At 60.0% G+C, this 56720-nt stretch carries 54 protein-coding genes and 1 tRNA gene (1 of these 55 running past the window's edge); 19 read left to right on the top strand and 36 right to left on the bottom strand.

The features are described from left to right. From PVV74_RS13975 to PVV74_RS13965, 3 genes are all read right to left on the bottom strand, one after another. Positions 1–709 carry the 5' portion of a leucine-rich repeat domain-containing protein gene (locus PVV74_RS13975; RefSeq protein WP_274593627.1) on the bottom strand. The gene continues 479 nt to the left of window position 1, outside the view, so 709 of the gene's 1188 nt are visible here — the first part of the coding sequence; its start codon is at positions 707–709; the stop codon falls past the left edge of the window. Positions 710–814: 105 nt separating this feature from the next. Then, a complete protein-coding gene (locus tag PVV74_RS13970; protein ID WP_274593626.1) occupies positions 815–2212 on the bottom strand; it encodes an aspartate aminotransferase family protein in 1398 nt (465 codons plus the stop codon). 88 nt (positions 2213–2300) lie between these two features. Next, positions 2301–2996 (bottom strand): GntR family transcriptional regulator, encoded by a 696-nt coding sequence (locus tag PVV74_RS13965; protein WP_274593625.1) that lies wholly within the window; start codon positions 2994–2996, stop codon positions 2301–2303. A 148-nt stretch (positions 2997–3144) separates the two neighbouring features. Between PVV74_RS13965 and PVV74_RS13960 the strand changes: the two genes are divergently transcribed. The 5 genes from PVV74_RS13960 (at position 3145) to PVV74_RS13940 (ending at position 8924) form a co-directional block, all read left to right on the top strand. Beyond that, positions 3145–4239, top strand: a complete 1095-nt coding sequence (locus PVV74_RS13960) for a polyamine ABC transporter substrate-binding protein (RefSeq protein ID WP_103763636.1) — start codon at positions 3145–3147, stop codon at positions 4237–4239. Between the two features lie 63 nt (positions 4240–4302). Next, entirely contained in the window at positions 4303–5799 is a 1497-nt protein-coding gene (locus tag PVV74_RS13955; RefSeq protein ID WP_274593624.1) for an ABC transporter ATP-binding protein, read from the top strand. Continuing rightward, complete coding sequence (locus PVV74_RS13950) at positions 5796–6686, top strand: ABC transporter permease subunit (protein ID WP_274593623.1); 891 nt, start codon at positions 5796–5798, stop codon at positions 6684–6686. Before PVV74_RS13955 ends, PVV74_RS13950 begins: the two co-directional genes overlap by 4 nt. 79 nt (positions 6687–6765) lie before the next feature. Then, positions 6766–7587 (top strand): ABC transporter permease, encoded by an 822-nt coding sequence (locus PVV74_RS13945; RefSeq protein ID WP_103763639.1) that lies wholly within the window; start codon positions 6766–6768, stop codon positions 7585–7587. Between the two features lie 2 nt (positions 7588–7589). Further along, a complete protein-coding gene (locus PVV74_RS13940; RefSeq protein ID WP_274593622.1) occupies positions 7590–8924 on the top strand; it encodes an NAD(P)/FAD-dependent oxidoreductase in 1335 nt (444 codons plus the stop codon). Here PVV74_RS13940 and PVV74_RS13935 read toward each other — a convergent pair. Next, entirely contained in the window at positions 8921–9844 is a 924-nt protein-coding gene (locus PVV74_RS13935) for a DMT family transporter (protein WP_103763641.1), read from the bottom strand. The genes PVV74_RS13940 and PVV74_RS13935 overlap by 4 nt on opposite strands. A 129-nt stretch (positions 9845–9973) precedes the next feature. On the opposite strand from PVV74_RS13935, the gene PVV74_RS13930 reads away from it, so the two are divergent. Beyond that, positions 9974–10507: a glutathione peroxidase gene (locus PVV74_RS13930; protein ID WP_371931612.1), complete on the top strand. Its 534-nt coding sequence runs from the start codon at positions 9974–9976 to the stop codon at positions 10505–10507. Here PVV74_RS13930 and PVV74_RS13925 read toward each other — a convergent pair. The 10 genes from PVV74_RS13925 to PVV74_RS13880 form a co-directional block, all read right to left on the bottom strand. Beyond that, positions 10464–11474, bottom strand: a complete 1011-nt coding sequence (locus tag PVV74_RS13925) for a GlxA family transcriptional regulator (RefSeq protein WP_103763642.1) — start codon at positions 11472–11474, stop codon at positions 10464–10466. The two genes, PVV74_RS13930 and PVV74_RS13925, sit on opposite strands and share 44 nt — an antisense overlap. A 169-nt stretch (positions 11475–11643) precedes the next feature. After that, positions 11644–12675 carry an L-threonine 3-dehydrogenase gene (gene tdh, locus PVV74_RS13920; protein ID WP_211286154.1) on the bottom strand — a complete coding sequence of 344 codons (1032 nt, stop codon included), beginning with the start codon at positions 12673–12675 and terminating at the stop codon, positions 11644–11646. A gap of 15 nt (positions 12676–12690) precedes the next feature. Beyond that, positions 12691–13611, bottom strand: a complete 921-nt coding sequence (locus tag PVV74_RS13915; protein WP_274593621.1) for a PLP-dependent cysteine synthase family protein — start codon at positions 13609–13611, stop codon at positions 12691–12693. Continuing rightward, the gene (locus tag PVV74_RS13910; RefSeq protein WP_274593620.1) at positions 13608–14807 is read right to left on the bottom strand and encodes a glycine C-acetyltransferase; all 1200 of its coding nucleotides are present in this window, start codon (positions 14805–14807) and stop codon (positions 13608–13610) included. The genes PVV74_RS13915 and PVV74_RS13910 overlap by 4 nt, the downstream gene beginning before the upstream one ends. An 88-nt stretch (positions 14808–14895) precedes the next feature. Next, on the bottom strand, positions 14896–16896 hold the full coding sequence (locus tag PVV74_RS13905) for a hydantoinase/oxoprolinase family protein (protein ID WP_274593619.1): 2001 nt from the start codon (positions 16894–16896) through the stop codon (positions 14896–14898). A 44-nt stretch (positions 16897–16940) separates the two neighbouring features. Beyond that, positions 16941–17990: a tRNA epoxyqueuosine(34) reductase QueG gene (gene queG / locus PVV74_RS13900; protein ID WP_274593618.1), complete on the bottom strand. Its 1050-nt coding sequence runs from the start codon at positions 17988–17990 to the stop codon at positions 16941–16943. A gap of 117 nt (positions 17991–18107) precedes the next feature. After that, entirely contained in the window at positions 18108–18773 is a 666-nt protein-coding gene (gene fzlA / locus PVV74_RS13895; protein WP_103763647.1) for an FtsZ-binding protein FzlA, read from the bottom strand. Between the two features lie 58 nt (positions 18774–18831). Beyond that, positions 18832–19560, bottom strand: a complete 729-nt coding sequence (mtgA, locus tag PVV74_RS13890; protein ID WP_274593617.1) for a monofunctional biosynthetic peptidoglycan transglycosylase — start codon at positions 19558–19560, stop codon at positions 18832–18834. A gap of 117 nt (positions 19561–19677) precedes the next feature. Continuing rightward, entirely contained in the window at positions 19678–24210 is a 4533-nt protein-coding gene (gene gltB, locus PVV74_RS13885) for a glutamate synthase large subunit (protein WP_274593616.1), read from the bottom strand. A gap of 65 nt (positions 24211–24275) precedes the next feature. Beyond that, complete coding sequence (locus tag PVV74_RS13880) at positions 24276–25712, bottom strand: NAD(P)-dependent oxidoreductase (RefSeq protein ID WP_274593615.1); 1437 nt, start codon at positions 25710–25712, stop codon at positions 24276–24278. 220 nt (positions 25713–25932) lie between these two features. Between PVV74_RS13880 and PVV74_RS13875 the strand changes: the two genes are divergently transcribed. Next, positions 25933–26736, top strand: a complete 804-nt coding sequence (locus PVV74_RS13875) for an undecaprenyl-diphosphate phosphatase (RefSeq protein WP_274593614.1) — start codon at positions 25933–25935, stop codon at positions 26734–26736. On the opposite strand, the gene PVV74_RS13870 is transcribed toward PVV74_RS13875, so the two are convergent. Continuing rightward, positions 26727–27323, bottom strand: a complete 597-nt coding sequence (locus PVV74_RS13870; RefSeq protein ID WP_274593613.1) for a hypothetical protein — start codon at positions 27321–27323, stop codon at positions 26727–26729. The two genes, PVV74_RS13875 and PVV74_RS13870, sit on opposite strands and share 10 nt — an antisense overlap. A 134-nt stretch (positions 27324–27457) precedes the next feature. Continuing rightward, positions 27458–28441, bottom strand: coding sequence for a complex I NDUFA9 subunit family protein (locus PVV74_RS13865; RefSeq protein ID WP_274593612.1), 984 nt, complete (start codon positions 28439–28441; stop codon positions 27458–27460). Positions 28442–28589: 148 nt separating this feature from the next. Here PVV74_RS13865 and PVV74_RS13860 point away from each other — a divergent pair. After that, positions 28590–28675: transfer RNA gene (locus PVV74_RS13860), tRNA-Leu, on the top strand. A gap of 113 nt (positions 28676–28788) precedes the next feature. Here PVV74_RS13860 and PVV74_RS13855 read toward each other — a convergent pair. The 5 genes from PVV74_RS13855 to PVV74_RS13835 all read right to left on the bottom strand — a co-directional run bounded on the left by PVV74_RS13855 (position 28789) and on the right by PVV74_RS13835 (position 32453). After that, a complete protein-coding gene (locus PVV74_RS13855; RefSeq protein WP_274593611.1) occupies positions 28789–30150 on the bottom strand; it encodes a hypothetical protein in 1362 nt (453 codons plus the stop codon). 172 nt (positions 30151–30322) lie between these two features. Next, positions 30323–30856: a GNAT family N-acetyltransferase gene (locus tag PVV74_RS13850; RefSeq protein ID WP_274593610.1), complete on the bottom strand. Its 534-nt coding sequence runs from the start codon at positions 30854–30856 to the stop codon at positions 30323–30325. A gap of 360 nt (positions 30857–31216) precedes the next feature. Next, positions 31217–31708, bottom strand: coding sequence for a hypothetical protein (locus PVV74_RS13845; RefSeq protein WP_274593609.1), 492 nt, complete (start codon positions 31706–31708; stop codon positions 31217–31219). A 75-nt stretch (positions 31709–31783) separates the two neighbouring features. Beyond that, positions 31784–32020, bottom strand: coding sequence for a hypothetical protein (locus PVV74_RS13840; protein WP_274593608.1), 237 nt, complete (start codon positions 32018–32020; stop codon positions 31784–31786). 31 nt (positions 32021–32051) lie between these two features. Further along, positions 32052–32453, bottom strand: a complete 402-nt coding sequence (locus PVV74_RS13835; protein ID WP_274593607.1) for a hypothetical protein — start codon at positions 32451–32453, stop codon at positions 32052–32054. 57 nt (positions 32454–32510) lie between these two features. Here PVV74_RS13835 and PVV74_RS13830 point away from each other — a divergent pair, with 57 nt between their 5' ends. The 5 genes from PVV74_RS13830 (at position 32511) to PVV74_RS13810 (ending at position 36056) form a co-directional block, all read left to right on the top strand. Continuing rightward, entirely contained in the window at positions 32511–32765 is a 255-nt protein-coding gene (locus tag PVV74_RS13830) for a helix-turn-helix domain-containing protein (protein ID WP_274593606.1), read from the top strand. Further along, positions 32762–33157, top strand: a complete 396-nt coding sequence (locus PVV74_RS13825; RefSeq protein WP_274593605.1) for a Rap1a/Tai family immunity protein — start codon at positions 32762–32764, stop codon at positions 33155–33157. The genes PVV74_RS13830 and PVV74_RS13825 overlap by 4 nt, the downstream gene beginning before the upstream one ends. A gap of 523 nt (positions 33158–33680) precedes the next feature. After that, entirely contained in the window at positions 33681–34208 is a 528-nt protein-coding gene (locus tag PVV74_RS13820; protein WP_274593604.1) for a hypothetical protein, read from the top strand. 1174 nt (positions 34209–35382) lie between these two features. Continuing rightward, positions 35383–35802 carry a response regulator gene (locus PVV74_RS13815; RefSeq protein WP_274593603.1) on the top strand — a complete coding sequence of 140 codons (420 nt, stop codon included), beginning with the start codon at positions 35383–35385 and terminating at the stop codon, positions 35800–35802. A gap of 95 nt (positions 35803–35897) precedes the next feature. Continuing rightward, positions 35898–36056 (top strand): hypothetical protein, encoded by a 159-nt coding sequence (locus PVV74_RS13810; protein ID WP_274593602.1) that lies wholly within the window; start codon positions 35898–35900, stop codon positions 36054–36056. A 106-nt stretch (positions 36057–36162) separates the two neighbouring features. Here the strand turns inward: PVV74_RS13810 and PVV74_RS13805 are convergent, their stop codons facing one another. The 15 genes from PVV74_RS13805 to PVV74_RS13735 form a co-directional block, all read right to left on the bottom strand. Beyond that, entirely contained in the window at positions 36163–36870 is a 708-nt protein-coding gene (locus PVV74_RS13805) for a hypothetical protein (protein WP_274593601.1), read from the bottom strand. Positions 36871–37199: 329 nt separating this feature from the next. Continuing rightward, positions 37200–37490, bottom strand: a complete 291-nt coding sequence (locus PVV74_RS13800) for a hypothetical protein (RefSeq protein ID WP_274593600.1) — start codon at positions 37488–37490, stop codon at positions 37200–37202. A gap of 2 nt (positions 37491–37492) precedes the next feature. Then, a complete protein-coding gene (locus PVV74_RS13795; protein WP_274593599.1) occupies positions 37493–40069 on the bottom strand; it encodes a hypothetical protein in 2577 nt (858 codons plus the stop codon). Beyond that, the gene (locus PVV74_RS13790; RefSeq protein WP_274593598.1) at positions 40066–41682 is read right to left on the bottom strand and encodes a hypothetical protein; all 1617 of its coding nucleotides are present in this window, start codon (positions 41680–41682) and stop codon (positions 40066–40068) included. The genes PVV74_RS13795 and PVV74_RS13790 overlap by 4 nt, the downstream gene beginning before the upstream one ends. 255 nt (positions 41683–41937) lie before the next feature. Then, positions 41938–42174 (bottom strand): hypothetical protein, encoded by a 237-nt coding sequence (locus tag PVV74_RS13785; RefSeq protein ID WP_274593597.1) that lies wholly within the window; start codon positions 42172–42174, stop codon positions 41938–41940. Continuing rightward, positions 42171–42617: a DUF5681 domain-containing protein gene (locus tag PVV74_RS13780; protein WP_274593596.1), complete on the bottom strand. Its 447-nt coding sequence runs from the start codon at positions 42615–42617 to the stop codon at positions 42171–42173. Before PVV74_RS13780 ends, PVV74_RS13785 begins: the two co-directional genes overlap by 4 nt. A 152-nt stretch (positions 42618–42769) precedes the next feature. After that, positions 42770–45301, bottom strand: a complete 2532-nt coding sequence (locus PVV74_RS13775) for a phage/plasmid primase, P4 family (RefSeq protein WP_274593595.1) — start codon at positions 45299–45301, stop codon at positions 42770–42772. Beyond that, positions 45298–45567, bottom strand: coding sequence for a hypothetical protein (locus PVV74_RS13770; protein WP_103763173.1), 270 nt, complete (start codon positions 45565–45567; stop codon positions 45298–45300). Before PVV74_RS13770 ends, PVV74_RS13775 begins: the two co-directional genes overlap by 4 nt. Next, entirely contained in the window at positions 45564–45950 is a 387-nt protein-coding gene (locus PVV74_RS13765; RefSeq protein ID WP_274593594.1) for a hypothetical protein, read from the bottom strand. The genes PVV74_RS13770 and PVV74_RS13765 overlap by 4 nt, the downstream gene beginning before the upstream one ends. A 102-nt stretch (positions 45951–46052) precedes the next feature. Beyond that, on the bottom strand, positions 46053–46253 hold the full coding sequence (locus PVV74_RS22830; RefSeq protein ID WP_338020425.1) for a helix-turn-helix transcriptional regulator: 201 nt from the start codon (positions 46251–46253) through the stop codon (positions 46053–46055). 112 nt (positions 46254–46365) lie between these two features. Next, a complete protein-coding gene (locus tag PVV74_RS13755; protein ID WP_274593592.1) occupies positions 46366–46872 on the bottom strand; it encodes a hypothetical protein in 507 nt (168 codons plus the stop codon). After that, positions 46862–47122, bottom strand: a complete 261-nt coding sequence (locus PVV74_RS13750) for a helix-turn-helix transcriptional regulator (RefSeq protein ID WP_338020424.1) — start codon at positions 47120–47122, stop codon at positions 46862–46864. The genes PVV74_RS13755 and PVV74_RS13750 overlap by 11 nt, the downstream gene beginning before the upstream one ends. Further along, positions 47115–48302, bottom strand: a complete 1188-nt coding sequence (locus tag PVV74_RS13745) for a tyrosine-type recombinase/integrase (RefSeq protein WP_274593591.1) — start codon at positions 48300–48302, stop codon at positions 47115–47117. The genes PVV74_RS13750 and PVV74_RS13745 overlap by 8 nt, the downstream gene beginning before the upstream one ends. A gap of 799 nt (positions 48303–49101) precedes the next feature. Further along, positions 49102–49350 (bottom strand): DUF6552 family protein, encoded by a 249-nt coding sequence (locus PVV74_RS13740; protein WP_103761795.1) that lies wholly within the window; start codon positions 49348–49350, stop codon positions 49102–49104. After that, positions 49340–50044 (bottom strand): SDR family oxidoreductase, encoded by a 705-nt coding sequence (locus tag PVV74_RS13735; protein WP_274593590.1) that lies wholly within the window; start codon positions 50042–50044, stop codon positions 49340–49342. Before PVV74_RS13735 ends, PVV74_RS13740 begins: the two co-directional genes overlap by 11 nt. Positions 50045–50160: 116 nt before the next feature. On the opposite strand from PVV74_RS13735, the gene PVV74_RS13730 reads away from it, so the two are divergent. The 6 genes from PVV74_RS13730 (at position 50161) to PVV74_RS13705 (ending at position 56709) form a co-directional block, all read left to right on the top strand. Continuing rightward, complete coding sequence (locus PVV74_RS13730) at positions 50161–51048, top strand: LysR substrate-binding domain-containing protein (RefSeq protein ID WP_274593589.1); 888 nt, start codon at positions 50161–50163, stop codon at positions 51046–51048. A 992-nt stretch (positions 51049–52040) separates the two neighbouring features. Beyond that, positions 52041–53063 (top strand): response regulator transcription factor, encoded by a 1023-nt coding sequence (locus tag PVV74_RS13725; protein WP_274593588.1) that lies wholly within the window; start codon positions 52041–52043, stop codon positions 53061–53063. 276 nt (positions 53064–53339) lie between these two features. Further along, positions 53340–53621 (top strand): type II toxin-antitoxin system RelE/ParE family toxin, encoded by a 282-nt coding sequence (locus PVV74_RS13720; RefSeq protein ID WP_274593587.1) that lies wholly within the window; start codon positions 53340–53342, stop codon positions 53619–53621. A gap of 12 nt (positions 53622–53633) precedes the next feature. After that, on the top strand, positions 53634–53924 hold the full coding sequence (locus PVV74_RS13715; RefSeq protein ID WP_274593586.1) for a HigA family addiction module antitoxin: 291 nt from the start codon (positions 53634–53636) through the stop codon (positions 53922–53924). Between the two features lie 585 nt (positions 53925–54509). Next, positions 54510–55478 carry an ABC transporter substrate-binding protein gene (locus PVV74_RS13710; RefSeq protein WP_103763659.1) on the top strand — a complete coding sequence of 323 codons (969 nt, stop codon included), beginning with the start codon at positions 54510–54512 and terminating at the stop codon, positions 55476–55478. A 202-nt stretch (positions 55479–55680) separates the two neighbouring features. Next, positions 55681–56709 carry an ABC transporter permease gene (locus PVV74_RS13705; RefSeq protein WP_103763660.1) on the top strand — a complete coding sequence of 343 codons (1029 nt, stop codon included), beginning with the start codon at positions 55681–55683 and terminating at the stop codon, positions 56707–56709. Positions 56710–56720 lie beyond the last annotated feature (11 nt).

Here is a 56720-nt window from a genome sequence, read left to right as displayed (position 1 = left end):
ATGTCGACACGTCGGCGAGGGGCAACAGGTCGGTCACGGCGGTCTGGGAAATGTCCAGTTCCTGCAGCGCGGGATGCCCGGCGAGCGGGGACAGGTCCGAGATGTCGGTCGCGAAGATCTGCAAAACGCGAAGGTTGGGCATATCCGCGACGAAGGAAATAACGGAGATGTTGCTGGACCCGATGTTCAGCACGGTCAGATCGTTCAATTTCGACAAGGTGCTGAAATCGTTCACCTTCGCCCCGAAAAGGCTCAGGCGGGTCAGGTTCGGCAGGCCGGTCAGCAGGCTCAGATCATCAGCCTCGGCCCCCGTGCTCATGATCGTGCGGATCGAGGTATTGCCCTGAAACTCCGACAGCCAGCCGAATTGCGGGCCGCGCATCGAAACGATGCTCTCGGATTGGGACGTCACGCATTGCGATCCGAAACGGATACCCGGCAAGCCGTCCGCGTCACAAGGGATCGGGGGACCGTTCTGTTCGGCGACGGTGGTGCGGGCTTTTTCGAGGATGAATTCCGAGGTTCGTGGCGCCCGCGCTTTGACGACCGGGTCCTTCGCCATCTCCTCGATCTTGGCCAGCAGCTTTTCGTCATGGCTGGGTTCAGCCGTGGCCTTGGGGCCGATGGCCTGAGACCACGTCACGAGCCCCGCGCCCACGATAAGAATGACACCGAGGATCAGCCCGATAAATGCAATGTATTTAGACACTGTTCTGCCCCTGAAATGAAACTGCCACGCAATTGCTTTGCGCGGCAGTCTCTTTCTTCATTGGGACGAAAGATGGGCGTCCTTGGTCAATTTCAAAGGCGCGGCCTAGCTGGCCGCTTTCATCAGGCCTTCGTCTTTCAATTGCTTGTGCGCGAGGTCGAGGGCGATGTTTGCCCGTTCGACCAGCGTGTCGATCTCAGACTTGGTGATGACCAGCGGCGGCGAGATCACCATGCGGTCGCCCACGTGACGCATGATCAGGCCGTTGGAAAAGCAATGCTCGCGACAGATCAGGCCGGCGGTGCCGGCATCGGCGGCGAACTTGGCGCGGTTGGCCTTGTCGGGGCTGAGCGCGATGGAGCCCATCAGGCCGCAGATCGCGGCCTCGCCTACCAGCGGGTGATCGGCCAGGGTTTCCCATTTTTCCTTCAGGTAAGGCGCGGTTTCAGACCCGACGCGGGTGACGATGCCTTCCTCGTCGAGGATGCGCAGGTTTTCCAGCGCCACGGCGCAGGTCACCGGGTGGCCGGAATAGGTGTAGCCGTGGGCGAACTCGCAGCCGTTCAGCACCTCGGCCACCTCGTCGCTGACCAGTGAGCCGCCGACAGGGGCATAGCCCGAGCTGACACCCTTGGCGATGGTCATGACGTCGGGCTTGATGTCGAAGGTTTCCGAGCCGAACCAGTTGCCGGTGCGCCCGAAGCCGCAGATCACCTCGTCGGCGATCAACAGGATGTTGTACTTGCGGCAGATGCGCTGGATTTCGGGCCAGTAGGTTTCGGGCGGAACGATCACGCCGCCCGCGCCCTGCACCGGCTCGCCGATAAAGGCGGCGACCTTGTCTTCGCCCAGTTCGAGGATCTTTTCCTCGAGCTGGCGGGCGCGCTCAAGCCCGAATTCGGCTGGATCAGTGTCTTTTCCCTCGCCGTACCAGTAGGGCTGGTCGATGTGATGGATGTCGGGGATCGGCATGCCGCCCTGGGCGTGCATCGCGGCCATCCCGCCCAAGCTGGCACTGCCCATGGACGAGCCATGGTAGGCGTTCTTACGGCTGATGATGGCCTTTTTCTCGGGGTGGCCCTTCTGCTCCCAATAGGTGCGCACGAGGCGGATATTGGTGTCGTTCGCCTCGGACCCCGAGGAGGCGAAAAAGACGTGATTCAGGTCGTGCGGCGTCAGCTGCGCCAGCTTGTCGGCCAGCGCGATGGCGGGCACGTGGGTCGTCTGGAAGAAGGTGTTGTAATAGGGCAGTTCCTTCATCTGGCGGGCGGCGGCCTCGGCCAGTTCCTCGCGGCCATAGCCGATATTGACGCACCACAGGCCCGCCATGGCGTCGAGATAATCATGCCCTTCGCTGTCGGTCAGGGTCACGCCCCTGGCGCGGGTGATGACACGCGCGCCCTTCTTGTTGAGCGCGTCGCCATGGGTGAAGGGGTGCAGGTGATGCGCGGCATCCAGCGCCTGAAGCTCGGCGGTGGGCATATGATTGGTGATGGCGGTCATGGCGGTACCTTTCATGATCGGGGGACCGGACAGGGCGGGCCGGTCCGTTTGCGCCAGAATATGATCAAATTATTCTGAGTCAATCGAATCACGTCAAACCGGCGGACTGCTCCAGCGAAACGCGGACCTGCTCCATTCCCTGGATCACGTCCTCGCGGATGGCGCGGGCCGCGGCTTCGGCATCGCGGGCGTGCATGGCGTCCAGCATGTCCTTGTGCTTGTCCGGCAGGTTCTGGGTGCCCATGCGCCCGCAGACGACCCGCAGGGACGGGCCGAACCGCAGCCACAACCCATCGGCCAGATCGGCGAGTATGGGGGCGTCCGCGATGGTGTAGATATGCGCGTGAAAGGCGTAGTTCAGCTCGAGATAGGACCGCAGGTCGCCGCCGTCGATGGCCGCATCGAGGTCACTGTCGAGCGCGGTCAGGTGGTCGAGGTCTTCCAGTCCCGCACGCTCGGTCGCCCTTAAAGTAAGGTGCGGATCGAGCCATTGGCGGGCCAGGATCAGCTCGGAGATATTGTCGGCGGTCAGGGTCGGGACCACCACGCGGCGGTTGCCGCGAAACTCCAGCGCGCCCTCGGCGGTCAGCCGGCGGATCGCCTCGCGCACCGGGGTCATGCCGGCGCCAAGGCGGTCGGTCAGGCCCTGTATCGTCACCGCCTGCCCTGGCGCCAGGTCGCCGAACAGCACCAGCGCGCGCAATTCGCGATAGATCAGCTCATGCGCCGGAACGCGCGTCTCCGGCGCGCCATCGGTGCCGAATTTCTGGGCGTGTCTGGTCATTCGATCTGCTTTCCGTCGCGGCGATCCATGCAATCGCCTTGCGAGTTTAGCGGCTGCGTGAAAGCATTACCATATTGCCATGTCCGGTTTTGTTTGATCAAATCCCGGGCCAAGGCGCAACAAGCGCCTAACCAAGGGGAGATACCGAATGACACAGAAGTTTCTGACCATGACCGCCGTTCTGGCGCTGGGCGCGACGAGCGCCATGGCGCAGGAAGTGCGCGTCTACAACTGGTCCGACTATATCGACGAAGACCTGCTGACCCAGTTCGAGGAAGAGACCGGGCTGGAGCTGGTCTATGACGTGTTCGACAGCAACGAAGTGCTGGAAACCAAGATGCTGGCCGGTGGCTCGGGCTATGACGTGGTGGTGCCCACGGGCAGCTTCCTGCTGCGCCAGATCCAGGCCGGCGCGTTCCAGAAGCTGGATTATGACCAGCTGCCCAACTCGGACAACCTGTGGGACGTGATCAAGGACCGCCTGACGGGCTATGATTCCGACATTCCGATCAGCGAATACGCGATCAACTACATGTGGGGCACGACGGGCATCGGTGTGAACACCGGCAAGGTGCAGGAAGTCCTGGGCGAGGATGCGCCGATCGACAGCCTGTCGCTGATCTTCGAGCCCGAGAACATGGAAAAGCTGGCCGAATGCGGCGTGCATTTCCTTGATGCTCCGGACGAGGTTATCCCGGCGGCGTTGACCTATCTTGGCCTCGACCCGAACAGCCATGACGAGGACGAGCTTGAACAGGCCGGCGAACTGCTGATGTCCGTGAGACCCCATGTTCAGAAGTTCCACAGCAGCGAGTACATCAACGGGCTGGCCAATGGCGATATCTGCGTGGCGATCGGCTGGTCCGGGGACGTGCTGCAGGCGCGGGACCGTGCCGCCGAGGCGGATAACGGTGTCGAGATCGCCTATAACGCGCCGAGCGAAGGCGCGGTGATGTGGTTCGACATGATGGCGATCCCCGCCGACGCGCCGAACCCGGAGGGTGCGCACAAGTTCCTGAACTTCATCATGGATGCCGAGAACATGGCGGCGGCCTCGAACTATGTCTACTACGCCAATGGCAACAAGGCGTCGCAGGAGTATCTGGAGGAAGACGTGATCAACGATCCGGCAATCTATCCGTCGGAGGCCGCTCTTGAGAACACCTATATCAAGAAGCCCTATCCAGCGAAGGTGCAAAGGACGGTGACCCGTCTCTGGACCAAGATCAAGTCCGGCACGTAAGACACCAGACGTCAGGACCCGCGCAGCACGGTTGCGCGGGTTCATTCCTTCAAGGGGACAGCAATGCCGGAATGCAAGTTCGCGCCGTGGAACGATCCGAATGAAAAGCCGCTGATCCAGTTCAAGAACGTGACCAAGCGGTTCGGCACGTTCACCGCCATCGACGACCAGTCGTTCGACATCTACGCGCAGGAATTCTTTGCCCTGCTGGGCCCGTCGGGCTGTGGCAAGACGACGATGATGCGGATGCTGGCGGGGTTCGAGACGCCGACCGAGGGCACGATCCTGCTGGGCGGGCGCGACATCGCGCCGATCCCGCCGAACAAGCGGGAAGTGAACATGATGTTCCAGTCCTACGCGCTGTTTCCGCACCTGTCGGTGCGCGACAACATCGCGTTTGGCCTGAAGCGCGACAAGTTGCCCGCCGACAAGATCGCGGCGCGGGTGGACGAGATGCTGAAGCTGACCCGGCTGGAGAAGTTCGCGGGCCGCAAGCCGCACCAGATTTCCGGCGGGCAACGGCAGCGCGTGGCGCTGGCGCGCAGCCTGGCAAAGGGGCCGAAGCTGCTTTTGCTCGATGAACCGCTGGGGGCGCTGGATGCCAAGCTGCGGCAGGACACGCAGTTCGAGCTGATGGATATCCAGGAAAAGACCGGCACGACGTTCGTGATCGTCACCCACGACCAGGAAGAGGCGATGACCGTGGCCAGCCGCGTCGCGGTGATGGATGACGGTCGGATCGTGCAGATCGCCACGCCGGACGAGATTTACGAGGCGCCGATTTCGGCCTATGTGGCGGATTTCATCGGCGACGTGACGCTGTTTTCCGGCACGGCGATGAATCGGACGCCGGGGGCGAAGCCTGCGGCTGCCGACGCGTCCGAGACCGAGGCCGAACCTGCACCGCAAGAGGCCGAAACGCCTGAAACAGAGACTGTCGAGACGCCCGAGGCGGTGACCGAGATCGGCGTACCGGCAGAGCCGGAGGCGCCTGTCGCGTCCGATGACCCCGCGCCCGCCGAGCCGAAAGCGGCAAAGGCGACACCTGGGCAAGGGCCGCAACCCAACAATTTGGGTCTCTGGCTGCATGACAAGGTCTGGGCCAGGGTCTTTGGGCCACGCACCGATATCGTGCGGCAACTGCCGCCGCCAAGCGACGCGGAACGCACGGCGAAGCGTGAAGAACCAGAGACTGTTCCCGCCGAATCCAACGATATTCCGGAAGGCGGTATCACCATCGACTGGGCCGAGGGGCAGCCACCTCTGATCGCGCTGGATGCGCCGGATCTGGAGGATGGCACGGAAGTGAAGCTGGCGCTGCGCCCCGAGAAGGTCGGCATTTCCAAGACCAGGCCCGACGCGGTCAATGCGCTGAAGGGCAAGGTGATCGACATCGCCTATCTCGGCAATCTGTCGACCTATCACGTCGAGTTGGAAAACGGCACGATGATCAAGGCGCAGCTGGCCAACACCCGCCGCATCTCGCGCCGGGACATCACCTGGGAAGACGAGGTCTGGGTCAGCTGGACCGGCACGGCGGGCGTGGTGTTGACGTCATGAGGCGCGTGGCCCTCATCATCGTGCCCTACCTGTGGCTTCTGGCGCTGTTCCTGGTGCCGTTTGCCATCGTGCTGAAGATCAGCCTTTCGGGTATCGAGCTGTCGATCCCGCCCTACACGCCGCAGCTGGACCTGTCCGAAGGGTGGGAGGGCGTGAAGGCGTTCTTCGCCGCGCTCGATTTCGAAAATTTCGTGTTCCTGACAGAGGACGACCTATACTGGAAATCCTACCTGTCCTCGCTGCAGATCGCGGTGATCTCGACCATCCTGACGCTGCTGGTGGGCTACCCGATCGCCTATGCCATGGCGCGCGCGCCGAACCACTGGCGGCCGACGCTGCTGATGCTGGTGATCCTGCCGTTCTGGACCAGCTTTCTGATCCGGGTCTATTCGTGGATGGGCATCCTGTCGACCGAGGGGTATCTGAACCAGCTTCTGCTGGGTTTGGGTCTGATTTCGGAACCTCTGATGATTCTGAACACCAATGTCGCGGTCTATATCGGGATCATCTATACCTATCTGCCGTTCATGATCCTGCCGATCTATTCGACGCTGGAGCGAATGGATGACAGCCTGTTGGAAGCGGCCGAAGACCTTGGGTGTTCGCGGCTGACGGCCTTCTGGCTGGTGACGCTGCCACTGTCGAAGAACGGGATCATCGCGGGGTGCTTCCTTGTCTTCATCCCGGTGATGGGCGAATTCGTGATCCCGTCGCTGCTGGGCGGGTCGCAGACTCTGATGATCGGCAAGGTGCTGTTCGAGGAATTCTTCAACAACCGCGACTGGCCGGTGGCGAGCGCGGTGGCGGTGATCCTGCTGTTGATCCTGATCATTCCCATCGTGCTGTTCCAGCGCAACGAGCAGAAGCAACGGGAGGCGGAAGGATGAGGGGCCGCAAAACTCTTGAGAAGAGTTTTGCCAAAAGCTTTCTCAAAGCTTTTGGCGCTCCGGCGTGGAGGGCTGTGCGATGAGACGCCTGTCATGGTTCAACACGACGTCCCTGACGCTGGGCTTTGCGTTCCTGTACCTGCCGATGGTCATTCTGGTGATCTACAGCTTCAACGCGTCGCAGCTTGTGACTGTCTGGGCGGGATTCTCGACCAGGTGGTATGGCGAGCTGTTGCAGAACGAGGCGTTCCTCGATGCGGCCTGGGTCACGTTGCAGGTGGCGGTCGTCAGCTCCACCATCGCGACGGTGCTGGGCACGATGGCGGCCTATGTGCTGGTGCGGGCCGGGCGATTCTGGGGCCGGACGCTGTTTTCGGGCATGATCTATGCGCCGCTGGTGATGCCCGAGGTGATCACGGGCTTGTCGCTCTTGCTGCTCTTCATCGGGATCGGGCTGGACCGGGGGGTGCTGACGATCATCCTGGCGCACACGACCTTTTCGATGTGCTTCGTGTCGGTCGTGGTATCCTCGCGGCTGATCAGTTTCGACAGGTCGCTGGAAGAGGCGGCGCTGGACCTGGGCTGTTCCCCGTTCCAAGCGTTTCGGCTGGTCACCCTGCCGATCATTGCGCCGGCGGTGATTTCCGGCTGGTTGCTGGCCTTTACGCTGTCGCTGGACGATCTTGTGATCGCCAGCTTTACCGCCGGGCCGTCGGCCACGACGCTGCCGATCAAGATCTGGTCATCGATTAGACTGGGCGTCAGCCCCGAGATCAATGCGCTGTCGACGATCCTGATCGCGATCGTGGCGGTGGGGGTCATCGGCGCGTCGCTGATTTCCAAGCGCCAGCTGTTGCGGCAGGACGCCGATGAAAAGGCCGCGGTGCGGGCCGAGGCGTGAGCATGCTCAAACGAATCTGGGAAGACGGCGCTTACGGCGCCGCGCCGGTGGCCGATTGCTGGTGGGCCGATACCGTGCAGCCGGGCGATTGGCCGGCGTTGCAGGGCGACACGACGACCGAGGTCGCGGTCATCGGCGCAGGGTTCACCGGGCTGAACGCGGCGCTGGCGCTGGCCGAGTCGGGCGTCGGCGTGACCGTGCTGGAGGCGCAGCATCCGTTCTGGGGCGCGTCGGGGCGCAATGGCGGGTTCTGTTGTCTGGGCGGGGCCAAGGCCAGTCACGACACCATGAAGGCGAAGTTCGGCGAGGCCGGGGCGCGTGGATTTGCGCAGGCGGAACTGGCGGCGGTGGCGCATGTGGGCGGCCTGATTGACCGGCTGGGGCTGGATGTCGACCGCCATTCGGAAGGCGAGACGCAGCTGGCGCACCGCCCACGCGATTTCGACGCGATGCGCGAGGATGTCGAGGCGACGCGGGCTCTTTATGGTGTCACGCCGACCATTACCCCGCCAGACGAGCTGGCGCAGGTGGGGCTTCGGGGGCCGTTTCATGGCGCGTCGACCATGCCGATCGGCTTTGCCCTCAACCCGCGGAAATACGCGCTTGGCCTGTGCCAGGCGGCCGAGGCGGCGGGGGCCGTGGTGCATGGGCACAGCCCGGTCACCCGGATCGAGAGTTTGGCCGATGGGCGCTATCGGCTGCACACCGATAAAGGCTCTGTTACAGCCGAAAAATTCATTATCGCCACGAACGGCTATAGCTCGGACAACCTGCCCGACTGGATGGGCGGGCGGTACCTGCCGACACAATCGAGCGTGATCGTCACGCGGCCCATGAGCGATGACGAGCTGGCCGCGCAGGGCTGGACCAGCCGGCAGATGTGCTACGATTCACGGCACCTGCTGCACTATTTCCGCCTGATGCCGGACAACCGGATGCTGATGGGGATGCGCGGCGGGCTGCGGCATTCGCCCGGCACCGAGGCGCAGATCAGGGCGATGATCCGCGCCGATTTCGAAAAGATGTTTCCCGCCTGGACGCATGTGGAAACGCCACATTATTGGTCCGGCTTCGTGTGCTTGTCGCGCGACCTGATGCCTTATGCAGGGCCGATTCCCGAGATGCCGGGCGGGTTCGCGGCGTTCGCCTATCACGGGAACGGGGTGTCGATGGGCAGTTACGCCGGGCGTCTGTTGGCAGATCTGGTTCGTGGCCAGACGCCCGAGACGCCCTATCCCGCACCGTTGCGACATACGCCGCGCAAGTTCCCGCTGGGCCGGTTTCGCCGGATGCTGATGCGGCCGGCCTACCTGCATTACGCTTGGCTCGATCGCTAGCCCTGCGGGGTCTTTGCCGCCTTGGCCTTTCCGCGTTGAAGGCCAAGCTGACGTTCGCGCAGGATAATGATGATCCCGGCCAGCACGATCAGCGCGGCGCCGATCAGCATTTGCGATGTCGGCACCTCGTCGAAGATGAAGTACCCGATGGCGATGGCGAACAGCATCGAGGCGTAGTCGAAGGGCGCGATGACGCTGGCATCGGCAAAGCGGTAGGCGGAGGTCAGGAAGATCTGGGCGAGCCCGCCGAAGAGACCGGCGAGCACGAGATAAACAGTCTCCGTTCCGCCCGGAATGACCCATCCGAAGGGCAGGGTCAGCAACGACAGCAGCGTCGAGGTAAGCGAGAAATAAAACACGATCGCACTGGTCTGTTCGGTCTGGACCAGCTTGCGAATGTAGATCTGCGCCAGCGCGGCACAGACCGCGCCCAGAAGGACCAGCACCGCGCCGACCGCCTGCGCGGTTTCCACCGTCGGCCCGCCCAGCGTGGTCAGGCGCGGCGTCAGCACCACCAGAACGCCGACGAGGCCCAACGCCACGGCGGCAAGTCGAAAGACGCCGACCTTTTCATCGAGAAACATCGCCGCGAAGACCACCACCAGCAGCGGGGCGGCATAGCTGAGCGCCGTGACTTCGGGCAGGGGCAACAGGCCGAGACCGGCAAACGTCAGGCCCATTGCCGTGGTGCCGACGAAGCCGCGCCAGAAATGGCCCATGCGCGACGCCACTTTCAGGCCCGTGGACATTTCCCCGCGGATCGCGAGCCAGGCGAGGATCACCGGGATTGCGAAGAACGAGCGGAAGAAAACCGCCTGTCCTGGTGGAACAGTGTCTGATGCGGCCTTGATCAGGGCCGACATGACGATGAACAGCGTCACCGCGACAAGCTTGAGGGCAATACCCTTGAGAGGTTTCATGGAGCGTCTCCGTCCCATTGACCTGACCGAAAGTAGTGGCAAAATCAATCTACAAGCGTGCAAGGCCGCTATGACGCGAATGATCCAGGCTGGGCCACGGCACGTAATGCTCTATCATTACGGAGTATGATGATGCGCTTTCTTCTCGGCCTCGTGGCCGCTGTTTTCGCCCTTCCCGCGCTTGCGCTGGACCTGCAATCCACCTTCACCAATATTGACGGCGGCACGCACCGATTGTCGCATTGGCAAGGTCAGCCGGTGCTGGTGGTGAACACCGCGTCGATGTGCGGGTTCACCGGGCAATATTCGGATTTGCAGGCGCTTTACGACACCTACCGCGACCGGGGACTGGTGGTGCTGGCCGTGCCGTCGGACGATTTCAACCAAGAGTTGGCGAGCGAGGACGAGGTCAAGGATTTCTGCGAGGTGAACTATGACCTGACCTTGCCGATGACCGGCATCACCAAGGTACGGGGCGCGGACGCGCATCCTTTCTATCGCTCGGTCGCACAGGAAGCCGGGTTCACGCCGCGCTGGAACTTCAACAAGATCCTGCTGAGCCCCGAGGGCAAGGTCGTGGGCACCTACGGTTCGCCCGTCAAGCCGATGTCGTCCACGATCACCGGCGAGATCGAGAAGATGCTGGCCCGGACGGGCGGCTGATCGGCGTGGTCGCGTCGGCCTCCTTGCTGGGGGCGATGCTGTACAGCTTGCGATATGCCCGCGAGAAATGCGTGGGGCTTGTGAAACCGCAGAGAACGCTGATGTCGGTGATGCTCATCTCGGTCTGACGCAGCAGATTTCGAGCCTTTTCCAGCCGAATTTCGAGGTAATAGCGGCTGGGCGAGATATTGAGGAAGGCCATGAAAAGTCGCTCCAACTGCCGCACCGAGACGCCGACCATCGCCGCCAGTTCACTGAGCTTCAGTGGGTCTTCGATATTGCCGCGCATGATCTCGATCGCCTGCGTCAGACGGCGGTTGCCACGCCCGACGCGGGCGGGCAGCGACAGGCGCTGCGACTGGCTGTGGTCGCGCGGCGCGGTATAGACCATCTGCTCGGCCACGTATTCCACCAGTTTGGGCCCGTAATCCTCGCCGATGAGGTGCAGCATGAGGTCCATCGAGGAGGCACCACCGGCACAGGAAAACACGCGGCCGTCCACCGAATAGATCGTGTCCTGCACGGTGACCTGCGGCAGCGCCTCGGTCAGGGCATCGACATATTCCCAATGGGTGCTGACCCGCCGCCCCGCGATCAGCCCCGCCAGCGCGAGGGTATAGGCGCCGCTGCTGAGCGAGCCGAAACTGATACCCTTGCGCGTCTCGCGGCGCAGCCAGGCAAGTACGTCCTTGGTGCTGCCCGCCGCAGCCGCATGTCCGGCACAGACCACCAGCGTATCGTCGCGGCGCAACTCCTCCAGCGCGCCGTCGACGGCCACGGTGACACCATTCCAGGCCCGCGCGACGGCGCCATCGGCACTGAGAAGGCGCCATTCATAGTAGTCGCGGGTGCTGGATTGCCGGTTCGCGAGACTGAGGGTTTCCAGCGCACAGGTGAAGCCCAGCATGGAAAAGCCGGGGATCAGCAGGAAGACATACCGTTTCGGCGGTTGGGTGCTGTCGCGCATCGAGAGGTCCCTGGCTGTGGGTCACGAAAGGCTCCCCGGCGGGAGGCATGATCGTGTACTCTTCATCCTGACCGGCCCTGCCCGTCGCGTTTGATTTCGGCACGAAGATGTCCGCAGGCGACATGACTCGACCCGATCCGCCAAATTCGGCCTGCACCGGTGCATCGCCTCAGGACACGCCCCAGTCCATCACCACCTTGCCGGAATTGCCCGAGATCATCGCGGCGAAGCCCTCCTCGAACGCGTCGATGCCGATCCGGTGCGTAATCAGGCCGGACACGTCCAGCCCCGACTGCACCAGCGCGATCATCTTGTACCACGTCTCGTACATTTCGCGGCCGTAGATACCCTTGATATGCAGCATCTTGAAAATGACGGTGTTCCAGTCGACCGGGAATTCGGTGGGAGCGATGCCCAGCAGGGCGACCTTGCCGCCGTTGTTCATGCGCGCGATCATCTGTTGCATGGCCGCCGAGGCGCCGGACATTTCAAGGCCAACGTCGAAGCCTTCGGTCATGCCGATCTGATCCATCACGTCGCGCAGCTGTTCGCGGCTGGTATCGACCACGTGTTGCACGCCCATCTTTTGGGCGAGGTCTAGGCGATAGGGGTTGATGTCGGTGATCACGGTCTTTCGCGCGCCGACCTTCTGCGCCACGAGAGCGCCCATGATGCCGATGGGGCCGGCGCCGGTGACCAGCACATCCTCGCCCACCAGGTCAAAGCTGAGCGCGGTGTGCACCGCGTTGCCGAACGGGTCGAAGATGGCGGCGATCTCGTCGGGGATATCCTCGGGGATCGGCACCACGTTGGATTCGGGGATGCAGAGATACTCGGCAAAGCTGCCGGGGCGGTTGACGCCGACGCCCTTGGTGTTGCGGCAGAGGTGCCCACGCCCGGCGCGGCAGTTGCGGCAGGCGCCACAGACGATGTGCCCCTCGCCGCTGACTCGCTGGCCGATCCGGTATTTCAGCGCGGCGGGGCCCATATCGACGATCTCGCCCACGAATTCGTGGCCGACGACCATGGGCACGGGCACGGTCTTGGCGCTGAATTCGTCCCATTTCCAGATATGCACGTCAGTGCCGCAAATGGCCGATTTCTTGACCTTGATCAGCACGTCGCTCGGCCCCGGTTCGGGGACCGGCACGTGTTCCATCCACAGGCCCGGTTCGGGTTTGGACTTCACGAGGGCTTTCATCTGGTTCTGCATGGTCTAGTCCCACAAATCGGTGCTGAGATACTTGAGGCCGCTGTCGCACATCACGATAGCGATTGTGCCGCCCTGTTCCACGCCGCCCAGAAGCTGGATCGCGCCGGCAAGGTTGGCCCCGGCGGAATAGCCGGCGAATATGCCCTCGGTGCGGGCCAGCAGGCGGGCGGCCTCGGCGGCGTCTCGGCCGGAAACAGTGACTGTTCCGGCCAGATTGGCGTTTTTCAGATGCGTGAGGTCCGGCATGGAATAGCCGCCGCCCTGGATCGGATGGCCGGGTTTGTCAGGGTCGATGCCGTAACAGCGCACGCCTTTTGGGCCAAGATAGGCCGCTACCCCGGCCAGCGTGCCGCCGGAGCCGACGAAGTCGCAAAAGGCGGTGACTGCGCCGCCCGACTGCGCCCAGATCTCTGGCCCGGTGCCCATCTCGTGCGCCATGGGATTGCCCGCCCGCTCGAACTGGTCGGCGCGGTAGGCGCCTCTCTCCGCGGTGATGTCCTGCGCGGCGGCCTCGACCAGCGCGAGGTCCGCGCCCGATACCTCGCCCTTGCGGCTGCCATTGGCCTGCGGGACGAGGATCACCTCTGCCCCCAACGCCCGCATCATCCGGGCGCGCTCCTCGGAATTGCCTTCGCTCATCACCGCGACGAACGGATGCCCCAAGACGCCACAGACGATGGCGAGACCCGTGCCCATGTTGCCCGAGGTAAGTTCCACCACCGTCTGGCCCGGCGCAAGCTCGCCCGTGGCACGCGCGCCTTCGATGATCGCCCGCGCCGCGCGGTCCTTCTTGGAAAAGCCCGGCATCAGGTAATCGAGCTTGGCGAGGATGCAGCCGTCGAGGTTCAATGCGTCTCTGATCCGGCTCAATTCGACCAAGGGCGTCTCTCCCATGGCCTCGATGACGGAGGGCAGGACGGTCACGCGATGACCTCCAGTTCGCGGCCCACCGCCTCGAACGCGTCGATGGCGCGGTCCAGCATGGGCCGCGTCAGGGCCGCGCTCATCTGGGTGCGGATGCGGTCCTGTTCGCGTGGCACGACAGGAAAGCTGAAGGCGGTGACATAGACGCCGCGGTCGTTCAGCCGTTTGGCCATCTCCTGCGCCAGCTTGGGGTCGCGCAGCATGACGGGGATGATCGCATGCTGCCCGGGCAGCAGTTCGAAGCCCAACTTGCCCATCCGCTCGCGGAAATACGCGGCGTTGTCCCAAAGCTGGCTGCGCAAGGCGTCGCCCCGTTCCTCCAAAAGGTCAAATACGCGCAAGGACGCGGCGGCGATGACCGGGGCCAGCGTGTTGGAAAACAGGTAAGGCCGCGAGCGCTGGCGCAGCCAGTCCACAACCGGCGCGCTGGCCGCGGTATAGCCGCCCGAGGCACCGCCCATCGCCTTGCCCAGCGTGCCGGTCAGGATATCGACGCGGCCCATGACGCCGCAATGTTCATGGCTACCGCGCCCGGTGTCGCCCAGGAACCCGGTGGCGTGGCAGTCATCGACCATGACCATCGCGTCATAGCGCTCGGCCAGGTCGCAGATCTGGTCCAGCTTGGCGATATAGCCATCCATGCTGAACACCCCGTCGGTGGCGATCAGGCGGTGGCGCGCGCCCTCCGCCTCTTTCAGGCAGCGTTCCAGATCCGCCATGTCACTGTTGGCATAGCGATAGCGCTGCGCCTTGCACAGGCGCACACCGTCGATGATGCTGGCGTGGTTCAGGGCGTCGGATATGATGGCGTCCTCAGGACCCAGAATCGTCTCGAACAAACCTGCATTCGCGTCGAAGGCGGCGGCGTACAGGATGCTGTCATCGGTCCCCAGGAAGTCTGCAATCCGGACTTCCAACGCCTTGTGCTCTTCCTGCGTGCCGCAGATAAAGCGCACGCTGGCCATGCCGAACCCGTAGCGGTCGAGCGCGGCGTGCGCGGCGGCAATCACCTCCGGATCGTCGGCAAGGCCAAGGTAATTGTTGGCACAAAGGTTCACGACCTCGTGCCCGCCTTCCAGCGTGACCTCGCCCGCCTGCATCGAGGTGATTACCCGTTCGGTCTTGTAAAGCCCGTCATCGCGCAGCCCGTCGAGGCGACCGACAATATCCGCGTCAAATTTCTCGGCCGCCCGCATGGTGCGCTCCCTCTGGCGTTCATCGTTCCTCGAATACTCAATGTAACAGCTGCCGATCACAAGCGCAGCCATCAGATGGGTGACCCGGTCACGCGGCGATGCGCGGCCGGCCGCTGACCTCGACGGTGATTGTGGCCTCGAGGAAAACCTCGCGCGCCTCGGCCTGCGCGGTCTTGATGTCCCGGGAAATGTCCGTCTGAAGATCCTCCGCGCCAGCGGCGAGGGCTGTCTGACGTGCTTCCGCCTTCAAGACATCTTCGAGTCGTTCCATGGCTTCGTCGGACTCGACGAAATCCTCCGGCCCGGTTTCCAGATGCACGCGAAAGCGACCCTCGGCGGGGCTGGTGATGGTGCCCTGCCGCCGGATCGTGACGCGCCCGACCACCGCGCCGATGGCATTGGCGACCCCGGCATGTTCGGGCAGGATCATGTCGCAGCCAAGCCGCGCGCCGACCGCCGGATAATAGCTGCTGGCCGAGGCGCCCAGCCCGATCACTGGCACGTTCAGCCCGGTATCGAGCCGCACCAATCCGCGATGCCGGTCCAGCCCTTTCTGCATCAGGACATGCCGCGCCAGCTGTGCGGCAGGCAGGCCGAAGTCGTGGTCGTCCTCGGCAAAAGCAGTCTCTAACAAGGCCAGACTCGTCTGGTGGGTCAGTTGATCGACGATCATCTGCGCCATCGCCTCGGGGTCGGGGCACAGGCGGTTGCCATTGCCGGTGCGCTTGCGGCCGACCAGTTGCACGGCCTTGCGCGCGGCCCCGGCATCCCAGGCATCGAGCCGCCCCAGCACGTGGCTGGCATCGGACGGCGTGACGCCGGCGACCTGCGCGAGGCCTCGCGCCACCAACCGCCGCAACGCCGCGCCGTCCATCCGGTTGCGCAGCACCGTGCCCAGCGGCTGAACGCCAGTGCCGATCCGCTCCAGCAGCGCAGTGTCTTTCGGCCCCAGTCCGTCCGCGTCCACGCCCGGCACGATGCGCACGAACCGGCCATCATGTTCGCCCGGCGTGTCGGTGCGCAACTGGTCGTCCAGCACGGCGTGCAGGGCGGCGGGATCTTCCAGTGCGATCAGGCTGACCGGCACCACCCGGCGCGGGCCCAGCGTGACGCCGCCAACCAGCCCTTCGTCGATCACGTGCACCTCGCTGTCGCCGCCGAGGCCGGTGGTGCACATCGCAACCGCCTCGACCATGGTGCGCCACGGACCCACCTGCGCGCCCGCCGGGTCGATCATCGGGCGGCCGTCGCGCAGCACGGCGACATCGGTGGTGGTGCCGCCGATATCCGAGACCAGCGCGTGATCGGCGCCGGTCATCCAGCGCGCGCCGACGATGCTGGCGGCCGGGCCGCTGAGAATGGTCTCGATGGGGCGTTCCCGCGCCTGGGCGCTGGAAATGAGCGCGCCATCGCCGCGCACCACCATCAGCGGTGCGTCGATGCCGAACCGGTTCAGCGTCGCCTCGGCCTTTTCGATCAGCCGCGCGATCATCCCGATCAGCCGCGCATTCAGCAGCGCGGTCAGCGCCCGCTTCGGGCCATTCAGCTTGGCCGACAGGTGATGTGAGCAGCTGACCGGCTTGCCGGTCGCGGCGCGGATCATCTCGGCCACGCGCAACTCGTGGCTGGGGTTGCGGGTGGCGAACTGGCTGGCGACGGCGAAGGCAGAGGCACCCAATCCCGTGACTAACCAAGCAGAAAGGGCGCTTTCATCTAATTGTGCCGCCTCGCTGCCCGCGTGGTTGTGCCCGCCGCTCAGCACGAGTGCGGGATCCCCGGCCAGCGCCTCTGTCAGGCCATGCGTGTCAAGATCACGCTCACGAAACCCGATATAGACCAGCCCGACGCGACCGCCCTGCCCCTCGACCAGCGCATTCGTGGCCAGCGTGGTGGACAGCGAGGCAAGCCCGATCTGATCGGACGTCACACCGCTTTGCGCCAGCACCGCCTCGATTGCGTCACCGATGCCGATCGACAGGTCCTGGCGCGTGGTCAGCGCCTTGGCGCTTGCGATCACCTCACGCTCGTCGCGCACCAGAACCGCGTCGGTATAGGTGCCGCCAGTATCCACGCCCAACAGAATTGCCATGAGTGTCCCCTTTGTCTGGGTTCTGGCTTACGGGAAATCGAGGGCTAATCGCGCCCGTTTGCGGCATGATCGAGACGCTTTACCGCCCATTGCGCCGCATCGGCCACGGTAGCGTCCGGGTCGTCGCACAGATCCTGCGCCACCGGTCGCAGGTTGGGGCGGCCCGAATTGCCGATAGCGTACAGCACGTTGCGCACGAAGCGATCGCGCCCGATGCGCTTGATCGGACTGCCGGAAAACCGCGCCCGAAATCCGGCATCATCCAGTTGGGCCAGCTCTGCCAGCGGCGGCGCGACAAGATCGTCGCGCGCGTGATAGCGAAGTTCCGTCGCCTCGACCGCGAACTTGTTCCAAGGGCAGACCGCAAGGCAATCGTCACAGCCATAAATCCGGTTGCCCATCTTTTCGCGCAAGTCCTCGTCCACCGGACCCTTGTGCTCGATCGTCAGGTAGGAAATGCAGCGCCGCGCATCCAGCTGGTAGGGCGCGGGAAAGGCATCGGTCGGGCACACGTCAAGACAGGCCCGGCAAGAGCCGCAATGGTCAACTTCCGCCGGATCAGTGTCTATTTCCAGCGTGGTGAACACCGACCCGATGAAAAACCAACTGCCCATGTCGCGGCTGACCAGGTTGGTGTGCTTGCCCTGCCAGCCCAGCCCTGCCGCCTCGCCCAGCGGCTTTTCCGGCACCGGGGCGGTATCGACGAACACCTTCACCTCGCCGCCGCCTTCCGCGATCAGCCAACGCGCGAGCCGCTTCAGCCGTTTCTTCACCACATCGTGGTAGTCGCGGTTGCGGGCATAGACCGAGACCGTACCAACCTCCGGGTCGTCCAGCGTCGCCATCGGGTCACTCTTGGGCGTATAGCTTTCGCCCAGCATGATCACGGAGCGCGCCTCGGGCCACAGCACATCAGGCGCGCCGCGCCACTGCGCCCGGTCGGCCAGCCACGCCATCTGTCCGTGATAGCCCTTGTCCAGAAAGGCCGCCAACCGCTCGGGCACCTGCGGCACGTCACCCGGGCGGCACACACGGCAAAGGTCGAAGCCTTCGGCCAGGGCCTGCGCCACCAGTCTCTGTTTCAGCCCATCCATGCTTTTTCTTGGCCCAAATACTCTGGGGTGAGGCCGCAGGCCGAGGGGCAAAGCCCCTCATTAGGTGCCGCATATCCGGGGAGCGCAAAACCGGTCCCCACTTTTGCGCGACACGCTTTAAAAATCAAGGTCGGCATAATGCGCCGGCGGCGGGAAACCCGGCACCTGGTCGGCCAGGATGCTGCGGAAGGCCGGGCGCGACTTGATCTTGGCGTACCAGTCCTTGACCACTTCGGAGCGGTTCCAGTCCACGTCCGAGATATAATCGAGGCTGGAAAGGTGCGCGGCGGCGGCGAAATCGGCGAGCGTCATCACGTCGCCAGCCAGCCAGCGGCGGCGGTCCAGCAGCCACGCCATGTAATCGAGGTGGAACTTGATCGCCTTGGCGCCCGCCTTGACGTTGCTGCTGTCGGGAAAGCCCTGGCCCATGACCTTCTTGTTTACCCGTTCGTACAGCAGCTTGGACGACACCTCGTTGTGGAACTTGTCATCGAACCAGCCCACCAGGCGCCGCACCTCGTAGCGGCCTTCATGCGCCTTGGGCAGCAGGGCAGGCTCGGGGTACTTGTCTTCGAGGTACTCGCAGATCGGCGTGCTTTCCGCCAGGGTCATGCCGTCGAGACGCAGCACCGGCACCTTGCCCGCCGGGTTGCGGCGCAGGAAATCGGGATCGGCCTCCCAGTAGCGTTCCTCGACCAACTCGCATTCGATCCGCTTTTCCGCGAGGCAGAGCCGCACCTTCCGGCAGAAGGGGGAGAGGGGAACGTGGTAAAGCTTGGCCATGTCTACTCCGGGCGGCTGGCGAAAATCTGTTCTTCAATGCCCGCAATCTGCGCCCATTTCAATCCTCGAAACACGCCGCGCGCCCGTCACGGCGAATCGTGGCCGCCCCGTCCATGATACCGGCGGCGCGCTTGCGGGTCGCGCTGCTGGGCTGGGACGCAGAGCGGCCCTTGGGGTTGGGCAGGATGGCGGCAAGCCGCGCCGCCTGCACGTCACTCAGCGCGTCCGGGGCCACGTCGAAATAATGCCGCGCGGCGGCGTCGATGCCGAAGATGCCCTCGTCGAACTCGGCCACGTTCAGATAGACTTCGATGATCCGACGCTTGGACCAGAACAGCTCGACCACCGGGGTCAGAACCGCTTCGAGCGCCTTTCGGGTCCAACTGCGCCCGTGCCAGAGATAGACATTCTTGACCACCTGTTGGCTCAGGGTCGAGGCGCCCCGACCGCTGCCGTCTTCCAGCGCGTCGCGGATGGCGTTCATGTCGAAACCCCAGTGCAGGCAGAAGTTGGCGTCTTCGGCTGCCACCAGGGACCGCGCCATCACCGGGGTAACGTCACTCAGCGACACCCACTGGTGCCGGATCTCGCCCAGGCGAAAAGCTTCCTGCTTCATGTAAAGCGTGTCGGGTGGGGCCCACCAGCGGTGTGCCAGGATCGTGCCGCAGACGATCACCACGACGATCAGGAACACGCGCACGATCCAGACACGCGCCCACACCACGGGGGCGGCGATGCGATCCATCACCGAGGGCTTGGATTTTCTGCTGCGTGTTTTCCTGGCCATCGCTGCCCGCAATAGTGCAAACCGGGGTCCGATGGTCAATCGACAGTTTCTTCCGGCCCAAGGTATCCCGGCCGGGGGCATGGCTTGCATTCCCCCAGCCGAAGTATGATTCAGACCCTATTCCGCCGGAATGGCGCTGTCCTCGATGCCGATGGGATGCTCCAGCTTGCCCAGCATTTCCTTGGGGCAGACCTGCACGAACTTGTCTTTCTCGGCCTCCCAGTATTGCAGGATCTCGGCGGCGCGGCGGCTGCCGGTTTCCTCGACATGACGCTCGATCAGGTCCTTGAGCTGGGTCAGCCAGTGCAGCTCGGTGACCGGGCAGGTCACCACCGACTCGCGGTTGATCAGCTTGTCCGTGTCGCCCTCTGGATCATAGAGGAAGGCCATGCCGCCGGTCATGCCCGCGGCAAAGTTCGCACCGACGGAGCCAAGGATCACGGCCATCCCGCCGGTCATGTATTCGCAGCCGTTGCTGCCGCAGCCCTCGATCACGACCTTGGCGCCAGAGTTGCGCACGGCAAAGCGTTCGCCCGCGCGACCGGCGGCAAAGAGGAACCCTTCGGTCGCGCCGTAAAGGACCGTGTTGCCGATGATGGTGTTATCGGCGGCCTCAAGCGGGCTGACCATGGGGGGGCGCACCACGACAGTGCCGCCCGACAGGCCCTTGCCGACATAGTCGTTGGCATCGCCCGACACCTCGATCTTGAGCCCCGGTGCCGCGAAGGCGCCGAGGGACTGACCCGCGCTGCCCGTCAGCTTGACGGTCAGGTGATCGGGTTGCAGCGCGTTTCGCATGCCGAAGTTGCGGACGATATGGCTGCTGACGCGGGTGCCCACGGTGCGGTGCGTGTTCTGGACCGCATAGTGAAGCTGCATCTTCTCGCCATCGTTGAGGAACCGCGCGGCATCCCGCACGATTTCGGCGTCCAGCGTATCGGGCACCTCGTTGCGCGGCTTGTTGCGGTCGTAGGTGATGTGCTGCGCCCCATCCACGGTGATCAGCATCGGGTTGAGGTCCAGGTCATCGAGATGCGCCGAGCCACGGCTGACCTGGGTCAGCAGATCGGCACGTCCGATTACGTCATCGAGGCTGCGCGCGCCGATGCTGGCCAGCACCTCGCGCACTTCCTGGGCGTAGAAGGTGATCAGGTTCACCACCTTGTCGGCATTGCCGGTGAACTTCTCGCGCAGCGACTCGTCCTGCGTGCACACGCCCACCGGGCAGGTGTTGGACTGACACTGGCGCACCATGATGCAGCCCATGGCGATCAGCGCGGCGGTGCCGATGCCGTATTCCTCGGCCCCCATCATCGCGGCCATGACGATGTCGCGCCCGGTGCGCAGCCCGCCATCGGTCCGCAGGGTGATGCGGCTGCGCAGGTTGTTCATCGACAGAACCTGGTGCGCCTCAGTCAGGCCCATTTCCCAGGGCAGGCCGGCATATTTGATCGACGTGGCGGGGGACGCGCCCGTGCCGCCATTGTGGCCCGAGATCAGGATCACGTCGGCCTTGGCCTTGGCCACACCGGCGGCGATGGTGCCGACACCGGATTGCGACACCAGCTTGACGCAGACCTTCACGGTCGGGTTGATCTGTTTCAGGTCATAGATCAGCTGCGCCAGATCCTCGATCGAGTAGATGTCGTGGTGCGGCGGCGGTGAGATCAGGGTCACGCCTTCGGTCGAGTGCCGCAGACGCGCGATCAGCTTGGTCACCTTCATGCCCGGAAGCTGGCCACCCTCACCGGGCTTGGCGCCCTGGGCGACCTTGATTTCAAGCTCTTCGCATTGGTTGAGGTATTCCGCCGTCACGCCGAAGCGGCCCGACGCGACCTGCTTGATCTTGGCCGATGGGTTGTCGCCGTTGGGTTCTGGCACGAAATGCGCCGGATCCTCGCCGCCCTCGCCACTGTCAGAGCGCGCGCCGATGCGGTTCATGGCGACGTTCAGCGTCTTGTGCGCCTCGGGGCTGAGCGCCCCCAGCGACATGCCGGGCGTGACGAAGCGTTTGCGGATCGCGGTGACGCTTTCAACCTCTTCCAGCGGCACGGCCTCGCCCATGGGCTTGATCGCCATCAGGTCGCGCAGGTGAATCGGCGGGTTGGCCTGCATCGCCTGGCTGTAGCGTTTCCACAGCTCGAAGCTGGCCTTGTTGCAGGCCATCTGCATCATGTGCATCGTCTGCGCGCCCCAGGCGTGGGTTTCGCCCGATTTGCGCGACTTGTAGAAGCCGCCGATCGGCAGCACGTGCTTGCCGCCGCGGAAGGCCGTTGCGTGGATTTCCTCCAGCTTGGCCTGGATGCCGCTGACACCGATGCCGGAGATGCGGCTGACAAGGCCCGGGAAGTACTCGGCGCACATGGCGCGCGAAAGGCCCACAGCCTCGAAATTCAGACCGCCGCGATAGGACGAGATGACACTGATGCCCATCTTCGACATGATCTTCAGAAGGCCCTGGTCGATGGCGAGGCGATAGCGCGCCACGGCCTCGGTCAGCGAGCAATCCAGCAGGCCGCGTTCGATCCGGTCGGCGAGGCTGTCCTCGGCGAGGTAGGCGTTGACCACGGTCGCGCCAGCGCCGATCAGAACGGCAAAGTAATGCGGGTCGATGCATTCCGCAGACCGCACGTTGAGGCTGGTGAAGGTGCGCAGACCCTTGCGGGTCAGGTGGCTGTGCACCGCGCTGGTGGCCAGGATCATCGGCATGGCGATGCGCGTCTCGTTGACGCCCTGGTCGGTCAGCACGATATGCCCAGCGCCAGAGCGCACGGCATCCTCGGCCTCGGCGCGAATCCGTTCCAGCCCGGCCTTGAGCGCGCCTTTCCCGGATCCGAAGGTACAGTCGATCTCGCAGACGTCGGCGTTCAGGCTTTCCAGCATCGCCTGCCACTGCGCGTTGCCGACAAAGGGGCTTTCCAGCACCATGATCTCGGTCTGGCTGCTGGACTCGTCCAAAACGTTCTTGAGGTTGCCGAACCGGGTCTTCAGGCTCATGACGCGGAATTCGCGCAGGCTGTCGATCGGCGGGTTGGTCACCTGGCTGAAGTTCTGGCGGAAATAGTGACTGAGCGGGCGGTATTTCTTGGACAGGACCGCGCTGGGCGTGTCGTCACCCATGCTGGCCACGACCTCCTTGCCGTCCTCGGCCATGGGGGCGAGAACCTGTTCCAGTTCTTCCACGGAATAGCCCGCGGCAATCTGGCGGCGGCGCAGCTCCGTGCCCTCGCAGGTCGCCGTCTCGGTCACCCCGGCAAGGCGCTCATCGAGGTCGGTGATCTTGCCCACCCATTCATCAAAGGGCAGGGCGCGGGCCATTTTGTCCTTGATCTCGGTGTCGTGGTAAAGAACGCCCTTCTGCGTGTCGACGGCCAGCATCTGGCCCGGGCCCAGCGCGCCTTTTTCGCGCACGGTGGCCTCGTCGATCGGCACCATCCCGGCCTCGGACCCCGCGATCACAAGGCCGTCGCCCGTCACCACATACCGCATCGGGCGCAACCCGTTCCGGTCGAGCCCGGCACAGACCCAGCGGCCATCGGTCATGGCAAGGGCTGCGGGTCCGTCCCACGGCTCCATCACCGAGTTGCAGTAGGAGTACATGTCGCGCCACGCCTGCGGCAGTTCCTCGGCCTGCTTGGACCAGCTTTCGGGCACCAGCATGGTTTTCGCCATGGGCGCCGAGCGTCCGGCGCGCACCAGGACCTCGAAAACAGAGTCTAATGCGGCGGAATCCGAAGATCCTTGCGCGATGATCGGCTTGATGTCGTCGGCCATTTCACCAAAGGACTGCGAGGCCATGCGGATCTCGTGGCTTTTCATCCAGTTGGTGTTGCCCTTCAGCGTGTTGATCTCGCCGTTATGGGCCAGCATGCGGAAGGGCTGCGCCAGCCACCATTGCGGGAAGGTGTTGGTGGAATAACGCTGGTGGTAGATGGCGAAGTTCGACTTGAACCGCTCGTCCTTGAGGTCGGGATAGAACTCGGCCACCTGCTCGGCCAGCATCATGCCCTTGTAGATGATGCTGCGGCAGCTGAGCGACGCGATGTAAAGCTGCCCGACACCGGCGGCGGCGGCGGCTTTCTCGATCCGGCGGCGGATGACGTAAAGCTCGCGCTCGAAATCTTCGACATCGATGCCCTTGGCGTTGGAAATCAGGATTTGCTCGATCTCGGGACGGGTCGCGTTGGCCTTTTCGCCCAGCACGCTGATATCCACGGGCACGTGGCGCCAGCCGTAGATATAGTGCCCCATGCGCAGCACTTCGGTTTCCACGATGGTCCGGCAGGTTTCCTGCGCCCCGAAATCGGTGCGCGGCAGAAAGACCTGACCAACGGCGAGAAGTTGATCTTCGCGCGGCTCGTGTCCGGTGCGGCGCACCTGGTCATAGAAAAACGGCGCGGGAATCTGGATATGGATGCCGGCCCCGTCGCCGGTCTTGCCATCGGCATCGACGGCGCCCCGGTGCCAGATCGCCTTGAGCGCGTCGATCCCGGCCTCGACCACCTTGCGGCTTTCCTTGCCGTTGACGGACACCACAAGGCCGACACCACAGGAAGAATGCTCTTCCTCGTGGGCGTACATGCCGTTTTCTGCCATCCAGTTGCGCTTGGCCTCTTCGCCAGCGGCCCAGGTTTCATCGAATTTCGTCATCACTATACCCCTTCAATGGGTGCGGGCATGGCCCGAAAAACAGTCTCTAACGTGGCGGAAAACGCTTATTCCGCCGCCACCGCCGTTGCGCCGGCGTCCATCTCTTCAAGAATTGCCGCAGCGGCGTCGCGTCCGTCGCGAATGGCCCAGACCACAAGGCTGGCACCGCGCACGATGTCGCCGACGGCATAGACGCCGGGCAGAGAGGTCTTGCCGCTGGTAAATTCGGCCCGGATGGTGCCCCAACGGGTCACGGTCAGCTCATCCTGATCCCACAGCGTCGGCAGTTCCTCGGCCTCGAAGCCCAGCGCCTTGATCACCAGGTCGGCGGGCTCGTCGTAATCCGCGCCTTCGATCTCCTCGGGGCTTTGCCGGCCCGTGGCGTCCGGCGAACCGAGGCGCATCTGCTGCACCTTCACGGAGGTCACCGGGTCGCCGTGGAACGCCTTGGGGGCGGAAAGCCACTGGAAGTCCACGCCTTCTTCCTCGGCGTTCATCACCTCGCGTTGCGAGCCCGGCATATTTGCCCGGTCGCGGCGATAGAGACATTTGACGCTGGTGGCGCCCTGCCGGACGGCGGTGCGCACACAGTCCATCGCGGTGTCGCCGCCGCCGATCACGATGACGCGCTTGCCCTCGGCATTCAGCTCGCCGTTTTCGAACTCTGGCACGTCATCGCCGAAACTCTTGCGGTTCGACGCCGTCAGGTAGTCGATGGCCCACACGATGCCCGCGGCACCCGCGCCGGGGCCGGGCAGTTCGCGGCTTTTGTAGACGCCCGTGGCGATCAGGACCGCGGTGTGTTTCTGCCGGATCTCGTCAAAGGTGATGTCATTGCCCACGTCGCAGTTCAGCACGAACTCGACACCGCCTTTTTCAAGCTGTTCGACACGGCGCATGACAACCGGCTTTTCCAGCTTGAACCCGGGGATGCCATAGGTCAGCAATCCACCCGCGCGGTCATAGCGGTCATAGACCGTGACCTGCACGCCGGCGTTGCGCAGCACGTCCGCCGCCGCCAGCCCGCCGGGGCCAGCGCCGATGATGCCAACGCTTTCCTCGCGCTCCTGAACGGGCGCGATGGGCTGCACCCAGCCTTCCTCCCACGCGGTGTCGGTGATGTATTTCTCGACCGCGCCGATGGTGACCGTGCCGTGCCCGGATTTCTCGATCACGCAGTTGCCTTCGCACAGCCGGTCCTGCGGGCAGATGCGGCCACAGATCTCGGGGAAAGTGTTAGTCGCCTGGCTGACCTCGTAGGCCTCCTGCAGGCGCCCCTCGGCGGTCAGGCGCAGCCAGTCGGGGATGTTGTTGTGCAGCGGGCAGTGGTTCTGGCAGTAGGGCACGCCACATTGGCTGCACCGGCCGGACTGCTCCTTGGCCTTTTCGTCGGCGTATTCCGCGTAGATCTCGTTGAAATCTTCCCGGCGCGCATCAGCGGTGCGCTTGGTGGGCATGTCCCGCTCGACGGACACGAATTTCAGCATCGGTGTTTTTGCCACGATTCTCTCCAAAGATCGCCTAGGTTCGGAAGGTGTAGTGCAAGACCAAGCAAAAATAAAGTCAGTACAGTTTACCTATATTGCGATATTTCTACCCTCGGCACCGCGCAACGTCAAGTTTGATCAAAAACTTAGGTCCGATCCGGACATAAATGTCCACTTCCCTCGGACTCCGAATGCGGTATAGCTAGGAAAAAAAGACACGAGCAGGGCCGCGTACATGCCGCTTTTCCATCTTATACTGGTGGCCGTGATCCAAGGGATCACAGAGTTCCTGCCGGTGTCGTCCTCGGGCCACCTGATCCTGCTGCCCGGCCTGACCGGACTCGACGATCAAGGTCAGGCGATCGACGTGGCGGTGCATGTCGGTACGCTTTTCGCGGTAATCCTGTATTTCTGGTCGGACGTGAAACTGGCGCTGTCGGGCCTGCCCCGCGCCCTGAAGGGCCGGATCGACACGGAAGGCTCGAAACTGGCCTTTCTGCTGATCGTGTCGTCGATCCCGGTGGTGGCTTTCGGCGTGCTGTTGAAATTGACCGGGCTGGACGACGCCATGCGCTCGATCGCGGTGATCGGCTGGACGATGCTGGTCTTTGGTATCGTGCTCTACTGGGCCGACCAGGCGGGCGAGGCGACGCGCACCACCGCGGACTGGTCGCTCCGCGATGCCATGGTGATGGGCGTCTGGCAGGCCATCGCGCTGATCCCGGGCACGTCGCGGTCCGGGATAACCATCACCGGCGCGCGGTTCATGGGCTACAGCCGGTCCGACGCGGCGCGGCTGTCGATGCTGATGTCGATCCCGGTGATCATCGAAAGCGGCGTGTTCCTTGGCGGCGAGGCGATCTACACCGCGAATGTCGCGCTGATCCGGGACAGCGCCATTGCCGCCGCGTTTGCCTTCGTCTCTGCGCTGCTGGCGCTGACGCTGATGATGCGGCTATTGCGCAGCGTGTCCTTCACGCCATACGTGATCTACCGGATTGTCCTCGGGATCGTACTGCTGGTCGTGGCTTATTCGTAGTCAGGCAGGTCGCTATGGCGCTCGGGGATGAACAGCGCATAGGTCAGAAAGCCCCAGTAGTCGTTCCAAGCCACATCTGTCACGGCGACGGTCACGGTGGGGAAATAGCGCCGGTCGAGCGTGTTCCTCCCGAAATACAGAACCTGGCCGCGCCACTTCTCTGCCATCTCGGGCGAGGCGCACCACAGGTGCAACGTGTCGCCGAGCGGCAGATCCAGCGACATGAGCACGTGCCCCCTGCGCGCCATCGCCGCCTCGATCGCGCGGACATGCCCGCCAAAGCCCTTGCGGAAGGCGCGCCATTGATCGTCGCTCGGTCCGGTTTCAGGGTCTATTTCACCCGGAAACAGGGTCATGACATCCCTTTGCGGGTCGCCTGCGAAATCGGCCAGACCCTGCTGTTCCAGCACCAGCGGCATCTCGTTGATGTACTTGTCCTCGATCCCGAGGATGTGACCGCGGGCGTCGAGCAGGCTGATGATCCCGCGCAGCGTGCGCTCTGCTGCCGGGGCGTCTTCGAGACCGTAATACCCGATCGTCTCCAGCGTGGTGGGCGGCGTTTCAATCAGGTCGCGCGCGGTGGACATGACCTGGGGATCATTCCCCGAGACGTCCCGCGCAAAATCGACGAAAAGCTGCGCCTGCTTTTCCGGTATCGGTTGGGCACAGACCGCAAGCGCCGACGAGACAAGCAACAGCGCGGCACATATCGCGCGCCGGATCATCCCTGGCGAAGGTTGCGCGCCGATTCCTTGATATCCGAATACTGGCCCGACGGGCGGAACCGCCACAGGTAATCGGACAGAACCGCCTCCATCGCCGTGGGCCGGATGCCCAGCGCGGCAAATCCCTTTGCGTCGTCCGCGACGACGTTGTCCCGTTTAAGGCTGGCGACCTGGTCGCGGGTGATTTGCGCCGGGATCAACCCGCCGCTGAGGAACTGGACCCCGTCCATCGCGGCGCCAAGGGGCCGCGCGATGGCGAAGGGGATGTTCATGATCAGACGGCGACGGCGGATCACCTCCAGCATCTGGTGCATCAGCTCGCGGAAGGTGTGCACGTCAGGTCCGCCCAGCTCGTAGATGCCGGGGGCGGCGTCGCCCGTGGCGCCCATCACCGCGGCCTCGGCGACGTTGTCGACATAGACCGGCTGGAACTTCGTGCTTGCGCCGACGACGGGCAGGATCGGCGAGATCCGGGCCATGCCGGCGAAACGGTTAAAGAAGCTGTCCTCGGCGCCAAAAATCACCGAGGGACGCAGGATGACGGCGTCGGGCATATGTTCCAGCACGGCCTCTTCGCCCTTGGCCTTGGTCTGGGCGTAGATGCTGGGCGAGCCCGTGTCGGCGCCGATCGCCGAGATCTGCACCATGCGGCCCACGCCCGTCTCGGCGGCCATACGCGCCACGCGGCGCGCGCCTTCGACCTGGATGGCGTCGAAATTGTTCTTGCCGCGCCGGTCGAACGTGCCGACGCAGTTGATCACCGCATCCGCGCCGTGCATCACCGAGCGCACGCTGTCATCGTCGCGCAGGTTGCACGTTACCGGCGCAACCTGCCCCACGACGCCGTAGGGTTTGACGAAGATCGCCTCGTGCGGGCGGCGCACCGCGACCCGCACACGCCATCCCTTCTGCGCCATCCGCCGCGCGATATACCGCCCGACAAACCCCGATCCGCCGTAAATGGTGACAAGCCTGGACATGATTGGTGCTCCCGTCTGCGCCTTTGGGTTCCTTTCTACTAGACGTGATGGCCGAAATCGACAAGGCGAATTGACCAATGCGAACTATCCGCACGAATCCACGTTGACATGACCCGGCGTGATGTCTAAATGCGCCTCCACGACACCTGCCCAGGTGGCGGAATGGTAGACGCGCTAGCTTCAGGTGCTAGTGTCCGTATGGACGTGGAGGTTCGAGTCCTCTCCTGGGCACCATTACCCCCCTAAAGTCTCAATAAAACCAATGCTTTGCGCCGTATCGCGCTTTTTCAATCCACCCCTGTGTCCCCCTTATGGACACATTCTTCAGACTGATTGCCCTACGGTAGTCAGCTTTCGAAGCTTTCAGCATCTTCCTCCAAGCCATCAGTGGAAACGTCTTCCCCGCTACTCCGATCCGACTTGATTTGCGGAGCCTTCTTCTTCCACGCCACCAGATTCGAACCGACCTCGCCGTAGAACTCCGGCACCATGCGCTCCAGTTCCGAAATGAAATTGGTCTGCTGAGTAAACTTTGCGCCCAGCCGTTCCGAATGGAAAATCTGAAAGCTGTGTGCGGTCAGGTGTTCTTTGCCTTCGCTTGCTATTTGGACGTCTTCTCGAAGGTCTGTAACTGGATAAACTGTTGGTTCGCTTGCGCCTGGCCAGTTGAGACGGATGTGAAGGTTCGAGGCTTTCTCGGTCTTGATCTGGCGAAGCAGCCAGTTGACCCTTGCAGAGGTGCTTTTCTTATCTTCTGGCGCTCTTAGTTCCATTCCGACTTCTATCGTTCGTCGCATCAGATCCGCCGTCACCTCAATTGGAGATGCCGCATCTGGAACGACCAGCGTGCATTTGAGGCAGCAGGAGTCCTTGAGAAGCTGAAGCTCGTCTTTCTGGCGCTGCGCAGGATTGCCTGCGTGCTTGCGCGGTATCTTCTCTGTAACCTGTGCGCCGGTCATTCTGGAAAGTATTAGGGAAAGGTCGCGAGTTTCCTGGTGCCACGCCTCAAGACTAATCTGAGCCTCCGCCGTCTTCGTGCTGATTGCTCCGCCGTTGGAGACGATTTTGTTGAGGTCGGACCACTCGCGAGGCATACGGTCGAAGCCCTTAACTCCGGCACTCTCATGCGTGAGAAAACGTCGAAGCTCGTTCAACAGAACTTGCTGGTCTGAATCTGCGATTTCCGTACCTGTGAGCAATAGGTCTGCGGTCGTCAGGACGTGCATCCATGACCAGTGATAGACGGGTATCTTGGACCGGCTTTTTCGAACATCTTCCAATGGGTGACTGTCTGGAGATGTGGCGAATTGATTGGATAAGGTGATAACGCAGTCGATGCCGTTCTCTTTGGCCAAGGCCCTGTAGCGTTCAATCTGGTCCGCATTGAGTTCGTTGTTGCCGACCTTTGCCTCAACGAGCGCCATCCAGGTGCGCTTGCCGACCCGGACGGCAATCAGGCCGTCAGGTCGTTCTTTGATATTGGCCGGTTGCTTATGGAAAACGACTTCGGTGAAGGTTTCTATGCTTGCGCGTTTGCCGACCCTTTGACCTACCGACGCCAGCAGCTCTGCACCGAACTCCTCGACCTTATCGAGGCAAGCCAGAACGATTGAGGTGGTACGGCCTTCTTTCGATGTGGTTGCCAAGACTGGAAACAGCCGCGCCACTTCACCTTGTTTCAATATATCCGGCAATTGTTTTTCGCTCATAGCTATTCCTCTGAAGAATGAACTGAGGAAATCATCTCCGATTAGTCTTGGTCAACCGTAACGAGTACCGCTGTAGAATTTCGACGAGAGCATTGTTGCACATTGCCCCACGGGATTGGCGTTGATCGACTTGAGGCGGAGCAGCAGGTGCGCCCTGATGGGTGGGTATTATCTATTCAGAAAACAAATCACGCACAGACCAAATGGGTAATATCATAAGCGGATGCCGGTCTTCGTTGGGCGCTATGCCGAAGCCATATTTACTGTAAAGTTTAGTAGTTCTGTCGTTTAGTGAGCGAAGCGCAACACCATAAAATGCGACTTCTGTAGAGACACGATTGGCTCTTGCGAGAGCATCAATCAATAGCAGTGTTCCAAGCCCACTATTTTGAGTTGACCGCAGCACGGCTAGGTAGTCGATGTATACCAGAGGTGCTCCGTCCTTCCAGGAGTCCCGGTCTTTCTTCGCAATTTTAGAGCTGTTCTCAGTTGAAAATGACAGCGAATAAAAGCCAAGGGCCGAACCACCGCCGTCGGGTCTAGCGACAAAAACTCTAGCACGGTCTCTGTCGTGAAACTTCCACGCCTTCTCTGATGCCCATTTGTCAATTTCGCGCTCACCGCAGTTAAAGCGGTCCAAGCACTTTCTAGAGTGAATGGGCGCTATCTTGTTCGGCGGTAAATCCTGCTTCTGGCCTACAGTCATCTTTTAGATTTTGTTGATAGTATTCAAAGGCTCTGCGAAGTTCAGGAGTAACACCGCCTGTGTCTTTGTAAAGACTACGGCAAAAATCGTATGCCTCTTTCTCAGACGCAAAAATGGATCGTTCTTTATCCGGATGGGAAAAGAACCTTAGCAAATCTGATAATCGGAATGCCATTTTCGCCCGTGGTTTGCTGTGCTGTTGTGTAGTCTCTATATCATTTAGTAACGATTTTCTCTACCGAAAGTGCCCTATACGACAATGTTACGCAGGGCGTTGCCGATATCCCCTTCCGGCTAACCGGCGCGTCCATCGCGTTGCTGACCAGACGGTGCGCCAGTTCGACAGGAACCACCCACACGTCAGCCGGACCTCGCCACCACCAACGGCGGATCGGCCGGAAAGCTGCGTACATCGAACCAGGTGAAGCGCGTTCCGTCCGGGTTGGACTTGTTGCCCCAACACAGCCCTTCTGCACCTTGCCGGATCAGTGCCGCTCGGAAAGCGTTGAGGTCGATCAGATACCACCGATCCACAGCCGTCTGAGAGGCGTTGGCGTGGCCGTAGAACAGCCAGTCGCCTTTCCCATTCACTATCTTGGAAAGCTCCGTCTCAGCACCTGAAGGAAGCCGTGAGCGAACCGTGAACTGATAGGGGTAGCGGTCCGCGTATCCCGGCCTGCGTACCCGTGCTGCAATCCGCATATCGCGGGCGTCGAGCATCACCAGATCCGTTGCTTGGGTCATGTCGAGCATATCGGGAGCCGCCTGCAACAGGTGACTGCCTACGATGCTCTTGATCTGCGGTATGAACTGGTCAGACCACTGGCGGTTAATGTCGTACTGAAATGTCATGTTTGAAATAGCCTTAATGGGGAAAGGCAGCCCACGATTGCAGGCTGCCTCCGACGACAAGGAAAAGGGCGATTTTCAGTTTCCGGCTCCTTTCACGCCCTGGATCTTCGGTTTGCTCTGGCTTGAAAGAGTCTGGAGGGCCATGCTGAGTTCGTTCATCATTGCTTCCGCAACCTCTGCGACTGCCACGCGGGCGTTGCAGTGTCCCTCACTGTCGAGGTGATTTGCGCCCTCCATCACACCGCACAGGATGATCGAGTAGTGCTCACAGTCAGAGAGCGAGGCGTTTTTTGGCAGGCTCAATTCATTCATTTGTATTCCCTCCTGGGTTTTTGGTGCAGGCCTACGCAGCTGAGGCTTTGCGTAGGTCGTCTATCTTCTTTTGGGCGTTTTCCACGGCGTTGGAAAATTCGACCTCGCCTGATCCAATTTTTCTGAGCGCGCCAACGAGGACCTCCTGCTCTTGCGGATCGAGCTTCTGGAGCAAGTCAAGGAAGTGAGCGGTTTCAGGGTCCATTTTGTGCTTCTCACGAAACACCGATGCCATCCCTGCAACGCCACCACAGAACACCCAATCCATGGATGCGCCTTGCACTTTGATCCACGTCATAAGCTCATCAGTGAGCAGGATCGCGTCGGGTTCATCATCGTCGTGCTCCAGCGCCGGGGGCGAAACATCAAAATGCTCGCAGAACCAAGCGATGCGTTTGCCAGCGGTATCTATGTTTTCAGGGCAGTCTTTCATTGCGGAAACCTCCACTCGTGATATGATACCAAAAGTATCAACATGGGGGGCGGACGCTTGTCAATACTAAAAGTATCAATTGAGCAGGTGAAAGCTGCACGAGCGTTACTGAAATGGTCCCAAAATGACCTTGCGGAAAAGTCAGGAGTGTCCATTCCAACGATCAAAAGGCTCGAAGCTTCTACCGGGCCTATTGGCGGTCGAAGTGAAACCGCCGATGCTATCCGAGAAGCCCTCGAAGCAGCCGGGGTGGAATTCATCCCCGAGAACGGCGGCGGTGCAGGTGTGAGATTAAAGAAGGATAAAGCATGAAATGGATTAGGCTTGCCTCTATGGCTTGTTGCCTGACGGCAATAGCGACGAGTTCCAGCGCACAGCAGATTTCCGGTAATGAACTGTTGAATACCTGCATAAGCGACAACCAGGTCATGGCCGGGTTTTGCCTTGGCTACATCATCGGGTATTCGGAGGGCGCTCCCTGGGGCGGTACTCTGGCTGTAATTCAGTCCAACCCTGGATTGGGCGAAGATGCTGTAAATGATGCAGTCGGGGCCATTACAGGCAGCTGCGTTCCGTCTGAGGCTTCAAACGAACAACTGAAGGACGTGGCGATTAAGTACCTCACCAACAACCCTGAAACACGCCATACCAGTGCCCGAACCTTGATCTGGACGGCATACTCCGAAGCCTTTCCCTGCGGCTAAAACAACTCCTGCAATCGATTGCCAGGCTGTTCGGCTTCTCGATGACGGCCAAGTGGCTACAGGGCCAGGGGTGGCTTTGAAAGCACTGGAATAAAGCGATGGTCCAGTCATCAGTCTGGCGTTTACACCTTTACACAACGCGAATTGCGGCAACCGCCAGGTACCGACGGTTGCCGCGATCATCATTAGAATAAGTTGGTTTTACTCATTACTGGTAGCCGGTTCTCCGCTTTATTGCTGTGCAAAAAGAGACAAAACTATGTCGAAAATACGCGTTTCAAGCTCGAGGGCGAAACAACCCGTTTCGAAAAACGACCAGAAACGTAAGTCTTCGAACTTTGTTCCAATCGCACGTCACGCCTTGCGGTAGTTTGCCGTCGTCTACCCGCGAAAAACGCTGGATTTTGCCGTCTGGACTGACCGGATCAGGTGGGTTCTCGAAATTTTCGCGCGCGTGCTTATCCCTTTTGAAGCAGGTCGTTTGATTGGCCTGCAACTTGGAAAAGTACGAAAGGTTAGCACAATGAAACTCAAGACAGTCGCATTGACCACCGCACTTACCTCGACCCTCGCGCTGCCGCTGTATGCACAAGGCGTCGGCGGAGTTGGCGTCGGCACAGATGCCGGTGCAGGCGTTGATGCAGGTGTCGGTGGAGTTGGCGCAAACGCTGGAGTGGGCGCAGGCGCGACCACCGACGGCGCGAATGTCGGTGTCGATTCCAACGCCAGCGCGTCTCCAGAGGTTTCAACTGGTGACACCGCTGCTGGTGTGAACGTCGGTGCTGAAGTTGCATCCGCAGACGGTCAGTCCATCGGCACCATTGCTGACACGCGCACGAGCGCCACAGGAACTGCCCAAGCCGTGATCGACGTAAATCCCGCCCTCGGCCTGGGTGTTGGTCAGGTTGCGGTAGACGCAGCTGGACTGCAGACCGATTCAGAGGCTGGTGTCTCCATCGGCATGGCTGCGCAAGACTTCCGCGAGAGCATTCAGGCTCAACTGGAGGCGCGGGCCGGTGCAGAAGCGACAACCGGCGCGAATGACGGCTAACTGCGTGGAGAAAGAAGTTACGCCAGGCCGCTTTGTCAGCGGCCTGGCACTAGGCCGTTCCACATGTCGGCAAACGTCGCTCGAAGCTGGGTGCTAGTATTAAAAGTACCTGGAGCGGTAACAGTTTTTGTTGAAAATGCCCGCTCAACATTTCCGTTACCAGTTTCAACGCAAAGCGTTGTCGAATTGAGTAGTAATGGGGAGAAGGGCCAAAAATATTTCAACAAAATTGAGACTTTACCACGCCGCCGAAGACAACCAGAGGTCAACCTAGAGTGGGTGGCGCATCACTTCATAATTCTATAGGAGCAAATCTATAGGCGAGGATTTGAACCCCATCAGCCTCGCCTGTCTCCTTGTAACTGCGACCGGGCGTGCCTCGGTCGCTTTTTCTCTGCTCAGACTATGTTGACGCTCTTAAAGCACAAGGAAAACGACGCCGATTAAGACCGTCAACAACAGGGTGTAAGCCAAATACATGTGTAACCAATTCAAAATGGGAAAGCCTCGACTTTTGCAAACAGAAGTTTCTAACGACAAACAACACGTAAAAGTTCCGAAGTTTCTGTGATTACACGGAAGAACTCCGAATTGCTCTATTGATCCAAGACAGTTTTCAGCCAAAAAATTGCGCCCACACTTCCTAGGCGTGAGCGCAATCAGGTTTGTGAGTGGTATATATGATTGTGTCGATCCTAACAGAACCTAAGCGCCATCATCAATAAGCTTGGAAGGCTACATGGACAACCATAATGGGTTGTCGGCACGACCTTGCCAATCTCTCTATGCGCGTGACGGAGTTGTTGAGAAAACAACGGACGTGTGTTGCGCTATGAAAGCGGTCGTCTTTCCCCAAGGCATCCGTGTGGCGGTTACTCCCGCCACCGCAGCGGAACAGTCTCGAGAATGTGCAGCTGCGATTAACTAACAGCCTTAATTGGGGGCTGGGCGGCTGGAAGGTCAATATCCTTTCAGTCGCTTGCCGTTAAGGGTCGAAACTTATTCACGCGACCGCTTGAGTTATTGTTCGGACTTTTCCTTACCCACGCGATGCGTCTGTTTCTTTGCTATGTCTTTTTTAATTCTGCGAATCATTGAACATGGCTTAGTTCGATTTGACTGTTCAACACTTGAGCGAGTAATCGGAGCATGCATCTCGGAGCAAGATCACTACATGAACCAAATACCTGTACTCATTATCGAGGACGATCCTGTAGTAGCGCTCGACCTAGAGCTAGCGTTTCAGGCATACGGTCTTGATGACGTGAGAACATGTAAGAGCATCGAGGACGCTGACCGTGAAATCACGCTACGCGCACCAAAGGTCGCAATAGTAGATTTATCTATGGATTGCGGAACCCAAAGTGCGGAGGTTGCTGGACGGTTAATTCAGGTAGATTGCCACGTCATACTCCTCGCGAACTTCAAGGAAGACATCCGAAATCTTCCGCCCAGCTTGGGTTACTGTGACGTGATCGAAAAACCATTTCGGGATGCCGACCTGCGTGCAAAACTGCAACGCGTTTCCGGTCTTAACCTTGTCGGGGCGACAAGCTTAGATGTGGCACCGAACATCGAAAAGGGCACAAGTTGAGATCAAAGCAGAGATGATCGCAATCATGTGCCGCGCGTCGAGTTAACGGTACATTAAACTTTTGATGCGACAATCCCCTCATAGGGGAGCCGCCGATGGCCATAGAACGACTGGAAGAAGCAGAGCGGATCCTTGCGGATTACGCAGCAAAGTATGGCCCCACAGATGAAGCCAGGGACTACTTCGCAAAGTCGGGAACGGCAAAAGAACTGATGCCTATTGGCACGGAGCAAACCGTTGAAGGGCACAAATAGCCACAAGACTGCCTGTAAATTGCCAGTGTAAGCGACAGGTCACCCTGCAACGAGCACAATGCCCACAATCAACTTCAATAAGAATGCGTAAACATTATCGAGTCCTTTAGCATTCTGGCAGTGCAGAAGGGTTCATTAAGCACGTTAGCGAATCCAGCGCCTCCCCTAAACCGAGTCTCGCTTGAAATAGGACTTCAAGCACAAATAATGCCAGCAAGACCATGACTATGCCTTTAAAGAAAGGTGGGTGCTTGCGAGCAACCAAATAGATCATCAACGCCACATACAGAAAAAAGAAGGTGGCGATAAAAACTCGCATACCCAAGCGCATGTCCGGATTGACATCAAGCTCAGTCAATGCCCCATAGAAACCTACTGAAATGCTCAAGAGCGCCAAAACCAAACAAAATTGAATGAACCTCAAAAAACGGATGGGCTTGAGTAGCTCTGCCCCCGGATCGGGCGCGTTTTGATCGAAAGTTGTCAGGTCATCGAAAGCCTGACGCAAATCAATCCAAGCGCACAGCGATATAGTCGCGGGAATGACAAGAGATATCGCTAAGGCAATCGTGTTGACAAAAACGGCACTTAGTTCTGGCACAAATGGCAACAGCCCGATGAGCCGCCCTAAGCCTCCCATTAATCTGTTCCATCCAAATATGAAGTGGTGAATAAAGTTTAGTAGTGGGTCAACGCTATTCGGCACAAAAGTCAGTAGTAAGCCCAGGATAAAAAGCGTGCACAAAGCACCACGAAGCCACCAGAATCCCCAAAAAAATTTCCACCAGTTTTGAGGCGACCACTTGTCTGTCATGATTTGCTCGACTTATGAAAATGCTTTGAACAATTGGTTGCTACAGGCACTCGCTGACGACGCCACGGCGAGGAATTCCAACGAGGCCATGCCCAGACAGGAATTCAAACTTGTTAATCTATCCGTAAATAACAATACAGAAAGGTTGAATGGGATGGCTTGTGGCGCCCATGGCCCTATAGTTAGAAGCAAGCACGTCACAAATCAATATTCTCACCGAAGCTCCAATACGCCTTCGCTGCTCAGCCACGCTTCTCAGCGACCTGGACAGGTCGTCTGTGGCGTACACGATGGGCACGTCAGTCGAGAGACACGCTTCGAAATAATGCTCAAGTCGTTTCTTCCTCGTGTTTTGGGGCAAACGGATCATCCGCAGAACTCCGGTCCTGAAGGTCGTAGTCCATAATCCGGTCCATCACTGCCCAAACCATTGCCTCCGCCTCGGGGCTCGCATTGACGTCCCGGCGCTCCAGCATTTCAGTCAATTGCGCCGTGTACAGTGCATGCTCTGCATCATTGGTGATTGGAGGCGTGGTGACATAATGAAAGAGGGCGAGTTCAAGCGAAACGCGCTCATCTTCCATGGCAAGAAGGCTGGGGATTTCATCGTCGGAGTACAACGCTACTGCTCCCGTTCTTCGGCGGATCCCGAAACCGCGCCGGTAAAATAGGGAGCCAACCTGTTCAGTTCCCGTGGTTTCAAACGAACACTCCCCGGATCCACCAGGAGCAGCCGGAACAATTCTGGATCTTCTACTGCATCCATCAGCAGCTGTTCTGCCTTGTCATTCTGCAGGTTGCCCAGCAACGCCTTGACCCGCCCGGACGCCATTTGCGCCGTCTGGATCGATCCGCCACCGGAGCCGCCAGCCTGAGCACCCTGCCGCGCCGCGATAATTCGGGCGGCAATCTCGATGATCCGATTTGGCGAGCGATTTGACAGTGCACCGATATCGGGAGCCGCCTTGCGGGCCGTATCAAGCTTTCTGAGTTCCGCCGCGATCATGTCCATTCGCCTGATTTCGGGCGGCTCGAATGCAGCCGTGAGGGCTGATCGGTATTCTGGCGTTCGCAGAAAGTCCCGCATCCTGTCGCCAGACAAGCCGCCTGAAGTCATGCTGCGACGGATCAGATAATCGCCAAAAGCGCCTTTAAGGCCGTCCACAGCCGCCCCGCTCTTGTCCTTGCGGGCCGTGGCTGCGAGTTGTCGCGCCGATAGCGAGGGCCTTTTCGACTTAAATACCTGGTCAACTGCGTTCTCCGGTGCGGCCTGGGCAAAGGCAGCGGATGCAGACTTGTTCGGATTGTCCATGTCCTTGAACGCGCGAGTTGCGCGCGTTGATGTTGCAGAGGCCCGCGCCTGGCTTTGCACAGCCTGGGCAAGAGTATCCCGCAGCGCGGGCATTTGCTCAAGTGTTTCGGCGTTGTCCCGCAGGAAGTTCCGCGCTGCCGTATCGTTGAAAGACCCGTCAGGCTTGAAGGCCGTCCGGTCAAACCGGGAGCGCAAGAAATCCTCGATAGCGCCTTGAGTGTCGCTGGTGTTTGACGCCCGACCCAGGTCGTCCAGTGCAACGCTGCCTGCCGTGCCGCCACGACCGACCGAGCGATCAAGGGTCATGCGTGGGTCAATCTGTTCATCGCCGTCCAGAGTGCGCTTGAGCAGCTTGCCAACCGTGCCTTGGTCAAAGACTTCATGCTTCGCGGCACTGTAGGCGCGCGCTGCGTCGATTGCCTGACCAATACGGGTCTGACCGGCATTGGCCCCGAGGTCGTCCAAGATGGCATCTGCAACACTGTTCGCAATCCTTGCCTTGTTGCGGTTCTGATCCGTTCCGGCCATCGCAGACCGCGCGACCCGGCGAAGTTCCGAGTACAGACCATGCATTTCCGAAACGGTTTCGAATTCATCGAAAGGTGCATTGCTTCCCTCCCCAAGAAGTTCCCTGACCTTCGCGGGGATGTCATCCTGCTGGGCCCGAGGCGTGGATTGGATAAGTTCATTGGAAACTCGCCTTGCCGTTACCGTGCCGACCTGTGCGCCCTTGGGAACAGCCTCCCACAGCCTTGCCTCTTCTATGTCAGCTTGCGTCTCGGCCTGTCGGATTTGTTCCGCGACACGTTGGCTGTTCAGGCTTTCCGGGTTGCGCGCTTCAGGTCGCAAGGCACCTTCCGTTGCACGATCCACGTGCCCTTGAATCTCCGCGCGGGCATCCGCTCGGCGCTTCTGGAAGAAGCTCTGCGCTGCGGTGACATCGCCGCCCATGTCCTGGACTCCGCCCTCAGCACTCTGAACACTTCCGCTCATGCGTTCTTCGAGGCGTTCGCGCAGCAGGGGGTTCTGCCGGGCTGCAGTTTGCTCCAGGGCCAGCATGTTCGGATCTTGTGTGCGTTGTGCCGGTGTCAGGTTGATTTCGGATCCGGCCTGGATGCTACGAGCCAGTTCTGCGGCCCTTTCCGGCCCGCCTGCAAGTTCCTGAACCCGCCGCCGTGCCACTTCCCTTGCGCCCTGTTCGGTATAGGGCATCATTGCACTTTTGAGGGCACCGCCAAGTTTGCGCGCTCCGATGGCACTGGGCGTCTTTGAAGCCACGTAGGGCAGAGCTCCGACGCCAACCCCGCCTGCAATCGCAGCGGTGTTCTGCGCCCACTCGGGCGCTCCCGCCCTTTCAGCAGCGTTCTCAGCAGCCCTTGCAGCACCCCCGGCCATGAGTTCCGAAACCGTGCCCCGGACAGTGTTAAGCGTTTGAGCAGCGTCGTCCGCGACACTGCCAAGCAAGCCCCCGGCTCCGCTTAGTGCACGCGCGGTTGCCCCCGCCGGTACTGCAGAACCTGCCGCTGACCCGGCACCCCGGCCTACGCTTTGCCAGAGCGTCTCAGGATCGTTTTGAGCACGGCGAACCCCGGTTGCATCCATTACATTCTCAATTCCAGAGGTTGCCGATCCTGTGCTGAAATCGAGTCCCACGGCGTTTGCAACAGCAGGCGTGTCAAAGGGATTGATGAAGTCCACCAAGCCACCAACGCTTTCGGCGATACCTTGGTTAAGCTGACCCATGAACCCATCTTCGCGCCGGTTTATGGAAAGGTTGCCTGCGATTTCTTCGACGGTTGCCTGCTGTTCTTCCGGTGACAGGTCCAGGAAGGCCTTATCGACCTTCACCTTGCGGCCTTCGACGTTGAGTGTGATTTGGTCTGTCATTGTTCGATGCTCCACTTGATGCCGCCCGAGGTCGTGCCGGAACCAGAGCCGCCTTCGAGGTTGGAAATTATCGCGGAATAGGCTCTATAGAGCTGGCCTAGTGCGCGCTGCTTTTGACGAGCTTCGGTCTTCTGCGTGGGGGAGAACTGACCGCGTTCAACGCGGTCGGCAGAAATCATGGCTTCACCGATCAGATCCCGCATGTCTTGCAGCTTGATCAGCGCACTGTCTTTCCCGGTGAAGAATTCATTCGGTTTGACCGTGAGCGCCTCGATCCTTTCCCGTGTCAGGTTCGAGGGTCTGCCAGACCATTCTCCCGAAAGGGTCAGCATTGTCTGGGTCGACAGATTGTTCAGTTCGCTTCGCGCTTCCTCCGCTTCCGGGAATGCAAGGCCTGCGCCGAAGAAATCGCCAACCCGGTTCACGAAGGTCTTGCCGATACCCTGAGCGCCCAACGCTGAAGGTACGTCTCCAACGTTCTGAGGCGATTTAGGCTCTAGTGCAGGGACCGTGACATCATCACTCGTTTCTGGCTGCTCTGGTGCGCCGACAGGCCTACCTGTAGCCTTGTTGATCAACTGGGCCTCGCCGGTCTGCGGGTGGCGGCTGACGGTGTACAGTTCAGCAATCTGAATGGCCTCCTGGCGGGTGAAGGGCTGACCTGTCTGAGGGTTCCTCACCTCCATTATGCGGCCAATCGTTTCTTCGGCTGCCGATCCGCCGCCTGAGTAGTCGCCCATGACTTCGCCGGTATACGGGTTTACGAGGCGACCGTTGATTTCAACGCCCTTATCTCGCTCCGGCTGTTGCCGCGCATAGCTGAATGCCTGAGGCGCGGTGATAGCGCCCGCACGCACGCCCTCCGCAAGTGGCCCCATGCCCTGACTTTCCAACCAATCCGCCGTCTTGTTCCGCTGCGTTGCGTCACGCTTGGTATCCCGCCGATCCTGCATCCGGTCCTGGATACTTCCCATCTGCGCCCGCATACCAGCCGTGGGATAGGCTGACATGCTCATGAGGCCCATTGCAATGCGGTCCAGAGCCTCGCTGCGGTCTGGTTGGCTACTACCCCCGCCCAACATGCCTAGAAGGCCCTGTGGGCGGCTCTGTGCGCTCTGTTGCGATGCTTGACCGCGTGTGCTGATCGTCTGGTTCATTATGCCACCTGTTGCATTGCTTGGTTGCGGGCCTGCTGTTCCGTGGTACGCGTGCCGCAGCCAATTTGCCGCGTTCGACCCCTTGCCGCCCGCGCCCCAGACAGCGGGAGTTCCGAAGCCTATATGCATCGAACCCGGCTGCATATAGTTCTGACCCGCGCCGAAGCCTGTGAGACCCGCCGCCTTGCCGCGCCGCACAATCTCCGAAAAAATCGGTTGATCGTTCGGATCTGCCCAGTCGAGCCTGCGACCGTCCTTGTAGAAAAACACGTCAGCCGCGTTGCCGTGGTCGTGGCGCGTTGATCCAGTGCGCGGCCCGCCTGACCCCTTTGCGGCCTGCCCGCCAGAGAACACTTCCATTTCCACGCCTAATTCAGGCAGAAAGGAAAGCGCCCCCATCATCCTGTCCGAAAGGGGCTGGTTGCGAATTGCCCCTTGGTTGCTGTAGCGGATCATTTCAGAATTCCTCCTGTCTAGAATTGTTGGGTGTGCGCCTTGCCTCGGCGACAGGGCGATGTGCTTCCATGAATCTGGCCCTGAATTGGCTTTCGTTCTCGTCGCTGTCGCGGACGACAAGCACACCATCGCCCCACAACGAATGCACTCGCTCAGCCTGAGCGCCCGGCGTCACAATTATGCGCTCTATGAAAAGCGCCTCCGGCTCCGAGGGCAGTCGTGCTTCCAGCCCATCAACGCGCTTTCGCAGGGTAGTCATTGAAGACCCCCTTTCGGGGCAAACACGGCCTCTTCCACTCGTTTGATAAAAGCTTGTTCACTCTCGTTGCTCTGACGGCATTCCGTGACGCCATCGGCTCGGATAGCGATGTTCATCCCTTTGCCATCGTCACCGCCTCGCGGCACGCCGGTGGCAATGAAAGTTATTCGCTGTCGGTCACCCCAAAGGGCGCTGCCTTCCAGCGCTTTGATACGATGCTTGATCCTGCTCATTTTGCTGCCTCCAATGCAGTTATCCGTTGTTCCAGTTCGGTCGTTTCCAGTGCCTTCCTGTAGCCCTCCACCAGCGCCATGACGCTTGCACCTTCCAGAGGGGTTAGCTGACCCTCGGAGACGGCCTGCAGGACCGCCTGAGCGGCCTGTGAGGCGTCCTGTGCGGTTTTCATGGCCGGGAGGTCGAAATTGACCGGCGTGTCCTTCCTGGCGGGCGCTATGCGCTCCATGCAGAGACGCAACGCCGTGGTGTCGCCGTCCAGGGCCAGTTCCACCGCCTTTCGGGTCAGGGCCTCGCCATCTGCATCGAGAAGTTCCTGCACCGCTTGTGTCGCCCGGTGCCGCGAACCTTTGGGCTTGCCAGGGTTGCCGGGGGCGAAAGTGCCGTCAGGATTGCGACCTTCCGTTTTCGCTCCGCTGTTACGGTCTTTCTTCTGTGTCACTTCGAGCCTCCCTGCTGGCCAGCGCGGGGCTGCGATGACGGAAATGACGAAAATGACACTTTGCTACATATCGACCGTATGCGCGCGTGTGTGTGTGTGTGTGCGCACGCGCGTATACGGTGGATAAGGGTAAAAGTGTCATTTGTGTCATCCTAGGCAATTTTCACCCCCATAAAGCCGCGCCCCTGCGCCCTGCGGTGCTCTTGAAAGCCGCGCGATTTCAATTCCTTACGCATTGTGTTCTGCGTCCACGCGTGCAGCCCCTGGCGTTCGCACCAAAAGCCGAACCGTTGGTGCAATTCGCTGGTTGTGACGAAGCCGTCAGGCGTTGAGACGGTCTCGTCGGACAGGAATTGTCCCAACGTGTCCTCGTCATCCATGTATTCGGTCGAGGCCACCGCCACGCTGGCTGGTACATCTAGACCGCGCTTCTGCCATTCAACAGCACCGTCGATGGCCCAGCGAAGGATCTTCGGGCCTTCTGCCCGAAGCTTGTCGGCAAGGTCAGGATCCCGCTTTTCGGCTGGGATAGTGACTGTGAAGGGGACCAGGACCACGCGTGCCCGGATTGCTTCATCGACCCCCCGGAACGATGGCTGGTTGTTTCCTGCAATCATCAGGGTCAGTTGGGGATCAAAGTCGAAGAAGTCGCCGCGCATGAAGCGTGCGGTCATCCGGTCGCCGCCGGTCAGGTCCTTAATGACCGACTCGTCCCAAGTCTTTCCTACCGGTAGCTCCGACCCCGCCACCAGACGCGCGCCCTGAAGGCCTGCAAGCCCGGTGGAGTGCTTTTCTACCGCGCTGTTGAGGAAGGTTTCTGCCGCCGCTCTGCGCGCATAATCGCCCCAGAGGTCGAACAGCGTGTTCAGGAAGACCGACTTGCCGTTCCGGCCCGTGCCGTAAAGGAACAGCAGCTTATGCTCGGTCGTTTGGCCGGTCAGGGCGTATCCTGCCGCGCGCTGCATGAAGGAGATAACCTCCTGGTCGCCTGCGAACACATCATTGAGAAAGCGAAGCCACAGTTCGGGCTGCTCGCCTGTTGGAGCAGGAGCGCATGCCGTGAGTTTGGTGATGTTGTCCGAGCGGAGTGCATCGCGAAGCTGGCCGGTGCGCAGGTCAACCGTACCGCCGGGAGTGCCCAGAAGCATCCTGTCGCCGTCGAAATCTTCCGCCCCCGCCACACTCGCCGGATTGGACCTCGCAAGGCTCTCTACCGCCGCAACAGTGACTTTACTGCGGAGCGCGCGGGCCTGCTCTTTGGCCCAACGACGCAGCTTGTCGCCTTCACCTTCGCCCTTGTCCTGGTCGAGCTTTGCAGCCTTGTGGTCTGAGGCCTCTACAAGGTCACTGGCACGATCCCGAAGAAAGGCGCGCGTGCGGGTGAGGTGGCCCAACTTGTCGTCGGCCTCCCATCGCGAACCACTCCAGAACAGCCACTTGTTCCATATGGCGACGTATTTGCCGTTCTTGTCGAAATCCTGGCTACCAAGGTCCGTCGCAAGCGCGTCGTGGCTCAGGTCAAAGTCGCCTGTTTCGCCGCCACATTCTGGCTGCGGTGTGTTGGCCAGGTTACTGCCGAAATCCCATCCGGTCGGGGCACCGGGCGCGCGACCAAGGTTTTCACTCTTCGCGTAGGCGCGCACGGCTTCGGTAAAGTCTCCGTCATGCTCGAAATGAACGAATAGATCAAAGGCATCGCCTGTTCTGTAACCGCTCTGCGTGCCGCGTCCGATATTTGCCGCTGCATCGCTGCCTGAGAGACTGACCCAGTAGTCCCCGTAACACCGGGTTGCATGGCTCCCGCTCGACTGCATCGGGCTTTGCCAGTCGTCGGTGCCTGGGAGGTGCTTGTAGCCATAGTGTCCAAGAAGCTGCTCGACCGTGTGAGCGCCGTTGAAGTGGTCAACGGGGCTAACATCACCTCCCGCAGCCTGTGCGCCTCTCTGAGCGGCTCTCCGGCCCCTTTCGGCCTGAGCTTCCGCCTCGGCTTCTGCCAACGCCGTGCGGTTTGCCTCGCGGCGCTGAATGATCGGGTGCTCGGCATCCAGGGCAATCCTTGCTTCCCTGCAGATATCGAACTGGTAGTGCTCACCACGGTTCGGCAGGTAGACGAGCTGTCCGGGACGTTCCAAACCCCGATCCGGTATCAACGAGCCCTCACTTGCTTCTTCCAGGAGGTCGAAGAAAGCGCGTTGCGTATCCGAGAAGTCCTTCCCAAATATAGGCTCTGACAAAGGCAGTAATGCCCGCCACTTCTTATTTTCGGGTGTCGCGGATTTGCTGCTGTAGACCACCCTGCGGGCGTTGCCGACAACACCCTTGATGGCCGATACGACGTCGGTCAGGTCTAGGTTGTTCTCGTCAATGTCCAGCGTCAGCCACCAGAAGCAGCCTCGGTCCCGCTGTGCCTCATGAGAACGTGCATCCGACTGGCAATAGTTGGACGGGATGAACCACTGCGCTTGGTCCTTCGCCACGCTGGCAGGTGCCTCGACCAAGCGCACGATTTCCTTGCCAGTTACTGAGCCGTAGGCCTGACCAGCAGACTTGTGGGGGTTGCGCCGCCCATCGCTCAGGATTTCGGCGTGCGTGTCGCTTTGACCGAACCCGGTGCAAAACTCCCTTGCTACCACCCCCTCGGCGTAGCCCTGCATTTCGATTACGGCTGCGGTGGAATTCATCATGCAGCCCCGCTTTCCCGACGAAGAGGGATAACCTCTGCCGTCGCCAGATCCCGTTCATGGGCTTCGGCCCAATCTCTGGCAAACTCGATGGCTTTTGGGCGGGTGTCGAAACTACCAACGATTGCCGCGCTGTCCCGGTGGCGGGACCAGTCATAGACGTAGTAGACCGTCAGGTAGCGGTATGGGGCGATTTCCTCGCCCCAACCTTCGCGGACCTCCACATAACCCCTCAGGTCATCCTCGGGTTTTCGCGAACACTCGGTCATGCCGCCTCGCTTTCCACAGCGGGACTGGCGACACTGCTGACTTCGCCGAGGTAACGCACCTCGTCTACAAGGACGTAGATGCCGAAGCGCGTATTCTCGATTCCGTCATTCTCCTGGAAGAATTCGGTTTCGATATTGAGCCCGTTTTCATTCCGCAGAAGCAGAACGATATCGGACAGACGAACCGGGCTGGCGCAGTAAATCGGATTGCGGACCAGCGCGTCCAGCACTTGCCTTTTGCGGTTGCTCAAGGTGATGCTTTCACGCTTGCCGTCCGCGTGTTGCACCTCGTAATGCGCCCCGCCTCGACGGCACGGTAGATCACGCCGCGAAATGATCCATTGCGTGTTTTGAGGCGGTTTAGTGTCTGTTTTCTTATTCATGCTCGTTACCTTCTTCTTGAAGGAACGGGCCGGATGCGGTACGTTTCTGTTGCTGCACAAACGAATACTGCCCCTGCCCGATCCTTTGGGTGGGGGTTTCGTTTAAGCGGCTTCTCTTGCCTGAACGGCTCGGTCTACGACTTCTTCGACTTCACTGCTTTTCCAACGGGACATGCCGCCAATCTTTATTGGCTTCGGCAGGGTTCCGTCAGACACGCGACGCCAGATAGTGGTGACACTGCATCCGTACGCGGCGGCTATTTCTCTAACGGAGAGAAGCTTTTCGTGGGCTTGGGTAGTCATGTTCATCACCTGTGGCTGGTTGCTACAGGATGAACCTAAGTGATTGAAAACGCCTCTAGTATATCCCTTTTTATCAGAAAATTAAAAAGGGACTCCCCTTGAAAGAAACATGCTATTTCAACGGCTCATTCGCGACCAGAACCCGCAGCTCGTCTATCGGTGGTCCACGCCAATGCTCATCGATACCAAGAATTTCGCGCCCTCGTTTGACGCTCGCAAGCATCTTGTTCTGCGCTTTGGGTTTGTTGAAAAGCCCGTGTGTTGGGAAAGTGTCTTCGGCAAGCTCAATCAGTGTACGTAAAGGCGTCTCGAATTTGGCCTCGCGTTTTATTTCCTTTACCTCCCGGACCCTTTCGAGCGTCAAGTAGATGACCAACGCGCGCTTCGCGTCGTTAGTCCGGGTCGGATTTTTCGACGGTTGGCCTGGTCCTCGCTTGGCAGGCCTCGGCGCGCGCAGGTATCTTTCAAAAAAGTGACCTAGTTCGACCCACCGTCTGGCGTCTTCCGTGGCCCCGAGCCCCAGTCCAAAATTTTCTTTATCAGGCTGCCAAGCTAAACCGTTGGCTTCCGCAATCGCGACGTCCAAAAGACCTTTTGCTTTTACTGGATCATCCGCCATTGCGGCTGCCCTCCATCCAATCGCTGATTGCACTTTCCCGCCAGCCGATGGCGCGCAGGCCAAGCTTCTGGGGTCGCGGGAAATCACCGCGCTCGATCATGCGGTATATCGTGGATCTGCTAAGCCCTGTGGCCTGCTGAACTTCTATGCAACTCAGTATTCTATCGGTCATTAAATGTTTCCTCTTTCCAAATGAAAAAAGGTTACAATCGAATAGTTTAAGCCCAGTTAAATTTTCCAGATTAAGCAAGTCGAAGCACCTCGCTCGCGTTCTCCCCGGTGACATGATCCGCCCAGCGGGCCATCAATACACGGCGCTGATCGAGGAAATCCGTGCGGCGATAGGCACGGGCAACTTTCGTTCCGGTCACGTGCGCCAAAGCCACCTCGGCTATGTTTTCCGGCGTACTCGTCGCCTCTGCGCACCAGGTTCTGAAGCTGGATCGGAAGCCATGCGGGCGGGCGTCCATGCCTCGCCTTTTCATCAATGCACTCATCGTCGCGTCGGAGAGAACGCCCCTGCGCACACTTGGGAACAGGTAGCCGTCCCGAGCCAGCGGCTTTGCCTGCTCGATGACGGCCAAGGCCTCTTTAGACAGCGGCACCCGGAATTCCTGCTCGTAGCCTTTCTGCGATTTCATGTTTTCGGCGGGAACTGTCCACACGTCGCCTTCAATCTCATCTAGGCGGCAGAACCGGATCGGCTTGGACCGCAGAGCTGTCAGGATTAGAAGCCTAAGCGCCAGGTGCGTGACCGTTCCATCCGAAAGGCTTTCATAAAAGCTCGGCACTTCCTGCCACAGCAGCGCGGGGATATTGCGTGCTTCATGTCGGGACTTGCCCAGAAGCGCCTTGGCCTTTTCCGTTGCCTGAACATCCACATTGAGTCCCATGGCAGCAGCATGCTTTAAGGTGATATTCAGCCGGTTTAGAGCCTTTCTCGCGGTGTCTGACTTCGTGTGCCAGATAGGTGCCAGGGTATTTTTGATATCGCGCTGGTCGATATCCTCGACCGGGACTTTTCCAATCTTCGGCAAGACGTGCAATTCGAGGGGAGTGAACCACCGGCCTGCCTTACCGTCGCCTTTCAACTCGGCCTTCTTGGCTTCGAATGCCTCCACAGCCACTGAGGATAGAGTGTGGTCGTCGCGCATAGCATTGCGGCGCAAGCGTTCCCTTTCCTTGATCGGATCCTTCCCCTCCCGCACTACGGCACGCCAGCGCTCGGCAGTGTCGCGGGCCTCTTTCAGGCTGACATCGCTCAGGGCACCGAGCCCCATTTCCCTGCGCCTGCCATGGACAGTGACACGAAGAACCCACTGAGCCCCGCCGTCCTCGCGCTTGTGCAGCCATAGACCAGCACCATCGGAATACTTGCCGGGTTTCGCGTTCTTGACCTTGGCGGCTGATAACTTGTGTAGCGCGGGCAAATCTCTGTCCCCTTCTGAATCCACCCCTATATATAGTATAGAACGCGACAGCATGAAACAGCATGAAACAACGAAACTACCGAATTTATTGGAAAACTGTGATGTATGACGCGGATTGGCACTACATGATATAGGTTTTCGATGCCTCTCCTGGGCACCATTCGTCAACCCCGAAATCCTTATTTTTCTGGTTTTGTTGGGTTCTGAGCGAATGGCGACCGAAAACTGCCCCACAAATCGCCACGCAAAATGGTTTCCGGCAGCCTCTTGCTGGCGCGGAAAGGGAAGCCACTCGCCATTGCAGTTAAGGGACGGCCATATCCGGGGATTGTCCTATAGAGAAAACGCCGATTTGATATCTCGCTCAAGGTCGGTAAGCCTTGCGGCATGCCAGCTCAGACCGAGGTCGGCAAACCCACCGAATTGGTACCGGAGATCCGACGCCGCTCCCCAAGTGAAGCTAAACAGACAACAAGAACCGCCACTGGAAAGAAACCCGGCGGAGATGAGGAATCACCTGCTTCTCATACTCAGGACACAGATACACAGCAGCCGAAGATGCTCTGAGGCGGCTTAAAAGAGCTGGCGTTCGAGTCAACCAAGACCCGTACGGGATGTGTTGATAATCGCGATCAGGTAGGTCGCGATTATCAAGAACGCGTTCGTCCGCTTCAAGCCCAAACTGACCCGGGCGTGTCTTGTCCACGTCGCGCGCGCAGCGAGGTCCGCATCGACAAGGACGGCCCACAGCGGCCATCCATGCAAGTAGTAGCGAACGGCGGCTTCGAACCCTTTTGCGTCATTGACTCGCCATCCCCGCCAGCATGGAGCCAAGAGCAACAAAGTGGATCAACATGATCGCTTTGTCGTTCCATATCACGCCGACAATCAGCCAGCCCAGAACGCCGATGAGGAACAGGTAGAGGTTCCAGGGCGTCCAGCCGAAAGCGGTTCCCGCGTAGCCCAGGATCTGGATGACCGAGGCGATCCACTTCACGATGAACGCCGTTTGGCCGCGCTGGATGATATTTGTTGCCTCAGACGCCACGGGTCAGCCCTCCGTCGATCCGCCAGTTCTGCCCGGTGACATAGCTGCCGCCTTCCGAAGCGAGCCAGCCGATGAGTGAGGAAATCTCTTCTTCTTTGCCGTAGCGTCCCATCGGGATACGTGCGCGGCGGTCCTCGGTCTCTGGCAGGCTGTCGATGAAGCCAGGCAGAACATTGTTCATGCGGATGTTCTGTGCGGCATACTTGTCGGCGTATAGTTTGGCGAAACTGGCGAGGCCGGCGCGGAAGATGCCCGAAGTTGGAAAGAGCGGGTCGGGCTCGAAGGCTGCGAAGGTCGAAATGTTGATGATCGCGCCACCGCCTCGTGCCGCCATGATCGGCGTGACGAGGCGGGTGGGACGGATCACGTTCAGAAGGTAAACATCAAGCCCCGCATGCCACTCTTCGTCGGTGATCTCGATGATATCTCCCTTGGGTCCATGCCCGGCTGAGTTCACCAGGACATCGATGCGGCCCCACCGGTCAACCGCGCCGTCAACGAGGCGTGTGAGATCCTCGACCGACTGGTTCGATCCGGTGACGCCGAAGCCGCCGAGATTTTCGGCGAGCGCCTCTCCTTTGCCGGAAGAAGATAGAACACCGACCTTGAAGCCGTTGGAGGCCAGGCGTTTCGCAGCAGCAGCTCCCATACCGCTACCGCCTGCTGTGATGAGCGCTACTTTTTCTATCGTCATGGTCCTATGCTCCTTAGTGGCCGGAGAATCCGGTTGTTTCTGTTTTCCATCAAGTAAGTGGTATGGGATACTATGACCAGCCAGATGGGCTATTTCGTGAGTGTAGGAAATCTATCGTGTCGAAGGAAAACGGCTTGCCGCCCCTTAACGGCCTCCGGGCATTCGCAGCGGCGGGCAGACATCTGAGCTTCCGCGCGGCGGCCGATGATCTGGGCGTGACCCAAGGGGCGGTAGCCCAGCAAGTCCGCGGACTCGAGGAACATCTCGGCCTTCGCCTGTTCCTGCGGGTGTCCCGTGGTCTGGCTTTCACCGAGGAGGGGCGCGCTTACCACGCGGCGGTTTCGCGGGCTTTCCTACAGCTCTCGGAGGCAACCGTGGCACTCCGGTCGGCACCGTCGCGAGCGACGATCAGTGTGACCCCCACCTTTGCGTCGAAGTGGCTCATCCCGCGGCTCGCGGAGCTCACCGAAGCCCATCCCGGGATCGACCTGCGCATTACCGCCACCGAGCGCGTCGCGAGCTTCCATGCCGACGGGATCGACCTCGCGGTGCGGCAGGTACGGCCGCCCTTCGGGGCGAGCCTGCGCGCCGATCTACTCTTCCCGCAGGAGGTGATTGCAGTCTGCTCGCCCAACCTGATCGCCCGTCAGGATCTACCGCTCGACGCGGCGGCTTTGTCGCGCATGACGCTGCTGCACGACTCGCACGATCTTTGGCCGAAATTCATCGAAGCCGCCTTTGGGGGTGAAGTTGAGCTGTCGCGCGCACTTCGGTTTAACCAGACAACACTCACTATCGACGCGGCGCTGGCTGGGCAGGGTATTGCGCTGGCAAGCCGTTTCCTCGTTCAGCGAGACCTGAAGGTTGGGCACCTTGTGCAACCGCTCGACGGTGCTCTCGAAGGTGGACTGGACTTCTACCTGCTGACGCCGCGACAAAACCCGTCTGATGCGTCATTGATCGTCCGCGACTGGTTTCTCGGCATGACTATCGAAAGCGCTTAAGTGAGTCGCCGTGGTTCGCCGCAGCTAAGGCAACTTTGTCCACTTAACGTACATTGACGTCATGTGCAGCGAAGGTCGGCTTACCGCCCTCTCCGCCAGGTGCTTCATGTGCGAGAAGCAGTCTCTTGCGTATAGAGCGAACGGCGGGAAGATCCGCACAGCTGACACCCGAGACCTTGAAACTGCCCCTCTGATTTCTGCGAGGGCAATAGCCTGTTAGAACCGTGTTACACTCCGGGTCAGGCGTGGTTCTTTAACGCATCTGGTAAGGGGATTGCGGATCGATGCCAGCCGTTTTTTGTCGCGATACCGGGTTTGATTGGAGCATCTCAGGGCATCCAAATTCTCGATGACGGTCAGGTGGCCACAGGGCCAGGCGTGGCTTTGAAAGCGCTGGAATAGAGCGATGAGTTAGCCATTATTTCGGCATAAACAGTCTCCAGAAAATGAAAAATGCGGCAACCGCCAATCACAGACGGTCGCCGCTTTCATCATAGAAATCAGTTTTAAACACTCGTTACTGATAGCCATCATTGCGTTCTGTCCGTGCGTTAAATGTGGCGCGATTGTGTCCAAAATTGGCCGTTCAGGGTTTTCTGCGAAACAACCCGTTTCGAAAAACGAACGGCAATGTAAGTCTTCGAACTTTGCTCCAATCGCATGTCACGCCTCGCGGTAGGTTGCCGTCGTTATCAGCAATAGACGCTGGATACAGCACGGGCCGGATCGAGGGTGCGAATGCATGCTTGGCGGAGTGCGCGAATTAATCCTTGTTTGCAGCGACAGAGCCACGTCTTCAGATGTGAAGGCAGAAAATCTAGAGCACTGGCATTCCTGAATAAGGTCCGGGCAGAAGTTTTTGCTGCTTTCTTTCCAACCAGCCGTCGCAATTTTATCCACTTCGCCTTATAGTTGTTTGGAGATGGCGTGATGCACGTAAAATGTATTCGACCGCGCGCTGCGAAAAAAGTTTCTGCTTGTGGGAGGAGAAAATGCACCTTCTGGCCGTAGATGACGAACCGGCAATCCTCCAGCTCATCGAGCTGTTGGTCCAGTTCAATGGAGAACACACGGTAACCACTGCAGAATGCGCAGTTGATGCACTTGACGTGCTAGCGCAGCCCGACGCTGAGCCAATTGACTGCTTCCTGGTGGATATTCAGATGCCCGGAACAGACGGTATTGAGCTTTGCAAGATCCTGCGAAGCCGGCATGATCACAAGAAGACGCCAGTCCTTATGCTGACGGCAATGTCGGACAAGTCGTACATCGACCGAGCTTTTTCGGCTGGGGCCACTGACTACATCACCAAACCAATCGACATCGATGATCTGCTCGGGCGTATCAAACTGATAGAAGAGATTGTCTTCAGTCGAAAGAAGCAAAACCAACAGCCAGATTTGAGTAACACAGGTGCGAGCGAAACCGACGCGCCGCTGGCACTGCACGAACCGTTCCACGTGCGCGATATAAACGGGATGATCGATTACCTGGCCCTTGAGAATTACATTTCCTTAATGGCACGCAAGAAGCTGTTCGGTTCAGCTGTGTTTGCGTTCAGCATTCGCGACATCGAAGGCCTGTTCCGACAAACCTCGCGCTTCGAATACGAATGTCTCGTGGCGGATGTGGCCGAGGCCATCACATTGGGTCTCAGCGAACATCCACATTTAATATCGTATGCTGGGAACGGCACTTTTGTATGCATTGTTGAGGACGGATGGCAGCCGGGTTCAGAAGCTCTGGCCGATAAGGTGAATATAGCCATTCACACCCTAGGACTCTATTTCAATGACGGCAGGCCGATGTCTGTCAAAGTGTCTGCTGGCGATGTCATACGCTTGGTTTGGAAAAGTGGCGACAGCGCAATAGATGCCCTGTCAGCCGCGCATCAAAGTGCCGAGAAAGAAAGCCGACGTTACGCAAAAGACCTCGAAAACTTCTGGGACGATAAGGACATCGTATCACGCTGCCCGGGGCTATTCGCCCAGTCGGAAAAGAATGTTCCTGCCTGAGACGGCAATCGGTTTGACATGCCGGCAAAGGTCGCTCGAAGCTGGGTGCTAGTATTGAAAGTACTTGGAGCGGTATCGGATTTATTGAAAATGCCCGCTCAACATTTCCGTTACCAATTTCAACGCAAAGCGTTATCGATTTGAGGAGTAATGGGGACAGAAGCCAAAAAATCTCGGATTCGAAGTGACACCCTTACCCAAAAGTGAAGGTTTCGTACTTACATTTACTCACTTCGACCCATTGACACTGTATCATGTCATGATACATACTACGCAATGATTCAGAGCACCAAGGGCAAATTGGCGGATAGGGCCGTTGCCGGGAAATACGGCAAAGGATTCCCTGCCAACCTTGTAAAGCGAACGATTGCTATGCTCGCCGCGATGGATGCTGCTTCGGTTCTTGAGGATCTCCGGTTCCCACCGGGTAATCACCTCGAAGAGCTAAAGGGTGACCGCGCTGGTCAGTACTCCGTTCGCATAAACGACCAGTGGCGCATCTGTTTCACCTGGACCGAGCTTGGTCCTGCTGACGTTGAGATAGTTGATTACCACTGAAAGGAGCCGACTATGACCATGCTGCAAGTGCCGGTCCATCCCGGCGACGTGCTTAATGAGCTTTACCTGGAGCCGCTGAATATGAGCGCTCCTGCCCTCGCCAAGAAACTTGGAGTGCCTCGCACTCGTATTGAACGCGTATGCAAGGGTGAAGTTGCTCTCAGCGTTGATACGGCTTTTCGCCTGGCGAAGTTCTTTGGTACGACCCCAGAGTATTGGGTGAATATGCAAAAGAACTATGAACTGATTAGAGCTCGTAGTGAAATAGACGTCTCCAACATCCAACCGTTGGAAGCGGCTTAAACTTGCTGCGCCTCTGCCGTTACATCGATTGTAATGCGCTGTGCGCCAGCCTTGATGACCTCAACGCTGGCTAATAATCTGTCGCTGGCGTCATCGACAACTCCCCGGAAGGGGAGTTCAAGCTGCCTGCGCGTAAATGGTAAGGATCACCACAAAACAGTCTGTGAATTGCCACCAGAAGTGGCTTAACACCCTGCCACGAGCAAAAGCTTTAAGCTATTATTCCAAGGTCTGTTTGAGATGCCCCTAGTTTCCTGGACAGCTGCCTTGTTCAGTTTCTGCTGTCTGATCTCATAGTCAACGGGCGACAGCATGCCTTTGTTCGTATGTTTGCGCTTCGGGTTAAAGCTTGGTCTGTAAGCTTTCCCTGACGTCACGCATGACCCAATTCGCAGAGGTTTGGTGATCGGGTTGCACTCCATACGCAAACCTGTTTCGTTCCGGCCATCGCTTGCCACACGCGCCATCTGGAATGCGGCCACCAATCGGTTTCCGCAGGCCCGACCTTTTTGCGTGGTGGCGTCCCGTTGGCGGTCAACGCCCTGACGGCGAAGCTCGCGAAGAAAAAACTAAGGAGATGTCAGAATGAAACGATTTTTGCTGGGAACCGCGTTCGCCGTAGCCACGCCCGTGGCTGCAGCCGCACAGGATTGCGGGGAGGTCTCGATCGCTGAAATGAACTGGGCCTCGGCGCAGATCGTCGTCGCGGTCTCGGACTTCCTGCTGACACAGGGCTATTCCTGCGACGTAACCGTTGTTCCGTCGGACACCACACCGGCCGTCACCTCGCTTTCGGAGAATAACGAACCCGATGTCGTGCCCGAGATGTGGCCGAACTCGGCCGGCGACGCCTATGACAAACTCAAGGAAAACGGGCGCATTGTCGAGCTGACCAGCGTCCTGAACCCCGGCGGCGTCGAAGGTTGGTGGATCCCGACCTACCTTGCCGAAGAGCATCCTGAACTGACCACCATTGAGGGTGTGCTCGAAAACCCCGACCTCGTTGGCGGCATGTTCAACAACTGCCCCGATGGTTGGGGGTGCCGCACGGTCAGCGATAACCTGGCCCGTGCTTTCGATCTCGAAGGCAACGGCATCGAGGTGTTCAACCACGGTTCGGGCGAAACCCTCGCGACCTCGATGGCCTCGGCCTATGAAAGCGAAGAACCGTGGTTCGGCTACTACTGGGGTCCGACAACGCCGCTGGGCAAGTTCGACATGACCCGCGTGGAGCTGGGCGAGTATGACGAGGAAGCGCATTCCGCCAACCAGAACCCGGATAATCCGGATCCGCAGCCCTCGGAGTTTCCGACGGCGCCGATCCTGACGGTCGTCACCAAGGACTTTAACGACAACAACCCCGAGCTGGCGGAGTTCTTCAGCAAGGTGTCGTTCGAGACATCCGAGATGAGCCAACTCCTTGCCTGGCAGGACGAGAACAACGCCTCAACCGAAGAGGCTGCGGTCTACTACCTGCAAAACAACCAGGACACTTGGAGCGAGTGGCTGAACGAAGAGGCACGCGGGAACCTGTCCGAACTGCTCGAGCAGTAAGCGCGGACGCGTGATGGTTCCGGCGGGAAGGGCACAGCTTCCCGCCGGAATTTGTCTTTTCCAACATAGCTGCACCGCCCTGAGCGTCCGGGGCAGTTGTGCCACAATAACATGCGAAGGTTGCTAAAGGCCGGGCGTCTTCAAGGTTCGCCCCAGCCCAAAGACAATCGGACGGTCCGCTCGGGATCCGGGGAAGTGATACATGGCGACATACGATTTTTTATTCGACAAACTGGGCCTTCGAGGCTGGTGCGGCGAAGAGCAGGGCGGCGGCCTGAGCTCGATGGCGGACCTCATGGGGCAGGCCGGAGGCGAAAGTGACACCTCGCTCTGGGAGCTTCCCTTTCCATCGCTCGACGCCCTGAACGATGCCTGCAGCAGCGTCCCGCAATCGCGTGACCTTACGCGCGGACTGGAGCGCGGCTTTCTCGACATCAAGGACAGCCTGAAAGTCGTGGTCGACCCACTGACCCAACCGCTGAGCTGGGCCCTGGAAAACGCGCTCTGGATCATGCAGTCGGTTCCGTGGTGGATCATGATACCGCTGCTGATGCTGATCACCTGGGGCGTGGGCCGGTCGGGCAAGCTGGTGGCGCTGGTCGCGGCCTGCTTCGGGTTTCTCGCCTTCATCGATTTCTACGATCATACCATGCAAACGCTCGCGATAATTTTCGTCTGCGCCTTCATATGCGTGCTCTTCGGTGTGCCCATCGGGATCGCCATGTCACGCAATGACAGGGTGCAGAAAGCGCTCATACCTGTGCTGGACATGCTGCAGACGTTACCCCCCTTCGTTTATCTTATCCCGCTGATCTTCCTCTTCTCGGTGACGGAGCCCAAGCTCTACGGCATTGCCATTATCCTTTATGCCATCGTTCCGGTGGTGCGTTTGACAGATCTCGGGATCCGGTTGGTGGACAAGGACGTGATCGAGGCCGCCGATGCGTTCGGGATGACCAGGCGGCAGAAGCTATTCGGGGTACAGATCCCGCTGGCCCTGCCCAACATCATGGCCGGCGTGAACCAGACGATCATGATGAGCCTCGCGATGGTGGTCATCGCCTCGCTGGTCTCGGCGCCGGGCCTCGGCGTGCTGGTGCTGCGCGGCATCCGCAGCCTCGAGTTGGGTGTCGGCCTCTTGTCCGGCCTCGGCATCGTGCTGCTGGCGATCATTCTTGACCGGGTCACCAAAGCCGCGCTCGCACGGATCAACGCGGAGCAGAAATCATGAGCGATGAAAGC

It is taken from the genome of Roseovarius sp. SK2 (assembly GCF_028807495.1).
Lineage (GTDB): Bacteria > Pseudomonadota > Alphaproteobacteria > Rhodobacterales > Rhodobacteraceae > Roseovarius > Roseovarius confluentis.
Note: the sequence above shows the minus strand (reverse complement) of the source record. Positions and strands in the feature narration are given on the sequence as shown.

What these genes read in the sequence shown, in the direction of transcription:
- PVV74_RS13970 (WP_274593626.1), bottom strand. Translation starts at nt 2,212, where the DNA reads ATGACCGCCATCACCAATCATATGCCCACCGCCGAGCTTCAGGCGCTG.
- PVV74_RS13965 (WP_274593625.1), bottom strand. Translation starts at nt 2,996, where the DNA reads ATGACCAGACACGCCCAGAAATTCGGCACCGATGGCGCGCCGGAGACG.
- PVV74_RS13960 (WP_103763636.1), top strand. Translation starts at nt 3,145, where the DNA reads ATGACACAGAAGTTTCTGACCATGACCGCCGTTCTGGCGCTGGGCGCG.
- PVV74_RS13955 (WP_274593624.1), top strand. Translation starts at nt 4,303, where the DNA reads ATGCCGGAATGCAAGTTCGCGCCGTGGAACGATCCGAATGAAAAGCCG.
- PVV74_RS13950 (WP_274593623.1), top strand. Translation starts at nt 5,796, where the DNA reads ATGAGGCGCGTGGCCCTCATCATCGTGCCCTACCTGTGGCTTCTGGCG.
- PVV74_RS13945 (WP_103763639.1), top strand. Translation starts at nt 6,766, where the DNA reads ATGAGACGCCTGTCATGGTTCAACACGACGTCCCTGACGCTGGGCTTT.
- PVV74_RS13940 (WP_274593622.1), top strand. Translation starts at nt 7,590, where the DNA reads ATGCTCAAACGAATCTGGGAAGACGGCGCTTACGGCGCCGCGCCGGTG.
- PVV74_RS13935 (WP_103763641.1), bottom strand. Translation starts at nt 9,844, where the DNA reads ATGAAACCTCTCAAGGGTATTGCCCTCAAGCTTGTCGCGGTGACGCTG.
- PVV74_RS13930 (WP_371931612.1), top strand. Translation starts at nt 9,974, where the DNA reads ATGATGCGCTTTCTTCTCGGCCTCGTGGCCGCTGTTTTCGCCCTTCCC.
- PVV74_RS13925 (WP_103763642.1), bottom strand. Translation starts at nt 11,474, where the DNA reads ATGCGCGACAGCACCCAACCGCCGAAACGGTATGTCTTCCTGCTGATC.
- tdh (WP_211286154.1), bottom strand. Translation starts at nt 12,675, where the DNA reads ATGAAAGCCCTCGTGAAGTCCAAACCCGAACCGGGCCTGTGGATGGAA.
- PVV74_RS13910 (WP_274593620.1), bottom strand. Translation starts at nt 14,807, where the DNA reads ATGCGGGCGGCCGAGAAATTTGACGCGGATATTGTCGGTCGCCTCGAC.
- PVV74_RS13905 (WP_274593619.1), bottom strand. Translation starts at nt 16,896, where the DNA reads ATGGCAATTCTGTTGGGCGTGGATACTGGCGGCACCTATACCGACGCG.
- queG (WP_274593618.1), bottom strand. Translation starts at nt 17,990, where the DNA reads ATGGATGGGCTGAAACAGAGACTGGTGGCGCAGGCCCTGGCCGAAGGC.
- fzlA (WP_103763647.1), bottom strand. Translation starts at nt 18,773, where the DNA reads ATGGCCAAGCTTTACCACGTTCCCCTCTCCCCCTTCTGCCGGAAGGTG.
- mtgA (WP_274593617.1), bottom strand. Translation starts at nt 19,560, where the DNA reads ATGGCCAGGAAAACACGCAGCAGAAAATCCAAGCCCTCGGTGATGGAT.
- gltB (WP_274593616.1), bottom strand. Translation starts at nt 24,210, where the DNA reads ATGACGAAATTCGATGAAACCTGGGCCGCTGGCGAAGAGGCCAAGCGC.
- PVV74_RS13875 (WP_274593614.1), top strand. Translation starts at nt 25,933, where the DNA reads ATGCCGCTTTTCCATCTTATACTGGTGGCCGTGATCCAAGGGATCACA.
- PVV74_RS13870 (WP_274593613.1), bottom strand. Translation starts at nt 27,323, where the DNA reads ATGTCCACCGCGCGCGACCTGATTGAAACGCCGCCCACCACGCTGGAG.
- PVV74_RS13865 (WP_274593612.1), bottom strand. Translation starts at nt 28,441, where the DNA reads ATGTCCAGGCTTGTCACCATTTACGGCGGATCGGGGTTTGTCGGGCGG.
- PVV74_RS13855 (WP_274593611.1), bottom strand. Translation starts at nt 30,150, where the DNA reads ATGAGCGAAAAACAATTGCCGGATATATTGAAACAAGGTGAAGTGGCG.
- PVV74_RS13850 (WP_274593610.1), bottom strand. Translation starts at nt 30,856, where the DNA reads ATGACTGTAGGCCAGAAGCAGGATTTACCGCCGAACAAGATAGCGCCC.
- PVV74_RS13845 (WP_274593609.1), bottom strand. Translation starts at nt 31,708, where the DNA reads ATGACATTTCAGTACGACATTAACCGCCAGTGGTCTGACCAGTTCATA.
- PVV74_RS13840 (WP_274593608.1), bottom strand. Translation starts at nt 32,020, where the DNA reads ATGAATGAATTGAGCCTGCCAAAAAACGCCTCGCTCTCTGACTGTGAG.
- PVV74_RS13835 (WP_274593607.1), bottom strand. Translation starts at nt 32,453, where the DNA reads ATGAAAGACTGCCCTGAAAACATAGATACCGCTGGCAAACGCATCGCT.
- PVV74_RS13825 (WP_274593605.1), top strand. Translation starts at nt 32,762, where the DNA reads ATGAAATGGATTAGGCTTGCCTCTATGGCTTGTTGCCTGACGGCAATA.
- PVV74_RS13820 (WP_274593604.1), top strand. Translation starts at nt 33,681, where the DNA reads ATGAAACTCAAGACAGTCGCATTGACCACCGCACTTACCTCGACCCTC.
- PVV74_RS13815 (WP_274593603.1), top strand. Translation starts at nt 35,383, where the DNA reads ATGAACCAAATACCTGTACTCATTATCGAGGACGATCCTGTAGTAGCG.
- PVV74_RS13810 (WP_274593602.1), top strand. Translation starts at nt 35,898, where the DNA reads ATGGCCATAGAACGACTGGAAGAAGCAGAGCGGATCCTTGCGGATTAC.
- PVV74_RS13805 (WP_274593601.1), bottom strand. Translation starts at nt 36,870, where the DNA reads ATGACAGACAAGTGGTCGCCTCAAAACTGGTGGAAATTTTTTTGGGGA.
- PVV74_RS13795 (WP_274593599.1), bottom strand. Translation starts at nt 40,069, where the DNA reads ATGACAGACCAAATCACACTCAACGTCGAAGGCCGCAAGGTGAAGGTC.
- PVV74_RS13790 (WP_274593598.1), bottom strand. Translation starts at nt 41,682, where the DNA reads ATGATCCGCTACAGCAACCAAGGGGCAATTCGCAACCAGCCCCTTTCG.
- PVV74_RS13785 (WP_274593597.1), bottom strand. Translation starts at nt 42,174, where the DNA reads ATGAGCAGGATCAAGCATCGTATCAAAGCGCTGGAAGGCAGCGCCCTT.
- PVV74_RS13775 (WP_274593595.1), bottom strand. Translation starts at nt 45,301, where the DNA reads ATGATGAATTCCACCGCAGCCGTAATCGAAATGCAGGGCTACGCCGAG.
- PVV74_RS13770 (WP_103763173.1), bottom strand. Translation starts at nt 45,567, where the DNA reads ATGACCGAGTGTTCGCGAAAACCCGAGGATGACCTGAGGGGTTATGTG.
- PVV74_RS13765 (WP_274593594.1), bottom strand. Translation starts at nt 45,950, where the DNA reads ATGAATAAGAAAACAGACACTAAACCGCCTCAAAACACGCAATGGATC.
- PVV74_RS22830 (WP_338020425.1), bottom strand. Translation starts at nt 46,253, where the DNA reads ATGACTACCCAAGCCCACGAAAAGCTTCTCTCCGTTAGAGAAATAGCC.
- PVV74_RS13755 (WP_274593592.1), bottom strand. Translation starts at nt 46,872, where the DNA reads ATGGCGGATGATCCAGTAAAAGCAAAAGGTCTTTTGGACGTCGCGATT.
- PVV74_RS13735 (WP_274593590.1), bottom strand. Translation starts at nt 50,044, where the DNA reads ATGACGATAGAAAAAGTAGCGCTCATCACAGCAGGCGGTAGCGGTATG.
- PVV74_RS13725 (WP_274593588.1), top strand. Translation starts at nt 52,041, where the DNA reads ATGCACCTTCTGGCCGTAGATGACGAACCGGCAATCCTCCAGCTCATC.
- PVV74_RS13720 (WP_274593587.1), top strand. Translation starts at nt 53,340, where the DNA reads ATGATTCAGAGCACCAAGGGCAAATTGGCGGATAGGGCCGTTGCCGGG.
- PVV74_RS13715 (WP_274593586.1), top strand. Translation starts at nt 53,634, where the DNA reads ATGACCATGCTGCAAGTGCCGGTCCATCCCGGCGACGTGCTTAATGAG.
- PVV74_RS13710 (WP_103763659.1), top strand. Translation starts at nt 54,510, where the DNA reads ATGAAACGATTTTTGCTGGGAACCGCGTTCGCCGTAGCCACGCCCGTG.
- PVV74_RS13705 (WP_103763660.1), top strand. Translation starts at nt 55,681, where the DNA reads ATGGCGACATACGATTTTTTATTCGACAAACTGGGCCTTCGAGGCTGG.